52 protein-coding genes and 1 pseudogene (2 of these 53 only partly in view) are annotated in these 55112 nt (G+C 68.1%); 27 read left to right on the top strand and 26 right to left on the bottom strand.

All coding sequences use genetic code 11. The features are described 5' to 3' along the window. Both ACSQ1W_RS20730 and ACSQ1W_RS20735 read left to right on the top strand, forming a co-directional pair. Positions 1 to 824: the 3' portion of a hypothetical protein gene (locus ACSQ1W_RS20730; RefSeq protein WP_436045930.1), read on the top strand. Its footprint begins 469 nt before the window's first position; the window shows 824 of its 1293 coding nt (coding positions 470–1293); its start codon lies off the left edge, out of view; its stop codon occupies positions 822 to 824. Between the two features lie 115 nt (positions 825 to 939). Continuing rightward, complete coding sequence (locus tag ACSQ1W_RS20735) at positions 940 to 3237, top strand: NADP-dependent malic enzyme (protein ID WP_192274364.1); 2298 nt, start codon at positions 940 to 942, stop codon at positions 3235 to 3237. 162 nt (positions 3238 to 3399) lie between these two features. On the opposite strand, the gene ACSQ1W_RS20740 is transcribed toward ACSQ1W_RS20735, so the two are convergent. The 4 genes from ACSQ1W_RS20740 to ACSQ1W_RS20755 form a co-directional block, all read right to left on the bottom strand. Beyond that, a complete protein-coding gene (locus tag ACSQ1W_RS20740) occupies positions 3400 to 3783 on the bottom strand; it encodes an STAS domain-containing protein (RefSeq protein WP_436045932.1) in 384 nt (127 codons plus the stop codon). A 111-nt stretch (positions 3784 to 3894) separates the two neighbouring features. Next, positions 3895 to 4281: an STAS domain-containing protein gene (locus tag ACSQ1W_RS20745; RefSeq protein ID WP_436045934.1), complete on the bottom strand. Its 387-nt coding sequence runs from the start codon at positions 4279 to 4281 to the stop codon at positions 3895 to 3897. Then, positions 4278 to 4715, bottom strand: a complete 438-nt coding sequence (locus ACSQ1W_RS20750; RefSeq protein ID WP_192274367.1) for an ATP-binding protein — start codon at positions 4713 to 4715, stop codon at positions 4278 to 4280. Before ACSQ1W_RS20750 ends, ACSQ1W_RS20745 begins: the two co-directional genes overlap by 4 nt. After that, positions 4687 to 6717 (bottom strand): SpoIIE family protein phosphatase, encoded by a 2031-nt coding sequence (locus tag ACSQ1W_RS20755; RefSeq protein WP_436045935.1) that lies wholly within the window; start codon positions 6715 to 6717, stop codon positions 4687 to 4689. The genes ACSQ1W_RS20750 and ACSQ1W_RS20755 overlap by 29 nt, the downstream gene beginning before the upstream one ends. 232 nt (positions 6718 to 6949) lie before the next feature. Here ACSQ1W_RS20755 and aceE point away from each other — a divergent pair, with 232 nt between their 5' ends. From aceE to ACSQ1W_RS20775, 4 genes are all read left to right on the top strand, one after another. Then, positions 6950 to 9643 (top strand): pyruvate dehydrogenase (acetyl-transferring), homodimeric type, encoded by a 2694-nt coding sequence (gene aceE / locus ACSQ1W_RS20760; protein ID WP_436045936.1) that lies wholly within the window; start codon positions 6950 to 6952, stop codon positions 9641 to 9643. A gap of 264 nt (positions 9644 to 9907) precedes the next feature. Further along, on the top strand, positions 9908 to 10078 hold the full coding sequence (locus tag ACSQ1W_RS20765; protein ID WP_436045938.1) for a type II toxin-antitoxin system RelE/ParE family toxin: 171 nt from the start codon (positions 9908 to 9910) through the stop codon (positions 10076 to 10078). A gap of 1 nt (position 10079) precedes the next feature. Then, a complete protein-coding gene (locus ACSQ1W_RS20770) occupies positions 10080 to 10457 on the top strand; it encodes an addiction module antidote protein (RefSeq protein WP_436045940.1) in 378 nt (125 codons plus the stop codon). Positions 10458 to 10539: 82 nt separating this feature from the next. Then, positions 10540 to 11634: a DNA glycosylase AlkZ-like family protein gene (locus ACSQ1W_RS20775; protein ID WP_436045942.1), complete on the top strand. Its 1095-nt coding sequence runs from the start codon at positions 10540 to 10542 to the stop codon at positions 11632 to 11634. 185 nt (positions 11635 to 11819) lie between these two features. On the opposite strand, the gene ACSQ1W_RS20780 is transcribed toward ACSQ1W_RS20775, so the two are convergent. Next, a complete protein-coding gene (locus tag ACSQ1W_RS20780) occupies positions 11820 to 13277 on the bottom strand; it encodes an FG-GAP repeat domain-containing protein (RefSeq protein WP_436045944.1) in 1458 nt (485 codons plus the stop codon). Positions 13278 to 13443: 166 nt separating this feature from the next. On the opposite strand from ACSQ1W_RS20780, the gene ACSQ1W_RS20785 reads away from it, so the two are divergent. Together ACSQ1W_RS20785 and ACSQ1W_RS20790 are read left to right on the top strand one after the other, a co-directional pair. Then, positions 13444 to 13761 carry a DUF3817 domain-containing protein gene (locus ACSQ1W_RS20785; RefSeq protein ID WP_436045946.1) on the top strand — a complete coding sequence of 106 codons (318 nt, stop codon included), beginning with the start codon at positions 13444 to 13446 and terminating at the stop codon, positions 13759 to 13761. A 91-nt stretch (positions 13762 to 13852) separates the two neighbouring features. Next, positions 13853 to 14836 (top strand): HPP family protein, encoded by a 984-nt coding sequence (locus ACSQ1W_RS20790; RefSeq protein WP_436045948.1) that lies wholly within the window; start codon positions 13853 to 13855, stop codon positions 14834 to 14836. Between the two features lie 18 nt (positions 14837 to 14854). Here ACSQ1W_RS20790 and ACSQ1W_RS20795 read toward each other — a convergent pair whose 3' ends face one another. Then, positions 14855 to 15724 (bottom strand): DUF3883 domain-containing protein, encoded by an 870-nt coding sequence (locus tag ACSQ1W_RS20795; RefSeq protein ID WP_436045950.1) that lies wholly within the window; start codon positions 15722 to 15724, stop codon positions 14855 to 14857. Positions 15725 to 16043: 319 nt separating this feature from the next. Between ACSQ1W_RS20795 and ACSQ1W_RS20800 the strand changes: the two genes are divergently transcribed. Next, on the top strand, positions 16044 to 16400 hold the full coding sequence (locus tag ACSQ1W_RS20800; RefSeq protein ID WP_436045952.1) for a hypothetical protein: 357 nt from the start codon (positions 16044 to 16046) through the stop codon (positions 16398 to 16400). A gap of 105 nt (positions 16401 to 16505) precedes the next feature. On the opposite strand, the gene ACSQ1W_RS20805 is transcribed toward ACSQ1W_RS20800, so the two are convergent. Further along, entirely contained in the window at positions 16506 to 16871 is a 366-nt protein-coding gene (locus tag ACSQ1W_RS20805) for a hypothetical protein (RefSeq protein WP_436045954.1), read from the bottom strand. Further along, complete coding sequence (locus ACSQ1W_RS20810) at positions 16871 to 17914, bottom strand: DUF2272 domain-containing protein (protein ID WP_436045956.1); 1044 nt, start codon at positions 17912 to 17914, stop codon at positions 16871 to 16873. Before ACSQ1W_RS20810 ends, ACSQ1W_RS20805 begins: the two co-directional genes overlap by 1 nt. Before the next feature lie 161 nt (positions 17915 to 18075). Between ACSQ1W_RS20810 and ACSQ1W_RS20815 the strand changes: the two genes are divergently transcribed. Beyond that, entirely contained in the window at positions 18076 to 19044 is a 969-nt protein-coding gene (locus ACSQ1W_RS20815) for a polysaccharide deacetylase family protein (RefSeq protein WP_436045958.1), read from the top strand. 101 nt (positions 19045 to 19145) lie between these two features. Next, positions 19146 to 19388, top strand: coding sequence for a hypothetical protein (locus ACSQ1W_RS20820; protein WP_436045960.1), 243 nt, complete (start codon positions 19146 to 19148; stop codon positions 19386 to 19388). On the opposite strand, the gene ACSQ1W_RS20825 is transcribed toward ACSQ1W_RS20820, so the two are convergent. Both ACSQ1W_RS20825 and ACSQ1W_RS20830 read right to left on the bottom strand, forming a co-directional pair. Beyond that, positions 19385 to 20164 (bottom strand): LytR/AlgR family response regulator transcription factor, encoded by a 780-nt coding sequence (locus tag ACSQ1W_RS20825; protein ID WP_436045962.1) that lies wholly within the window; start codon positions 20162 to 20164, stop codon positions 19385 to 19387. The genes ACSQ1W_RS20820 and ACSQ1W_RS20825 overlap by 4 nt on opposite strands. Further along, positions 20161 to 21267, bottom strand: a complete 1107-nt coding sequence (locus tag ACSQ1W_RS20830; RefSeq protein ID WP_436045964.1) for a sensor histidine kinase — start codon at positions 21265 to 21267, stop codon at positions 20161 to 20163. The genes ACSQ1W_RS20825 and ACSQ1W_RS20830 overlap by 4 nt, the downstream gene beginning before the upstream one ends. Positions 21268 to 21467: 200 nt before the next feature. Here ACSQ1W_RS20830 and ACSQ1W_RS20835 point away from each other — a divergent pair, with 200 nt between their 5' ends. After that, positions 21468 to 21866 carry a hypothetical protein gene (locus ACSQ1W_RS20835; protein ID WP_436045966.1) on the top strand — a complete coding sequence of 133 codons (399 nt, stop codon included), beginning with the start codon at positions 21468 to 21470 and terminating at the stop codon, positions 21864 to 21866. 21 nt (positions 21867 to 21887) lie between these two features. Here ACSQ1W_RS20835 and adhP read toward each other — a convergent pair whose 3' ends face one another. Further along, complete coding sequence (gene adhP / locus ACSQ1W_RS20840) at positions 21888 to 22916, bottom strand: alcohol dehydrogenase AdhP (RefSeq protein WP_436045968.1); 1029 nt, start codon at positions 22914 to 22916, stop codon at positions 21888 to 21890. Positions 22917 to 23085: 169 nt separating this feature from the next. On the opposite strand from adhP, the gene ACSQ1W_RS20845 reads away from it, so the two are divergent. Next, complete coding sequence (locus ACSQ1W_RS20845; RefSeq protein ID WP_436045970.1) at positions 23086 to 23475, top strand: DUF1801 domain-containing protein; 390 nt, start codon at positions 23086 to 23088, stop codon at positions 23473 to 23475. A 10-nt stretch (positions 23476 to 23485) separates the two neighbouring features. On the opposite strand, the gene ACSQ1W_RS20850 is transcribed toward ACSQ1W_RS20845, so the two are convergent. Beyond that, entirely contained in the window at positions 23486 to 25066 is a 1581-nt protein-coding gene (locus ACSQ1W_RS20850) for a hypothetical protein (RefSeq protein ID WP_436045972.1), read from the bottom strand. A 199-nt stretch (positions 25067 to 25265) separates the two neighbouring features. On the opposite strand from ACSQ1W_RS20850, the gene ACSQ1W_RS20855 reads away from it, so the two are divergent. Further along, positions 25266 to 26381, top strand: a complete 1116-nt coding sequence (locus ACSQ1W_RS20855) for an alpha/beta fold hydrolase (protein ID WP_436045974.1) — start codon at positions 25266 to 25268, stop codon at positions 26379 to 26381. Positions 26382 to 26387: 6 nt separating this feature from the next. Here the strand turns inward: ACSQ1W_RS20855 and ACSQ1W_RS20860 are convergent, their stop codons facing one another. Together ACSQ1W_RS20860 and ACSQ1W_RS20865 are read right to left on the bottom strand one after the other, a co-directional pair. Continuing rightward, the gene (locus ACSQ1W_RS20860; RefSeq protein WP_436045976.1) at positions 26388 to 29081 is read right to left on the bottom strand and encodes a bifunctional diguanylate cyclase/phosphodiesterase; all 2694 of its coding nucleotides are present in this window, start codon (positions 29079 to 29081) and stop codon (positions 26388 to 26390) included. 199 nt (positions 29082 to 29280) lie between these two features. Next, positions 29281 to 30099, bottom strand: coding sequence for a CHAD domain-containing protein (locus ACSQ1W_RS20865; RefSeq protein ID WP_192274388.1), 819 nt, complete (start codon positions 30097 to 30099; stop codon positions 29281 to 29283). A 158-nt stretch (positions 30100 to 30257) separates the two neighbouring features. Here ACSQ1W_RS20865 and ACSQ1W_RS20870 point away from each other — a divergent pair, with 158 nt between their 5' ends. Beyond that, on the top strand, positions 30258 to 30536 hold the full coding sequence (locus ACSQ1W_RS20870) for a hypothetical protein (RefSeq protein ID WP_192274389.1): 279 nt from the start codon (positions 30258 to 30260) through the stop codon (positions 30534 to 30536). Between the two features lie 85 nt (positions 30537 to 30621). Beyond that, the gene (locus ACSQ1W_RS20875; protein ID WP_436045979.1) at positions 30622 to 31617 is read left to right on the top strand and encodes an alpha/beta hydrolase family protein; all 996 of its coding nucleotides are present in this window, start codon (positions 30622 to 30624) and stop codon (positions 31615 to 31617) included. On the opposite strand, the gene ACSQ1W_RS20880 is transcribed toward ACSQ1W_RS20875, so the two are convergent. The 3 genes from ACSQ1W_RS20880 to ACSQ1W_RS20890 all read right to left on the bottom strand — a co-directional run bounded on the left by ACSQ1W_RS20880 (position 31618) and on the right by ACSQ1W_RS20890 (position 33680). Continuing rightward, complete coding sequence (locus ACSQ1W_RS20880) at positions 31618 to 31968, bottom strand: VOC family protein (RefSeq protein WP_192274390.1); 351 nt, start codon at positions 31966 to 31968, stop codon at positions 31618 to 31620. It lies immediately after the preceding gene. A gap of 71 nt (positions 31969 to 32039) precedes the next feature. Then, positions 32040 to 32750: a helix-turn-helix domain-containing protein gene (locus ACSQ1W_RS20885; protein ID WP_436045982.1), complete on the bottom strand. Its 711-nt coding sequence runs from the start codon at positions 32748 to 32750 to the stop codon at positions 32040 to 32042. A gap of 12 nt (positions 32751 to 32762) precedes the next feature. Further along, the gene (locus ACSQ1W_RS20890; RefSeq protein WP_192274392.1) at positions 32763 to 33680 is read right to left on the bottom strand and encodes a LysR family transcriptional regulator; all 918 of its coding nucleotides are present in this window, start codon (positions 33678 to 33680) and stop codon (positions 32763 to 32765) included. A gap of 161 nt (positions 33681 to 33841) precedes the next feature. On the opposite strand from ACSQ1W_RS20890, the gene aceB reads away from it, so the two are divergent. From aceB to ACSQ1W_RS20910, 4 genes are all read left to right on the top strand, one after another. Next, the gene (gene aceB / locus ACSQ1W_RS20895; protein WP_436045984.1) at positions 33842 to 35488 is read left to right on the top strand and encodes a malate synthase A; all 1647 of its coding nucleotides are present in this window, start codon (positions 33842 to 33844) and stop codon (positions 35486 to 35488) included. Between the two features lie 44 nt (positions 35489 to 35532). Beyond that, positions 35533 to 36867, top strand: a complete 1335-nt coding sequence (aceA, locus tag ACSQ1W_RS20900) for an isocitrate lyase (protein ID WP_436045986.1) — start codon at positions 35533 to 35535, stop codon at positions 36865 to 36867. Between the two features lie 113 nt (positions 36868 to 36980). Then, positions 36981 to 37448: a hypothetical protein gene (locus ACSQ1W_RS20905; RefSeq protein ID WP_436045988.1), complete on the top strand. Its 468-nt coding sequence runs from the start codon at positions 36981 to 36983 to the stop codon at positions 37446 to 37448. Between the two features lie 56 nt (positions 37449 to 37504). Beyond that, positions 37505 to 37981: a hypothetical protein gene (locus ACSQ1W_RS20910; protein WP_436045990.1), complete on the top strand. Its 477-nt coding sequence runs from the start codon at positions 37505 to 37507 to the stop codon at positions 37979 to 37981. A gap of 64 nt (positions 37982 to 38045) precedes the next feature. Here the strand turns inward: ACSQ1W_RS20910 and ACSQ1W_RS20915 are convergent, their stop codons facing one another. From ACSQ1W_RS20915 to ubiK, 3 genes and pseudogenes are all read right to left on the bottom strand, one after another. Next, on the bottom strand, positions 38046 to 40106 hold the full coding sequence (locus ACSQ1W_RS20915; RefSeq protein WP_436045992.1) for a S9 family peptidase: 2061 nt from the start codon (positions 40104 to 40106) through the stop codon (positions 38046 to 38048). Between the two features lie 106 nt (positions 40107 to 40212). After that, entirely contained in the window at positions 40213 to 41718 is a 1506-nt protein-coding gene (locus tag ACSQ1W_RS20920; RefSeq protein ID WP_436046268.1) for a YifB family Mg chelatase-like AAA ATPase, read from the bottom strand. Between the two features lie 6 nt (positions 41719 to 41724). Next, positions 41725 to 41992 (bottom strand): annotated as a pseudogene (gene ubiK, locus ACSQ1W_RS20925) (ubiquinone biosynthesis accessory factor UbiK); the annotation flags it as partial. A 189-nt stretch (positions 41993 to 42181) separates the two neighbouring features. On the opposite strand from ubiK, the gene ACSQ1W_RS20930 reads away from it, so the two are divergent. Together ACSQ1W_RS20930 and ACSQ1W_RS20935 are read left to right on the top strand one after the other, a co-directional pair. Next, the gene (locus ACSQ1W_RS20930) at positions 42182 to 42520 is read left to right on the top strand and encodes a P-II family nitrogen regulator (protein WP_192274400.1); all 339 of its coding nucleotides are present in this window, start codon (positions 42182 to 42184) and stop codon (positions 42518 to 42520) included. An 18-nt stretch (positions 42521 to 42538) separates the two neighbouring features. After that, positions 42539 to 42889 (top strand): DUF6404 family protein, encoded by a 351-nt coding sequence (locus ACSQ1W_RS20935; protein WP_436045994.1) that lies wholly within the window; start codon positions 42539 to 42541, stop codon positions 42887 to 42889. Positions 42890 to 42972: 83 nt separating this feature from the next. On the opposite strand, the gene speE is transcribed toward ACSQ1W_RS20935, so the two are convergent. Beyond that, positions 42973 to 43830 carry a polyamine aminopropyltransferase gene (speE, locus tag ACSQ1W_RS20940; protein ID WP_436045996.1) on the bottom strand — a complete coding sequence of 286 codons (858 nt, stop codon included), beginning with the start codon at positions 43828 to 43830 and terminating at the stop codon, positions 42973 to 42975. 127 nt (positions 43831 to 43957) lie between these two features. On the opposite strand from speE, the gene speA reads away from it, so the two are divergent. Both speA and ACSQ1W_RS20950 read left to right on the top strand, forming a co-directional pair. Beyond that, positions 43958 to 45847: an arginine decarboxylase gene (speA, locus tag ACSQ1W_RS20945; RefSeq protein WP_436045998.1), complete on the top strand. Its 1890-nt coding sequence runs from the start codon at positions 43958 to 43960 to the stop codon at positions 45845 to 45847. 143 nt (positions 45848 to 45990) lie between these two features. Next, complete coding sequence (locus ACSQ1W_RS20950) at positions 45991 to 46638, top strand: carboxypeptidase-like regulatory domain-containing protein (RefSeq protein ID WP_192274403.1); 648 nt, start codon at positions 45991 to 45993, stop codon at positions 46636 to 46638. Positions 46639 to 46645: 7 nt separating this feature from the next. Here the strand turns inward: ACSQ1W_RS20950 and ACSQ1W_RS20955 are convergent, their stop codons facing one another. The 5 genes from ACSQ1W_RS20955 to radC all read right to left on the bottom strand — a co-directional run bounded on the left by ACSQ1W_RS20955 (position 46646) and on the right by radC (position 51114). Next, positions 46646 to 47401 (bottom strand): SDR family NAD(P)-dependent oxidoreductase, encoded by a 756-nt coding sequence (locus ACSQ1W_RS20955; RefSeq protein WP_436046001.1) that lies wholly within the window; start codon positions 47399 to 47401, stop codon positions 46646 to 46648. A 21-nt stretch (positions 47402 to 47422) separates the two neighbouring features. After that, a complete protein-coding gene (locus ACSQ1W_RS20960) occupies positions 47423 to 47854 on the bottom strand; it encodes a hypothetical protein (RefSeq protein ID WP_436046002.1) in 432 nt (143 codons plus the stop codon). Then, positions 47851 to 48636 (bottom strand): SPOR domain-containing protein, encoded by a 786-nt coding sequence (locus tag ACSQ1W_RS20965; protein ID WP_436046004.1) that lies wholly within the window; start codon positions 48634 to 48636, stop codon positions 47851 to 47853. Before ACSQ1W_RS20965 ends, ACSQ1W_RS20960 begins: the two co-directional genes overlap by 4 nt. Before the next feature lie 14 nt (positions 48637 to 48650). Beyond that, entirely contained in the window at positions 48651 to 50339 is a 1689-nt protein-coding gene (argS, locus tag ACSQ1W_RS20970; protein WP_436046006.1) for an arginine--tRNA ligase, read from the bottom strand. Positions 50340 to 50439: 100 nt separating this feature from the next. Next, positions 50440 to 51114, bottom strand: a complete 675-nt coding sequence (radC, locus tag ACSQ1W_RS20975) for a RadC family protein (RefSeq protein WP_192274408.1) — start codon at positions 51112 to 51114, stop codon at positions 50440 to 50442. Positions 51115 to 51210: 96 nt separating this feature from the next. Between radC and coaBC the strand changes: the two genes are divergently transcribed. The 3 genes in view from coaBC to ACSQ1W_RS20990 are tightly spaced (at most 14 nt apart) and all read left to right on the top strand, a layout consistent with a single transcriptional unit that may run on beyond the window. Beyond that, positions 51211 to 52440: a bifunctional phosphopantothenoylcysteine decarboxylase/phosphopantothenate--cysteine ligase CoaBC gene (gene coaBC / locus ACSQ1W_RS20980; protein WP_436046009.1), complete on the top strand. Its 1230-nt coding sequence runs from the start codon at positions 51211 to 51213 to the stop codon at positions 52438 to 52440. Beyond that, positions 52437 to 52901: a dUTP diphosphatase gene (dut, locus tag ACSQ1W_RS20985; RefSeq protein ID WP_192274410.1), complete on the top strand. Its 465-nt coding sequence runs from the start codon at positions 52437 to 52439 to the stop codon at positions 52899 to 52901. The genes coaBC and dut overlap by 4 nt, the downstream gene beginning before the upstream one ends. 14 nt (positions 52902 to 52915) lie before the next feature. Next, positions 52916 to 55112: the 5' portion of a phosphomannomutase/phosphoglucomutase gene (locus ACSQ1W_RS20990; RefSeq protein ID WP_436046011.1), read on the top strand. It continues 143 nt past the right edge of the window; the window shows 2197 of its 2340 coding nt (coding positions 1–2197); the start codon lies at positions 52916 to 52918; the stop codon falls past the right edge of the window.

The following is a 55112-nucleotide window of genomic DNA, read 5'->3' on the forward strand; positions in this document are numbered from 1 at the left end:
AGCTGTATGCGCTCGACATCGACGGACGGCCGAACTACGACGGCGTATTGACCACCAACGGGTTATTGTTCGGCGGTACGCAGGGCTATGGCTTCCGCGCGGACCTGCGCGCGGTCTACCAGTACTACTGCCGCAATCATCCGGCGGCCGACGAAACGCAGTACCCGGTGTGGCAGGGCCTGCCCGCCGGCGCGAAGATGACCCGCGACGACCTGCGCAAGCGCGTCGATGCGTGTACCGGCGTCGACCAGCCCGCAGCGAAGCGCACGCCGGCGCAGGCGGCGAAGCTGCGCGACATCCTTTCCGTCACCGGCGTGGCGGAGAAGCAGCTGGTCGCGCACCTGGCTTGGGGCACGTTCCATTTCCAGGACATGGTGCAGAAGCGCCTGGGTGGCCGCAATCCGTTCGACAACGCAAGGACAGCGTATCGGGGCTCGCATGACGATGCGGCGCTCAATGCAGGGGTCGAGCGCTTCAGGGCCGATCCTGCGGCCGTCGCGGCGCTGGCCTACGACGCCGACCTGTCCGGCCTGATCGTGCTGCCGACCGTCACCGTGCATGCGCGCCACGATCCTACGGTGTCGTATGAAGCAGAAGCCGCCTACAAGGCCACCGTCGAACACGCCGGGCGCGGCCACCTGCTGCTGCAGGCGCTGACCGACGAAAGCGACCACAGCCGCCTGGGGGACACGACCTACACCAGCGCACTGCGGGTGCTCGAACAGTGGCTGGACACCGGCCAGCGCCCCGCGCCCGCTGCGTTCCAGGACACCTGCGGCCACGTGTCGCGCCGTCGCGACGACTGCCTCTTCATCGCGCCCTGAGCACGCAACGCATGACCATGGCGTGATGCAGCGCCGCAATCGGCCGGGTCCGGCCCCGGCGGGGAAGGGGTAGAATCGCCGCTCCCCCGCCTTCATCACAGGCACCGTTTCCGCAATGACGAACGACGATTTCAAGCAGGCCGCGCTGGAATACCACCGCCTGTCTCCGCCGGGCAAGATCAAGGTCGCCCCCACCAAGCCGATGCTGACGCAGCGTGATCTGGCGCTGGCGTATTCGCCGGGCGTGGCCTATGCCTGCGAGGCGATCGTCGAGGATCCGAACACCGCCAGCGAGCTGACCGCGCGCGGCAACCTGGTGGCCGTGGTCACCAACGGCACCGCCGTGCTGGGCCTGGGCAACATCGGTCCGCTGGCCGGCAAGCCGGTGATGGAAGGCAAGGGCGTGCTGTTCCAGAAGTTCGCCGGCATCGACGTGTTCGACATCGAGATCGACGAGACCGATCCCGACAAGCTGGTCGACATCATCGCCTCGCTGGAACCGACCTTCGGCGGCATCAACTTGGAAGACATCAAGGCGCCCGAGTGCTTCATCGTCGAGCGCAAGCTGCGCGAGCGGATGAAGATCCCGGTGTTCCACGACGACCAGCACGGCACGGCGATCATCGTCGGTGCGGCGGTGGTCAACGCACTGGAAGTGATCGGCAAGAAGATCGGCGACGTGAAGCTGGCCACCAGCGGCGCCGGCGCCGCCGGCATCGCCTGCCTCGACATGCTCGTCGCGCTGGGCCTGAAGCCGGAGAACATCCTGGCGTTCGACCGCGATGGCGTCATCTACACGGGCCGTCCGCACCTGGATCCGGACAAGGCGCGTTACGCGCGCGACACCGACAAGCGCTCGCTGGCCGAGATCGTCGCCGGCGCGGACATCTTCCTGGGCCTGTCGGCCGGCGGCATCCTGAAGCCGGAGATGGTCGCGACCATGGCGGACAAGCCCGTCATCCTGGCGCTGGCCAACCCGAACCCGGAAATCCTGCCGGCCGACGCCAAGGCCGTGCGTCCGGACGTCATCATCGGCACCGGCCGCAGCGACTACCCGAACCAGGTCAACAACGCGCTCTGCTTCCCGTACATCTTCCGCGGTGCGCTGGACGTGGGCGCCACGGTCATCAACGAGGCGATGAAGGTCGCCTGCGTGCACGCCATCGCCAAGCTCGCGCGGCGCGAGGCGTCCGACCTGGGCAGCGCCTACGGCGATGACGTGCCCTGCTTCGGCCCCGAGTACCTGATTCCGCGCCCGTTCGACCCGCGCCTGCTGGTCGAAGTGGCCGCGGCGGTGGCGCAGGCGGCGATGGACTCCGGCGTGGCGCTGCGCCCGATCGACGACATGTGGGCCTACCGCGAGAAGCTGGGCCAGTTCGTCTACCGCACCAGCCTGATGATGAAGCCGGTCTACGACCGTGCGCGCGCCGACAAGAAGCGCGTGGTCTATGCCGAGGGCGAGGAAGAGACGGTGCTGCGCGCGGTGCAGACGGTGATCGACGAAGGCCTGGCGTTCCCGATCCTGATCGGCCGCCCCGACGTGATCGACGCACGCATCCAGCGCCTCAGCCTGCGCATGCGCGCCGGCGTCGATTTCGAGGTGACCAACCAGGACGACGACCCGCGTTTCAACGACTACTGGCAGCACTACCATGCGCTGACCTCGCGCCGCGGCGTGACGCCGGCGGCGGCCAAGAACCTGATGCGCTCGCGGCCGACGCTGATCGCGGCGGTCATGGTCGCGCGCGGCGAAGCCGACGCGCTGATCACTGGCCTGGTCGGCCGCTTCCACAAGAAGCTGGGCTACGTGCGCAGCGTGATCCCGCTGGATCCGGGCGTGCAGTCGACCTCGGCCATGACCGGCGTGATCAACAACCAGGGCGCGTACTTCTTCCTCGACACGCACGTGCAGGACGATCCGACCGCGGAGCAGATCGCCGAGGCCACGCTGCAGGCGGCCTATCGCCTGAAGCTGTTCGGCATCGAGCCGCGCATCGCGCTGCTGTCGCACTCCAACTTCGGCAGCCACGAAACGCCGGGCTCGCTGAAGATGCGCAAGGTTCGCGAGTTGCTGTTGAAGCGCAAGCCCGACCTCAATGTCGACGGCGAGATGCAGGGCGACACCGCGTGGGACGAGGTACTTCGCAGCCGCATGATGCCGGGCAGCACGCTCAGCGGCCGCGCCAACCTGTTCGTCATGCCCAACCTGGACGCGGCCAATATCGCCTACAACATGGTGCGCGTGGTGACCGACGGCGTGGCGATCGGCCCGATCCTGATGGGCATCTCCAGGCCGGTGCACATCCTGACCACCAGCGCCACGCCGCGCCGCGTCATCAACATGACCGCGATCGCCGCGGTGGATGCGCAGATCCGCCTGCAGCGCGAAGCCGAGCGCAACGGGCCGGGTTGATCGGCAGCGGATTCACCGGAACGGAAAACGCCCCGCATGCGGGGCGTTTTCTTTACTGGTGCGCAGGGGATTCAGGTGTGGGAGCGACGTAAGTCGCGATGGGCTACCGGTAAAGCTTCATCGCGACTTACGTCGCTCCCACATCCCGCACCCGCATCCCTGCTAGCTTTCATCCTCACCATCCAGGATCCGCCGCTGCAGCGCATCCAGGTAGGCGTCGGCATCGGCGCTGGACTCGAAGATCTCGTCCATCGGCACCGCCTGCACGATCTCGATGACCTTGCGGATCTGTTCCTGCGGATGCACGACCAGCAGGCGGCCTTCGTGCGGGGCCAGCGCCTTGCGTGCCTTGAGGATGCTGCGCACGCCGGCGCTGCTGATGTAGTCCAGGTGCGCCAGGTCCAGCACCAGCGCCTGCGGGCGCGCGGCCAGCATCGGCGCCAGCGCGTCGTCGAGCTGCGCGTAGCTGGCGGTATCCAGGCGTCCGAACAGCAGCACGTACTGGTTGCCGTTGACCGGCGGGTAGACCTCAATCTCCAGTGTCATCGGGCATCTCGGTGAAGCGGATCTGCCGGGTGGGGGAGCCCGGGGAGAAAGGGAGGCGACGCTGGATCGTAAATCAAATGTGAGGCGAAGGTGAGACCGGCGCGCGTCGCGTCAGTCGGGGTCCTCTGCCGCATCCAGCACCTTGCGCTGCATCACGTCGAGGTAGGCGTCGGCCTCGGCGGTGGACGAGAAGATCTCGTTCAACGGCACCGCCTTGACCATGTCGAGCACCTTCTGGATCTGCGGCTGCGGATTGACCAGCAGCACCTTGCCGCTATGCGGAGACAGCGCCTTGCGGGCCTTGAAGATCGAGCGGATGCCGGCGCTGCTGATGTAGTCCAGTCCCGACAGGTCCAGCACCAGCGAGTGCAGCTGGCGGTTCAGCAGCGGTGCCAGCGCCTCGTCCAGGTCCTCGTAGGTGTGCGTGTCCAGCCGGCCGCGCAGGTGTGCGCGCTGACTGCCCTTGCCCGGCGGGTCGAGCTGAATGTCCAGGCTCATGCGGGGTTCTCCTCGGTGGGTATGCGCAGCGACAGGCGCAGGATGTTGTAGTTACCCATTCGCTGATACGAGGCCATTTCGGCCACCTGCCGGACCAGATGCAGGCCGAGGCCGCCGGTCGGCCGCTCTAGGATGTCCGCCTCCAGGTCCGGAGCGGGCTGTTCGAGCGGGTTGAAGGGTGCGCCGCTCTCGCGGAATTCCAGCGTCAGCAGGCGGTCGCGGATGGCGATGTCCACGCACAGCTCGTGCTCCTCGGCGTCGACGCGGGCCAGGTCGCCGTGTTCGATGGCGTTGCTGGCCAGTTCTTCGACGATCAGCCGTACATCGCCCTGGATCGCCCGGCTGACGCCGTTGTTGGCCAGCACGGCTTCCAGCGACGCATTCAGATCGTCGACGCGGGCGTGCTCACGGGGAATGAAGAGTCGCATCTGCATGCGCAGCCTCCTGGGGTGGCGGAGCTTCGGGCGGGGTGGCGGTGCTGTCCAGCCGGCGGCGGATGGCGAGCACGGTGATGTCGTCGGATTGTGGCGCGGGATCGGTAAACGCATGAACCCGGGTGATCAGCCGCTCGCACTGCTCGCGCGCGGTGGCGCCCGGCTGCAGTGCGTCGGGGATGCGCTCCGTACCGAAGGCGACGTTGCCGGCATCGAAGGCCTCGGTGATGCCGTCGGTCCAGGCCAGCAGGGTAGCGCCGGCGGGCAGCTGCCCCGACCACAGCGGGAAGGCGTCGCCCACTTCGAAGCCCAGCGGCGGCCCGGGTTGCACCGGCAGTTCCTCGTGGCTGCCATCGGCGTGCAGCAGCAGGGGGGCATCGTGGCCGGCGCTGGCCAGCACGCAGGCGCCGCTGCGCACGTCCACGCGCCCGCACAGCACGGTGGCGAACATGCAGGCGTCGTTGCCCTGTACCAGCCGCCGCGAGGCTTCGGTGAGCACGCGCTCCGGCGACGGATGGGTGCTGGCCGCGACTTCCAGCACCGTCACGGTGCGTGCCATGAACAGCGCTGCCGGCACGCCCTTGTCGGAGACGTCGCCGATGGCGAACCACAGGCAGTCCGGATCGGTCTGTATGAAGCAGTAGAAGTCGCCGCCGACCGCCTTGGCCGGCTCCAGCCGCGCATAGGCTTCCAGGTGCGCATGCTCGCGGTCGATCACGCGGCCCGGCGGCAGCATCGCCTGCTGGATCTCGCGCGCGATCGACAGCTCGCTTTCCAGCTTCTGCCGCGCCGCGGTCATGTCCTCGATCTCGCGCAGCTGCTGGCGGATCGACCCGCGCGCATGTTCCAGCGTGCGCGCCATCTGGCCGACCTCGTCACGCCGGTGCACGTGCGGTACCGGCATCGCGTAGTCGCCCTGCGCCAGCCGTGCCGCCGCCGCCGACAGGCCTTCCACCGGCTGGCTGATGTGGTGCGCCAGCTTGCGTACCACCAGCATGCAGACCAGCGCCAGCAGCGCGCCGATCGCGGCCAGCAGCCACAGCGCCTGCGCCAGCCGGTCGGTGATCAGGTCGTACGACTGCGCGACCAGCAGGCTCCAGCCGCTGTCGCCGATCGGCTCCACCACGGTGTAGCGACGCTCGTCGCTGGTCGCATCCACGTGCACGAACTGAAGGGGCTCGCGCAGGCGCACCGCTTCCGCCGCCTGGCGCAGGTCGCTGCGACCGGCACGGGCGATGTAGTCCTCGAGGCGCTCCAGGCGGTCGACGCCGACCTCGGGATTCATCGCGAGCGTGCCGCCGGGCGCGACCAGCGAGACCCGCCAGCCCGGCAGGTGGGCCAGCGAATCGACCGGATCGGTGAGGTTGGCCAGCGGCAGGTCCAGGCTGACCATGCCGCGCGTGCGGGCGCCGCGCCCGGGCTCGCGCAGCGGCATGTTGTAGGTGACCGTCCAGACGGCGCCAGCGGTCTGGTTGAGGTAGGGCTCGGACCACCAGCCGCCGGGCGAGGCGACGGTACGCTGGTACCAGCCCTGGTCGCGGAACGGATAGCTGTCGGCGATGAAGTCGCGATCGTTGCCGTTGGCGGCGACGTAGTACGCGAAGGGCGCGTCCCCGCGGCTGCGCGGTTCCAGGATCAGCAGGCCGCCGGCGCACCCGGGCGTGGCCTTCACCATCGCGCGCAGCGTGGTGACCAGTTCGTCGGGCGACAACTGGGCGCTGCCGACCAGGTCGGAGATGCCGTGGGTGGTGATGGTCACCACGTGCAGCGCGGCATCGAGCCGCTGCGCGGCTTCCTGTGCGGTCGCATGGGTGTCGCGGCGCGCGTCGTCCAGGATCATCCGGTGCGCGAACCATGCCGTCGCCAGCACCAGCAGTACCAGCAGCACCACGTTGACCAGTCCGGCCCACAGGGCGATGCGCGTGCGCAGGCTGCTGCGCCAGTGCGCGGCACCGGCGACCTCCCTATCTGGCACGACACTGCTGGGCGCTGCGTTGCGCATGCCGATCCCGATCGCCGCTTCCCCCCGGACGCCGATCATAAGCCCACTTCATGTGCTGCATTGCAATACGGCAATGGTCTGATTTTGGTGTGCCTGTTGTCTCGGGACAGGCACGCAATGTCCTTTCCATACGCCTGCGTAGCCAGGTCCCGCGCGGGGTGCGTGCGTTACACTTCAACGTCTACAAGAAACCGCAACGCCGCGCCCCACGCGTGGCGAAACAGGAGTGGGAATGAACTGGTTGAACGAGATGTTGCAGAGCGATCCGGATCCGCAGGAATCCCGCGAATGGATCGATTCCATGCAGGCGGTGATCGAGAAGAACGGCGCCCTGCGTGCTCACCAGTTGCTCGAAGGCATGGTCGAAGTCACCCGCCGCGCCGGTGCCTACCTGCCGTTCTCGCCCACCACCGAATACGTCAACACCATCGCGCCGCAGAACGAGGCCAAGAGCCCCGGTGACGCCGCACTGGAATGGCGCATCCGTTCGATCATCCGCTGGAACGCGATGGCCACCGTCGTGCGCGCCAACCGCAAGCCCGGCGACCTCGGCGGCCACATCGCCAGCTTCGCCTCCGGCGCGACGCTGTACGACGTCGGCTTCAACCACTTCTGGCGCGCGCCGTCCGAGAACCATCCGGGCGACCTGCTGTTCATCCAGGGCCACAGCGCGCCCGGCATCTACGCGCGTTCCTTCCTGGAAGGCCGCATCAGCGAGCAGCAGCTCGACAACTTCCGCATGGAAGTCGATGGCCAGGGCATCTCGTCCTACCCGCACCCGTGGCTGATGCCCGATTACTGGCAGACCCCGACCGTGTCGATGGGCTTGGGCCCGCTGGCGGCGATCTACCAGGCGCAGTTCATGAAGTACCTGGAGCACCGCGGCCTGATCGAGAAGTCCGACCGCAAGGTGTGGTGCTTCATCGGCGACGGCGAGAGCGACGAGCCGGAAACCCTCGGCGCGATCGCGCTGGCCGGCCGCGAAGGGCTCGACAACCTGATCTTCGTGGTCAACTGCAACCTGCAGCGCCTGGACGGTCCGGTGCGCGGCAACGGCAAGATCATCCAGGAACTCGAAGGCGTGTTCCGCGGCGGCGGCTGGAACGTCATCAAGCTGCTGTGGGGCAGCTACTGGGATCCGCTCATCGCGCGCGACACCACCGGCACGCTGAAGAAGCTGATGATGGAAACCGTCGACGGCGAGTACCAGAACTGCAAGGCGTTCGGCGGCAAGTACACGCGCGACAACTTCTTCGGCAAGTACCCGGAGACGGCGGCGATGGTCGCCAACCTGTCCGACGACGACATCTGGCGCCTCAACCGCGGTGGCCATGATCCGCACAAGGTCTATGCGGCCTACCACGAGGCGGTGAACACCAAGGGCATGCCCACGGTGATCCTGGCCAAGACGGTGAAGGGCTACGGCATGGGTTCGGCGGGTGAATCGCTCAACCCGACCCACCAGACCAAGAAGCTGGACGATGAAGCCATCCGCACGTTCCGCGACCGCTTCAACATCCCGGTCAGCGACAAGCAGCTGGAAGAGTCGGCGCAGGTGCCGTTCTACCACCCGGGCGAGGATTCGCCGGAAATCCAGTACCTGAAGTCGCGCCGCGCCGCGCTCGGCGGCTATCTGCCGCAGCGTCGCCGCAAGGCCAGCGAGTCGTTCGAGACGCCCAAGCTGGAGGCCTTCGAGCGCCTGCTGAAGAGCACCGGCGAGCGCGAGATTTCCACCACGATGGCGTTCGTGCAGACCTTGAACATCGCGCTGCGCGACAAGCAGGTCGGCCCGCGCCTGGTGCCGATCGTCGCCGACGAAGCGCGCACCTTCGGCATGGAAGGCATGTTCCGCCAGATCGGCATCTACGCGCCGTTCGGCCAGAAGTACAAGCCGGTCGATGCCGACCAGCTGATGTACTACCGCGAGGACCAGTCCGGCCAGGTGCTGCAGCAGGGCATCAGCGAGCCGGGCGCGATGTCGTCGTGGATGGCGGCGGGCACCAGCTATTCGGTCAGCAACGTGCCGATGCTGCCGTTCTACATCTACTACTCGATGTTCGGCTTCCAGCGCATCGGCGACATCGCCTGGCAGGCGGCGGACATGCGCACGCGCGGCTTCCTGCTGGGCGGCACCGCGGGCCGTACGACGCTCAACGGCGAAGGCCTGCAGCACGAGGACGGTTTCAGCCACGTCATCGCCGGCAGCATCCCCAACGTGCGCAGCTACGACCCGACCTTCGGCTTCGAGGTGACGGTGGTCCTGCAGCACGGCATGCAGAAGATGCTGCAGGAGCAGGTGGACGAGTACTACTACGTCACCCTGATGAACGAGAACTACACCCACCCGGAAATGCCAGAAGGCGCGGCCGAAGGCATCATCAGGGGCATGTACCTGCTGACCGATGCCGGCAAACCGAAGAAGGGCGAGCTGCGCGTGCAGCTGCTGGGCAGCGGCACCATCCTGCGCGAGGCGATCGCGGCGGCCGAGCTGCTGGACAAGGATTTCGGCGTGACCGCCGACATCTGGTCGTGCCCGAGCTTCAACGAGCTGCGTCGTGATGGTTTCGACGTCGAGCGCTGGAACCGCCTGAACCCGGAAGCGAAGACCCCGCGCAAGGCCTACGTGACGGAGCTGCTGGAAGGCCGCCAGGGTCCGGTGATCGCCGCGACCGACTACGTGCGCGCCTACACCGACCAGATCCGCGCGTTCGTGCCGGCGGCGTACACCTGCCTGGGCACGGACGGCTTCGGCCGCAGCGACACCCGCGCCAACCTGCGTCGCCACTTCGAAGTCGATCGCTACTACATCGCCCACGCCGCCATCGCGGCGCTGGCGAAGGAAGGCAAGATGACCGGCAAGGACGTCGCCCGCGCGATCAAGCAGTACAAGATCGACGTGGACAAGGCGAACCCGGTCACCGTGTGACATGCCGTTCCTCTCCGTCCGCGGAGAGGATCGCCGGACAAAGAAGCGGCCCATGGCCGCTTTTTTGTTGGGCGGCCGGTTGACAGGCTGTAAACCAAGGTTCACAGTTCGGGCCAGATCGACGTCAAGGATGACGCTGCATGATCGAGATCCGGAAGACGCGGATATTCGAGGACTGGTTCGTTTCACTGCGCGACGGGCACGCGAGGATGCGCATACAAGCGCGTATAGATCGGCTCGCCCTCGGCAACCCGGGGCAGCACCGTGCTGGCCGGCGGGGTGTACGAGATGAAGGTGGATTGCGGTCCGGGCTACCGCATCTACTTCACCCGGCATGGCGATGCTTGGATCGTACTGTTGTGTGGTGGCGACAAGGCATCGCAACGTGCGGACATCAAGGCGGCGTTGGCGCTGGCGGACGCATTGGAGAACTGACATGGCACTCAAGACCACGCCCTGGGATTCGGCGGATTACCTGAAGACCGAGGCGGACATAAACGCCTATCTGGACGCGTGCTTCGAGGAGGCCGGTGACGATCCCGGCTTCCTGGTGCATGCGCTGGGCGTTGCTGCGCGCGCGCGCAACATGAGCCAACTGGCGCGCGATACCGGCCTGACGCGCGAAGGTCTGTACAAGGCGCTGTCCAGCAATGGCAATCCCAGCTTTGGCACGGTGCTGAAAGTGGCCGATGCGATGGGCTACCGGCTCGCGCTGGTCAGCAAGCAGGTCAAGCCGGGCCGCAGGGCGGGTGAGCGGACGGTGGTGCCGGGCGGTACGGGCAAGCGGCGTGCCGCGCAGGCCAAGCAAGGATGACGGGCGGCGATCGCATCCCGCTGTCGCGGTTCATGGGTGCCTACGGGTTATCGGGCACCTTCCCTCAGCGCGCGTCTTCGACATGACGCTCACCCTCGACCACCTGCGCCGCTATGCCGTCGCCCGCAGCCTGTTCAAACCGACCACCCTGCCGCGGGCGATCCAGCGGCTGGGGTTCGTGCAGGCGGACCCGATCCGGGCGCCGGCACGTGCGCAAGACCTGACCCTGCGCCACCGCGTCGCCGGCTATCGCGCCGGTGACCTGGAGCGGCGGTATCCGCGCCTGCCGCTGGAAGAAGACTTCTTCGTCAACTACGGCTTCCTGCCGCGCGAGCATCACCAGTTGATGCATCCGCGCACCGCACGCGAGGCGTGGACGTCCGCGCGCTGGAAGCAGGCGCAGGCGGTGCTGGCCTTCGTCAGCGAGCGCGGCAGCGCGCACCCGCGCGAGGTGGATGCGCACTTCGGGCATGGCAAGACGACCAACTGGTTCGGTGGTTCGTCGAACGCGAGCACGCAGCTACTGGATGGCATGCATTACCGCGGCTTGTTGCGGGTCGCGCGTCGCGAAGGCGGTACGCGGGTCTATGCGCCGCGCGTCGGTGATGCGACGCCGGTCGCGATGTCGGATGCGGAGGCGCGGCTGGATGCGCTGCTCGACATCATCGTGCGCAAGTACGCACCGCTGCCGGCGGCGAGCCTGGGCCAGTTGCTGGGTTATCTGCGCAGCGGTGTGCCGCAGTGGACCGATCTGCGTGCGGCGACGCTGAAGCGGGCGCGCCAGCGGTTGGGCACGGCGCGGGTCGATGGGGTGGACTGGTACTGGCCGGCGGACGAGGATCCGCGCTCGCGGCGCTGGAAGCCGGACGACCAGGTGCGCCTGCTGACGCCGTTTGATCCCATCGTCTGGGATCGCCGCCGCTTCGAGATGTTCTGGGGCTGGACGTACCGCTTCGAGGCCTACACGCCGGCGCCGAAGCGGAAGCTGGGGTATTACGCGCTACCGGTGCTGTGGGGTGACCGGGTGATCGGGTGGGCGAATCTCAGAGTGGTTGATGGAGAGTTGCGGTCGACGTTTGGGTATGTGGATGGGCGTGGGCCGAGGGATGCCGGGTTTCGCGCTGCGCTTGAGATGGAACTGGAAAGGCTTCACATGTTTTTGGGTGTGGACCCTTGACGCCAGGATGCGCGCTGGCGATCGCAGCACAGGGAGTTGCCCGCGCAATGACGGATGCGCCAAGCCGGCGCAAAATCACGTGAAGAAGACGAATCTTCTCGTCGTCTAGTGCAGTGTTGGACTAGACGACGGTTGATGCCTGTTTGGGTGCCCTTCTCATCCTGGGGCAAGGATCGAGGGGCCGATCAGCCGCCGCCCGTTGCAGCCAGTCGTGGTAACGCGTTCCCGCCGGTCTGACGCACACGTGTCGTACAACCAGTGCCATGTAGCACTGCCATGGCTTCCCACTGACCAACGACCACAGCATCGGCACAACCGTCGCCATTCAAATCGCCGATGGCCTGGCTATTCTTGCCGACGCCTGGCGCTCCGGCGAAGACTCCCCTAAGGACTTGATCCTGCAGTCCTGCTTGTCCCTGCAGCAAGTAGCCGATGTTGTTCCAATTCGAGTGTGCGATGAGTAGATCAGTGTAGCCATCGCCATCAAGATCACCGGCATCCAGCGCCGTCGGGATGGGGTAGATCGCATTCACGCGGGCTGTTGTTTCGATCGATCCATCCAGGTTCTGCGGGAACACCCTCACTTCATAGCGTTGGACGCTTTCAGCTGTTGCCACAAGGTCTTCCAGGCCGTCGCGCGTTAGATCAGCGACTGCAACCTTTTCGAGCGAGAGGAACTCTTGCCCCGTCGCGAGAACTGCGTTGACTTTCACGGCTGGCAGGAAGCCCTCTTTTTTGTCGTGCAGGTGGATGGAGACGACATGGCGCCAGATTTGTGCGTTGTAGTCGAACTCAGAAATGCGTGCTACCAAGTCAGGGTAGCCGTCGGAGTTCAGATCTCCCGTCGCAAGAGAGTAACCAATCTCACTGTCGTGCTGGACCGTTCCGCTGGTGCGGAACTCAGAGTGACCCGAAATGCCGCCTCTACCGTCGCCGTAGTGGACGACGAAGCCATTGCGCGGCGCTCCCTGCTCCCCGTACGCGAGCGTTGTATATGCGACGACGTCCTGATGCCCGTCGCGATTGACGTCAAGAACAACAGCGGCAAGCGGGAAGTTACGATCAGCCGAATACGTGAGGCTACGGAATCCGCCAGCACCATCAGCAGTCAGCAACGAAATACTTCGTCCACGAGTCAGTACGAGGTCGTCGGTCCCATCATGATTCAGATCGGCGCGCACCATGGCGAAGGGATAGTTGTAGTACACGCCTCCCTCGTAGGAACTTAGGGGGTAGTCGATGGCGGGGCCGAGGTCGCCGGTAGCTAACTGCGGCAACACATAGAGCAGATGGTGATGCTCCGAGGAAGCACCGCCTACTATGGTTGCGATGTCATCACGACCATCGCCGGTGAAATCCCCTATCTCAACCGAATAAAATTCCGGATTCATTACAGCGCCTCCGAGCAGCCAAGACGGTGGGGGTGCGTAACGCCTGAACAGGTTGAGGCTGTATGTGGAGCTGGTTTTTGCCGTAGGCAAACCAAACTCGACGGTCCTCAAGGCAGAGGACGGTGTCTGCTGTGGCCTGGATGGTGCAAGAGGAGCAGAGTGCTTCGATGGTTCGGTTTGTCGCTGACCGCATCCGGAAAGGCACAAGGCAAGTGCCAACACCACAATTGAATGCTTCATCAAAGCTTTCATGCCAGCCCCCTTTGGCATCTGCATATGGGGAGGTTAGCAGAGCCGTGCCGCCCAAGCAGGGCGAGGACCAACTCGGCCGCCGAGCGTTGCCGCCCGATGTAGCATAGGGAGTCAGCGAGCGCCGTAGCCGCCATCGCATCCGGCATTCCCTCACTGGAGTTCCTGCATGTCCCGTCCCCTCGCGCCCGCCGGGCGCCTGTTCGCTGTCGCTGCCTTTATCGAAGGCTTCACCTGGGCCGGTCTGCTCATCGGCATGTTCCTCAAGTACGGGCCGGTGGCCAACGAACTCGGCGTGAAGATTTTCGGCCCGCTGCATGGCGGCGCCTTCCTGTTCTACGTCGTCGCCACCGTGCTGTCCGCCCTGCGCCTGCGCTGGCCGTGGTGGGCCACGCTGCTCGCCCTGATCGCCGCCGTGCCGCCGCTGGTGACCGTGCCGCTGGAGATGTGGTTCCGCAGGATCGGGTTGCTCAGCGCTCGCGCCTGATGTTCCGAAGCGGCGGGCCTAGGCCCGCCCTACGACGGACGGGCGCGTGTCCTTCGCATAGACTGCGGCGCTCTTCCCTGCGTGTCCGCCCATGAGCCCGCCGTCCCGCCTGACCGAGTTGCGCTTGCTGCTGGGTATCGAGCGCAACACCACCCGCCACGGCGAGAAGTGGATCTCCGGCATCGGCGCGCTGCTCGGCATCGTGTCGGTCTACTGGCTGACCCGCTGGACGTTCCCCGAGCATGCCGCCGGTGCCGTCGGCGGCGCGCTGATGGTCACCTCGATGGGCGCGTCCGCCGTGCTGCTGTTCGCCGTGCCGCAGGGCGCGCTGTCGCAGCCGTGGGCCGTGGTGGGCGGCCATTTGTTGTCCGCGGTCATCGGCGTGAGCTGCCAGAAACTGTTCCCCGGCCATGCCTGGACCGCTGCCCTCGCGGTCGGACTGGCGGTGCTGGGCATGTACTACCTGCGCTGCATCCATCCGCCCGGCGGTGCCACCGCACTGGCCGCGGTGATCGGCGGCCCGGAGGTGCATGCCCTCGGCTACCACTACGTGCTGATGCCGATCCTGATAAACGTCGTGGCGATCCTGGCGATGGCCATCGCCTTCAACGCGCTGTTCCCGTGGCGCCGTTACCCCGCCCACCTGCACAAGCGCCGCCAGCCCATCCCCGCCACGCGCCCCGCCGCGCGCCAGTTCGAACTGACGCAGGAGGATTTCTCCGCGGCGATGGAGCAACTCAACTCCTACGTCGACATAACCACCGAAAACCTCACCGAGTTGCTGGAACTCGCCAAGCAGCACGCCGAGAAGAACATCACCCACCCCCAGGACATCATCGCCGGCCGCGCGTACAGCAACGGCAAGCTGGGCAAGCTATGGAGCGTGAGGCGCGTGCTGACGCAGGATGAACTGCCGACGGATGCCGCCGCCGGTCGCCTGCACTACCAGGTCATTGCAGGCGAACAGGTTGGTCAGGCAGGCGGCTGCAGCGCGGACGAGTTCCGGCAGTGGGCCCGCTTCGAGGTCGTGTCGCAGGGGAGCGGGCGGTGGTTCAAGGCGGACGAAAGCCGCTAGTCAGCGCGCTGGGTTCACTCAGGACCCAACGAGCGTTGCCCGGTAGCTGACCGGGTCCAGCAGACAGCTCGCTGCAATTGGACCGTTGAGCGAAAACATGCGCGGGCTTTTGCGGAAATCGAACAGGCGATAGAGGTGGAACTGCTCAACCGCCTCTTCCGAGAAGCTGACCTCATTGGAGCTCACGAAGAAGGGCGTCTCCGCGTCATAGGACGTGGTCTTTACCTCGATGAACCTCTCGCGGCCATCGGCGTCGTACGAAAGGATGTCGTATCCGAGTCCATCGCCTTTCAGCTTGGAGGTGTGTTCGATACGGTCGACCAGTTGCTTGGCGCCCTCGTTGAACAGCCTGCGGGCCTCGAACTCCATGACGACCATTTCGCCCGCATGACCAAGCGAGCGGTTTCGTGCTTCCCGCTCCAAGTAATCGCGCTTGATCGCGGTGCGCTGAATGGCAGCGGCCGCCGCATCGTTGACCCGGAACTTTGGCGCGGGAACTCCAACCACAAAGTCCGAAAAATCGGTGATGAGGGGTTGTTCGGCAGCGGTCTCGACGCTTCGAATGGCAGCCTGGTCGAGCGCTACATCCTGCGGCAGCAGGTTGCCAACGACCTCGATCAGCAGCTTCTGGACGTTGGCGAGTGGCTTGTAACCCGACACGGCTTGCACGCCAAGGGCATGGAGCACAGCGCTGATGTTGCGGAACTTGTACTCGATGGCGCCCGTGTTTCGTGCCGGAATCTGGCTGGCAAGTTGCCGAATGACCTCGGCCTTGACGAAGGCCTGTCCCAGTTCCTGCATTCGAAGCATGCGCAGGTAGGCGAGGACCGTCACCTCGACCTCAGCCGCTGACCACGACTCTCCTGCTACGCCATCCTCGATTGCCATGCGTCCACTCCCGGCCCCAGTTTCCAGGATAGTGGATCTGCTCGTGGCCGTCTGGCTGGAGCTGTAGTTCCGCCCGATCGGTTTGCTCAGTGCGCGCACCGGCATCCCGAGGAGGCGGGCCTGGGGCCGCCCTACGCAGCTTCGTCCGCCGAACGGTGACCGGGCCGCGGATGCCGCGGCGTTGTCGCCGGGTGAGCGGTCGCAGCTGGGCCGTGCTTCGTGTGCACGGGCGGCGTGACGAAGGCCGGAAGCTCCTGCACATGCGTCTTCCCTGTGGCGGCGCGATGACCGGTCCCAGCGCGCACGCCGGAGCAGACCCATGCATCGCAATGTCTTCCTCATCGTCGGTGTGCTGGCGATCGCCGCCTGCGTGACGTCCTCCGCGAAGGATCTCGCACGGACCGCCGGCGATGGCGCGCGCGTCATCCTGGAGAACGACAAGGTCCGGGTGATCGAACTGACCGTCGAACCGGGCGCCAGCACCGGCATGCACTCGCACGGCGACCACATCATCTACTTCCTGGCGCCGGGCGAGGCCCTGCAGAAGAATCCCGATGGCACCGAAGAGAAGCGCTCGCTGCCGGCCGGCCACATCGAATGGGGCGGACCCGTGAGCCACGACACCGTGAATCGCGGCAGCGTCGCTTCGCGAACGCTGATCATCGAGCTGAAGTAGCGACGGTGAGTCTGTTGCCGTGTGGCGGCGCACGTTCCGCGACAGCGGCAGCCCTGACGCGTGCCGCAATGGCGGGCCTGGGCCCGCCCTACGGAAGCGGGGGCGTCACGGTGTCCTGCGCAGTCCGTGATCCGCCTGTTCGCAGACGACCAGGCCGCCGTCGTCGGTGACGGTGCCCGTGGCCTGCACGCGGTCGCCGGCCTTCAGCGACTGCACGTCATCCGGTGGCGGTGCCTTGCACAGGTTCCAGCGGGCGGGCAGATGCACATCGACCTGGCCGTTGGCCGCCGCGATCTTGATGATGGCGCTGCCGTCGTAGGTCCACGGCGTGGTGTCGACGTTGACGATGGTGCCCTCGACGGTGGCCTGTTGTCCCGCCGCCAGCGTGGCGCTGGGCGCAGGGGCGGGCGTCGTCGTGCAGGCGCCGAGCAACAGGGCAGCGGACAGCAGTCCGAGGCGGGGCAGGGTCATCAGGGCGATTCCGTGTCGGTGGTCGGGGCGGCACCGGCGGGTGTCGCCGATTCTGCGGGACACCTTGGCACGCCCGAGCCGATGACGCAGTGAACACAGCACTCCGCCTTCTCCGTCGGCTCGCTGCCGGGCGCGTCCTGCGCCGGCGGCAGGTAGCCCGGCAGCTTCGCCAGCTGCTCCGGCGACTTCAGCCGCAGGATCGCCGCCCAGTCCTGGCGATTCATGTTGCACGCGGCCTCGTTGTCGGGGGCGCACAGCGTGCCGTCGCCGATGCGCAGCGGCAGGCCGCCCCAGAACTCGCCGTTGCGGTTCAGCGGCAGCATCCGCATGGTGACGCTCTGCTGCACGTTGCCGCCGATGGCATAGGCGGTGCTGTCGTTGTTCGGGTTCACCGCCACCACGATGTCGCAATGCATGTCGAGCGAGCTGCCACTACGCAGCAACGGCACCAGGCCTTGGTGACCGAACAGCCGGCCGGACTGGCGCACGTAGCAGATCAGGTCGCCGACCACCGGTTTGGCATGCGCCACGTCGATGACGTCGAACGCATTCGTCGATGGGTTCTGGTACGCGGCCTGCACGTAGGTGAAGTGGCGGCTGGAACCGCGGAAGCCCGGCACCCTGGCTTCGCGCATCACCCACGAGATGAAGGCGGCCGACCACGGCGTATCCACCACGAAGCCGCGGCAGGCCTCGGCCTGCGGCCCGGTGGCCGAGGCGTACAGGCAGTCGGTGGCGCCGCGACGGTGGCCGATGGCGGCGAGCAGGCCGCTGTCGCGCCAGTAGCGCGCGACACGCTGCCAGGCGCGGTCGTCGCCAATCGACAGCAGCGACGACTCGGCTTCCATCATCGGTGCGTTCGCCAGCTTGCCGTTGCGGTCGATGAAGGGGCGGTACCACATCAGATGCTCGCGGCAGGCGACCGCGGCGATGCGGGTGGCGACGTCAGAGGGCGCCTGTTGCGACAACTGCGGGCAGGCATCGGCCGCGTACGCGGCACCGGAAGTCAGCAGCAGGAGGGGCAGCAACAGCCATGCACGCATCAGATAGTCCTTTGGAGTCCGTTGTCTTTCTTACGCATCATGCCGCATCCGCAGGACACGACATCATCACGCGGCCTGAAGGTCTGCGAAGGGTCACGCAGTGGTCGGGTGTAGCGCGAGAGCGGTAAGCTCGCCGCTCTTTCCGCTACCCCGGATCGCGCATGCCGTTCTTCCTGCGTGTACTGCTGCTGTCGACCCTGGCATGGAGCGCCCATGCCACCGAGCCGGATCGCCGTATCGCCATCACCATCGACGACCTGCCGTGGCAGCGGATGGACAAGACGCCACCGGCGGAACTCGCCTCGCGCCATGCGCAGCTGATGGCGCAGCTGGAGCAGGCCGGCGTGCCGGTGGTGGGCTTCGTCAACGAGGGCAAGCTGGAGGTCGATGGCGTGGTGCAGGCGCCGCGCGTGGCGATGCTGCGCGACTGGCTGGACGCGGGCCATGAGCTGGGCAACCACACGCGTGGCCATCTCGACGTGCACGCGGTCGGCCTGCCCGCCTTCCAGCAGGACATCCTCGACGGCGAGCGCGTGCTGCGGCCGTTGCTGGCCGAGCGTGGCGAGGTGCCGCGCTGGTTCCGCCATCCCTACCTGCGCGCCGGCCGCACGCCGGAGGATCGCGCCACGCTGTCGGCCTTCCTCGGTGGCCATGGCTACCGCATCGCCCCGGTCACCGTCGACAACGGCGAGTGGGTCTGGGCATTCGCCTACGCCAACGTGCTCGACGGCCAGCCCGATACGCCGGAACGCGCGGCCACGCTGGAGCGGCTGCGGCGCGGCTACATCCCCTACATGCTCAACAAGGTCGACTACTACGAGGCGCAGTCGCAGGCGTTGCTGGGCTATGCGCTGCCGCAGGTGTGGCTGCTGCACGCCAACGAACTCAATGCCGTGGCGTATGCCGAACTGGTCGCGGGCGTGCAGCGGCGCGGCTACCGCGTGGTGACGCTGGACGAAGCGCTGCGCGATCCCGCGTATGCGCGCGGCGAGGATGGCTACAACGGCCGCTATGGTCCCAGCTGGCTGCATCGCTGGGCGATGGCGGAGAAGAAGCCGAAGGACTTCTACGCCGGCGAACCGGTAGTGCCGGGCTGGGTACTGGCGCTGGCGGGCGTCGAGTCGGAATAGCTGGCCCGCGACGCCGGCTTTCCGCGTTGGTCCTGACGGACCAGGGCGGACCGGAACGCAGGCCAGGCAAGGCGACACCTCTTCCTGCCGGGAACGCGCGCATGCAGAAGAAAGTGGATCTGTCGACCCGCCAGGGGCATCTGGTGGAGGTGGTCATCGAGCGGCCCGACGAACACCAGTCGTGGTCGCTGGCCGTCCGGGTGCGCGATACCCGAGGGGGCGCATGGAGCGAACCGTGGATGGACGTCCGCCGCGACTACTTCACGTGCCATGACGCACTGGCGGCCGGGAAGGCGCAGGCGGCGCGCATGATCGGTGGCGACGCGCAGGACGCGTCCGGCTAGTCGTCGCGCCGCAGCGTCGCCAGTTTCAGGAACGCCTCGTGCTGGTAGCGGCTCATGCGCAGCTGCTGGCCGGTATCCATCGTCACCACGTGGTAGCCGTTGAACCACGGATGGATGTCCTTGACCCGGCGGATGTTGATGATCGCCGAGCGGTGCACGCGGGCGAAGCGACGCGGATCCAGGCGCGCGGCCAGTGCCGACATGGTCTCGCGCAGCTCGTGCACGCGGTCGGCCAGGTGCAGGCGCACCGTGTTGCCGCTGGCCTTGATCCAGACTATGTCGTCCACGTCGACCAGCACCACACGTTCGTTCTCGCGCACCGGCACCCGTTCCAGATAGGCATCGCGCTGCTGCAACGACGCCAGTGCCTGCATGATCCGCGCGGTGGCGTCCGCGTCGGTGCCGCGCGGGGTGGCGAGCCGCTGCTTGGCGCGACGCAGCGTCTCCGCGAAGCGCTCGCGACTGAACGGCTTCACCAGGTAGTCGACCGCGTTCGCCTCGAACGCCCGCACCGCGAACTGCTCGTAGGCGGTGACGAAGATGGTCGCCGGCATCCGTGCCGCACCGATCGTCGCCACGACGTCCAGGCCGGTGATCGCCGGCATCTGGATGTCCAGGAACACCAGGTCGGGCGACAGGTCGCGGATGGCCGCCACCGCCGACACGCCATCACCGCATTCGCCGGCCACCTCGATGTCCGGATCCTCGCGCAGCAACCTTGCCACCGCGTGGCGTGCGATCGGCTCGTCGTCGACGATCAGCGCGGTGAGGCTCATGCCGGTACGTGCTCCGGCAGCACGTCGTCATCCAGTTCGCGGAACGGCAGCCGCAGCCGGCAGGCGACGCCGCGCGGGACGATCAGGTCCAGCCGCAGGCTGGCGTCTTCGCCATAGAGTTCACGCATGCGCATGCGCGTGTTGGACAACCCGATCCCGTGCCCGCCGGCGTGGCCGCCGTCGTCCAGCGTGCTGTTGTGGTTGCGCACGTCGATGCACAGCACACCGCCTTCGCGCCGGCAGTCGATCTCGACGCAGTCGTCGCCGACATGCTGGCCGATGCCGTAGCGGATCGCGTTCTCGACGATCGGCTGCAGCACCAGGCTGGGCACGGCGGCATCCAGCACGTCGGGCGCGACATGGATGCGCGTGGTCAGGCGGTCCTTGAAGCGCCGACGCTGGATGCCGAGGTACAGCTCCAGCAGTTCCAGCTCGCGCCGCAGCGGGATTTCCTGGCCGTCGTAATCCTCCAGGAACGCGCGCAGCAACTCGCTCAGGCGCAGCAGCATGTCCTCGGCGGACAGCTTGTCTTCGTCCAGCAGGGTGACGATGGCGTGCAGCGTGTTGAACAGGAAGTGGGGCTGCAACTGGCTCTTCAGCACCTGCAGGCGCGACTGCGCCAGCTCGGTTGCCAGCCGTGTCGCTTCGAGTTCACGGCGTGCCTTCTCCGCCTGGTAATGCAGCAGCTGCTGCACGGCCAGCAGCGCCCAGTACGCGAGCAGGCCGATGGCGAAATGCTTGCTGATGAACTGGCCGAGCTGGCTGCCGAAGCCGCTGGGTTCGAACAGCGACGACACCAGGGCGCCGATCGCCATCGCCAGCAGCGTCACGCCGAGGCTGTAGCCGACGTGCCGCAGCAGCGGACGCACCTGCAGCGGGAACGGAATGGGGTGCTGTTCACCCAGGCGGAAGACCAGCGGCGCCAGCGCCGCCCACGTGAGCCATTGCACGGCGGACCAGCGCAGGTAGGTCGTGGGGGGCCACAGGTGCGCATTGACCGCGTCGTTGACGCAGCCCTGCATCGCGAACACCAGCACCACGAACGACCACAGGGCCAGGTAGCGGGACAGACGGACTTCGAGCGTGCCCAGGCGGATCTTCATGCGGAACTCCCAATCGGCGAGCGCATCGTAGGGCGGGGCAGGGGGCACGGGAAGGCGCGGAGGTCACGGCCTACGATTCGTCCTGGCGCCACGACGATTCGTCACGAATCCGTTGCCGCCCTGTCCGGACCGGCGCGAGATGCGCTCGCCCCGCACGCAATCCCGCGTTGCCGGTGGCCCCTTCCACCGGAGATCACGCCATGCATCGCCTGTCCGTCATCACCCTGCTTGCCGCCGCCATGACCGCCTTCACCGCTGTCGCTGGCGAACGCACCCACTACCTGGACCTGATCAACCGTGCGCACGACCGGGTCGTCTCGGTCGCGGCAACGCCCGCCGGCGGCACGGCGTGGAACGAACTGCTGCACGACGCTGATGTGCCGGGCGGTGGCGGTGCCATCACCGTGCAGGTCGCCGGCGAGCAATGCATCCACGACGTGAGGGTGGCATTCGCCAATGGCCGCAGCGCACTGTACCCGGCCATCGACCTGTGCCGTCATCGCGGCCTGCGCATCCAGCCGCTGCCGGCGGGCCGCGGGAAGGGGATGATGGCGGTGCAGCAGGCATCCCCCGCCGACGCGTCGCCGGCAGGAGACTGAAGCCTCATGCCGGCACGGCGGTCAGGCGGCGAAGTCCAGCACGATGCGGCCTTCGATCGCACCGGCCCGCATCCGTTCGAACACCTCGTTGATGTTCTCCAGCCGGTCGGTCGCCACGGTGGCGGCCACCTTGCCCATCGCCGCGAAGTCGAGCGATTCCTGCAGGTCCAGCCGCGTGCCGACGATGGAACCGCGCACGGTGATCCCGTTGAGCACCATGCCGAAGATGTCGAGCGGGAACTGCCCCGGCGGCAGGCCATTGAGCGAGACGGTGCCGCCGCGGCGGACCATGCCGATGGCCTGCTCGAACGCCTTCGGCGACACCGCGGTCACCAGGGCGCCGTGCGCGCCACCGATCTCCTTCTTCAGGTAGGCGACCGGATCGATGGTCTTCGCGTTGACGGTGACCGTCGCGCCGAGGCGGCGGGCGAGATCGAGCTTGCTGTCGTCCACGTCCACCGCCGCCACGTTCAGGCCCATCGCCTTCGCGTACTGCACGGCCATGTGGCCCAGGCCGCCGATGCCGGAGATCACCACCCAGTCACCGGGTTGGGTGTCGGTGACCTTCAGGCCCTTGTAGACGGTGACGCCGGCGCAGAGGATCGGCGCGATCTCGACGAAGCCGATGTTCTTCGGTAGGTGGCCGACGTAGCCCGCGTTGGCGAGCGCATATTCGGCGAATCCGCCGTTGACCGAGTAGCCGGTGTTCTGCTGCGATTCGCACAGCGTTTCCCAGCCGCCGAGGCAGTGCTCGCAGTAGCCGCAGGCGGAGTACAGCCACGGGATGCCGACACGGTCGCCTTCCTTCACGTGGCTCACGCCCGCGCCCACCGCCACCACGTGGCCCACGCCTTCGTGGCCGGGGATGAAGGGCGGATTGGGCTTGACCGGCCAGTCGCCCTCGGCGGCATGCAGGTCGGTGTGGCAGACGCCACAGGCTTCGATCTTGACCAGGATGTCGCCGGCCGCGGGGCGCGGCACCGGCACTTCCTCGATCACCAGCGGTTGGCCGAACGCCCGCACGACGGCGGCTTTCATGGTGCTGTCCATTCCGTGCTCCTGTGATTGCCTTGCGTCGTTCCACGCTACGTCGATCGCACGGCACGCACCTTGATTCCGATCAATCCGTGGCATCGCCCATGCTGGGCATCCGTGGTCGCGCGCGGTATCGTCCGCCCGGCACGGACCCGCGTGCGTCGCGAACTGCAGGCAGGACACCATGGCATCGCCCTCGCAGCCGAACGACGTCGCCGCATTCCTCGCTGATCTTGCGCATCCGCAGGACGCCGCCATCCGCCGTCTGCGCGAGGTGATCCTGGCGGCCGACGCGCGCATCGGCGAAGGCATCAAGTGGAACGCGCCGAGCTTCCATCTGGAAGGCCGCCACTTCGCGACGATGCAGCTGCGGCGCGCAGACCGCCTGCTGCTGGTGCTGCATCTGGGGGCGGGCAAGAAGGCGATGCCGGACGGTGCGATTACCGATCCGGAGGGCCTGCTCACATGGCTTGGCGCGGACCGTGCGACCTTGACCTTCACTGGTCCGCAGGAGGTAGACGCAAAGGCAGCAGCCCTGCAATCGCTGCTGCGGCAATGGATGGCGCACGCCTGACGCCGGCGCGTCAGATGCCGCTGCTGGCGAAGATCGGCTGTCGCTCGATGCGACCGACGCGGTCCACGGCGGCACGTACATCGTCCCGCGTGAGCAGGGCGCGCCATCGTTCCTGCACGGGCGCGAAGGCGGGCAGGGCGGCGGGTTCGCGGTAGTCCTGCACGGCGGCGAGCAGGTCGCCGCGGGTCGCCGGTGCCGCGAGCGCGGCGATCAGGGCCTTCGCGGCCTCGTCCATGCGGTCGGCTTCCACCAGTGCCCGGATCCAGATCTCCAGCGCGTCGTCGCGATGCTGCTGCAGGTAGCCCAGCGCGCGGCGCGCGGCCGCCGTGTCGTTCTGCTGGACCGCGGCGCAGTGTTCGACCGAGGCCTGCACCATGCGGCCGTAGCCGCTCATCTCGCCGACCAGGCGGAGGGCGGCGAGGGCTTCGTCCGGACGGCCGCGCTGGCAGAGGAATTGGCCGAGGTTCAGCACCTGGCTGACGTTCGTGCCGCCTGACTCGCTCATCTGCGTGCCGCGGAACAGGTCGGCCTGCGCGTCGTACACCTTGCCGAGGCGCCGCCGCGCAATGGCGCGGTGGTTGAGTATCCACACGGCCTGGTCGGGATCATCGAAGGCCGGAGCGTCCGCCTTTTCAGCAGACATGGCGGCCAGCGTCTCGCCCGCCAGCGCCACGACCTCGGCGTGCTGGCCGGTCGCCAGCAGGGCGCTGCCCAGTTCCACGCGGACCTCGAGGCTGCGTGGCCGTTCCGCGGCCAGCGTGCGCAGCCGCTCCACGCGCCGCTTCGCTGCTGCCGCGATATCGAACGTGGCGGCATCGCGATCCAGCAGGGCGTCGAATCGGCGGTCCACGCGGAACATCACCAACGCTTCGGGCGACGTCGTACGGGCGACGGCACGACGCACCCCCGCCGCATCGCCGCGCGCCTGGTAGAGCAGTGCGAGCTGGTACCACAGGTCGCCCGTGTCGAGGCCATTGCCGTCCCAGTCGGCCTGCAGCAGCGCCTCCATCAGCTGGAACCGGAGAGGCGCATCGTCCGGCGCCTGCCGCGCGGTGCGCAGCACGAAGCCGGTGTCGAGATGGCGGAGCACGTGCGGCCAGCGGACCGCGAGCTCGCGCAGCCGGCGGGCTGCGTCGGCACGGGCGCCCGCGTGGCCGTCGAGCTGCGCGAGCAGGTAGACGTTGTCCGGATCGTCGGAGCCGGCCTCGATCGCGCGGGTGGCCCACCGGCGCGCACGGGCGTGGTCGTCGAGCCGCACCGCCATCCACGCCGCGCGCGACCAGGTCGCGCGCTGTTCGTCCGCGCTCAGCACGGCGAATTCCGGTCGCGCCATCACCGTGGCGAGTGCGCGGTCCGCGTCGGCGGCATCGCCGTTGTCGCCCAGCGCCATGGCATCGCGCCACTGGCGGGCATACGCGGGCGCGACGCCCTGCTTGCGCTTCTCGTGCAGCGACGGACCGGTCTTGCCCAGGCTAATCGCGGCAGGCGGCTGCTGGTGGTGCGCATCGTGCCCGTCGACCGGCGCGGCGGATTGCGCACACAGCCCCTGCGACGCGGCCAGCAGGCAGGCCGTCCACATCCATGCCTTCATCGTGTCCTCGCGATTGTCCCCGCTGCATTAGACCGCAAGCGGCCGGCGCGAGGAATCCACCCGCGGCCCCGCCCTGCAGGCATGGACGCCGGGGGCATGGCGGAAGCGTGACCGGCGACGCATCCGCCACGACCATCGGCCGGGGCATCGAGGCGCGACGTCGCCGACAATGGCGCCACATCCGCCGCAGGGAGTAACCATGAAGCGTGTCGTCGCGTTGGCCATGCTGGCTGCCGTCCTGTTGCCCGCGCGCGCGGGTGCGCAGGAGATATGCCCGGATCGGTCGGGCTATGCACCGGCGCGCGAGATCGTCGCCGACCTCGGTCGCATCGTCGCGCCGGAGGGCGTGCAGGAGGAGTACGCCGTCGAGATCGGCGGCATCCGCCAGTGGGTGAGCGTCCGCGGGCAGGACCGCGACAACCCGATGGTGCTGTTCGTGCATGGCGGGCCCGCCTCGCCGGTCATCCCCACGCTGTGGCAGTTCCAGCGCCCGCTGGAGGAGTACTTCACCGTGGTGAACTACGACCAGCGCGGCGCCGGCAAGACGCTGGTGCTGAATCCGCAGGAGGCCGTGGCCGATACTCTGCACGTGCAGCGCTACGTGGACGACGCCATCGCGCTGGCCGAGCACCTGCGCAGCCGTTACCACAAACGCAAGCTGGTGCTGATGGCGCACAGCTGGGGCACGGTGGTGGCGATGCACGCGGCGCTGCAGCGGCCGGACCTGTTCCATGCCTATGTCGGCATCGGCCAGGTGATCAACGTGCGCACCAACGAACAGGTGAGCTTCGACTACGGCCTGCGCACCGCGCGGGCGAAGGGCAACGCCGAGGCCATCCGCGAAATGGAATCCATCGCGCCGTATCCCGGCGACACGCCGATCACCCGCGAGCGCATCATCATCGCGCGCAAGTGGCCGCAGTTCTACGGCGGACTCACCGCCTACCGCGCAGACTCCAAGTACTTCTACCAGGGGCCGCGGCTGTCGCCCGACTACGACGATGCCGCGCGCTGCGCGATCAATGCGGGCAGCGTGTTCTCGCTCGGCCGGTTGCTGGACGAATTCCTGCAGGTCGATTTCACCGGCGTGGAGCGCTTTCCGATTCCGGTGGTGATGTTCATGGGCCGGCACGACTACACCACGCCGTCCGAACCCACCGCCGCCTGGCTGGCGCGCGTACAGGCCCCGTACAAGCAGGGCGTCTGGTTCGAACATTCGGCCCACATGATGCCGTGGGAAGAGCCGGGCAAGACCCTGGTCAGCCTGTTGGAGCACGTGCGACCGCGCGCGATCGACGACGCACCGGCGAAGTAGGGCGTCTCAGCGCACCACGGCGAGGCGGCGCGGCGGCGGCTCCTCGCGCTGGAACAGCACGCGCTCGGGGCGGTGCAGCGCGTAGCCCTGGCCGTAGTCCACGCCCAGCGAGCGCAAGGCGTCGCAGATCTTCGGGCTGGCGACCCACTCGGCGACCACTTTCAAACCACGCTGGTGGCCGATCTGCGCGATGGCGCTGACGATGGTGCGACTCATCGGATCGGTCTCGAGGTCGCGGATGAAACTGCCGTCGATCTTGATCAGGTCCGCCGGCAGGTTCTTCAGGTAGCCGAAGGACGACATGCCGGCGCCGAAATCGTCCAGCGCGATGCGGCAGCCGACGCGGCGCAGGCGCTCGATCACGCCCACCACCTTCAGCAGGTTGCGCACGGCGACGGTCTCGGTGATCTCGAAGCACAGCGCGTGCGGCGGCACCGCGTATTCGGTGATGCGCGCGAGGATGAAGTCGGCCAGGCCCTCGTCCTCGATGCTGGCGCCGGACAGGTTGATCGCGCAGGTGCCCAGGCGCATGCCCGCGTGGTGCAGCTCGCCGAAGTGGGCGAGTGCGTTGCGGATCACCCAGCGGTCGATCGCCGGCATCAGGCCGTAGCGCTCGGCGGCGGGCAGGAAGGCGCCCGGCAGCACGATGCCGCCGTCCTCGTCGCGCAGCCGCAGCAGCAGTTCGAGGCTGGTGGCGGTGTCGCGACCGTCGAGCGGCACGATCTCCTGGTAGTCCAGCAGCAGGCGGTCCTGTTCCATCGCCCAGCGCAGGCGGTTGGCCCATTCCATTTCGCCGTGCCGACGCGTGGTCTCGTTGTCCTCGCGGTACATGTGCACGCGGTTGCGGCCGTTCTCCTTGGCCAGGTAGCAGGCGGTGTCCGCCCAGGCCAGCAAGTCCTTCAGCGTCGGCTCCTGCTGGTCGACCACCACCACGCCGATGCTCGCGCTGACGGTATAGGTGCGGTCCTGCCAGACGAACATCAGCGCTTCGATGCGCTCGCGCAGACGCTCGGCGAGCGCACGCGCGCCTTCGGCATCAACATGGAACGCCATCAGGCCGAACTCGTCGCCGCCCAGCCGCGCGAGCACGTCGCCGCCACGCAGCTGCTGGCGCATCGCCAGCGCGAGCTGGGCGAGCAACTGGTCGCCGGCCATGTGGCCGGACACGTCGTTGATCAGCTTGAACTGGTCCAGGTCGATGTACAGCAGCGCGCAGGGGTCGCACACCGCGCGCCCCCTGCGTTCGTTGAGGGCCTCCTCGACGCGTCGCTCGAACTCGCGCCGGTTGCACAACTCGGTCAGTGCGTCGTGGGTGGCCTGGTAGCTCAGCCGCTCGGTCAGTTCGCGCTGCTCCGAGATGTCGGTCGCCACCATCAGCAGGTGCGGTGCGCCGTCCACATCGACCTGTGCGACCGAGGCGCTCGCCCAGAACGCGCCGCCGCCGGGACTCAGCAGCACCGCCTCCAGGTTGCCCCAGTCGTTGCCGACGGCGACGGCATCGCGGGCGCGCGCCTGCAGTTGCGGATCGGAGAACAGGGTCGCCAGTGGCAGCCCGGTGGGATCGCCGAGGCGCAGGCGCGCCGCCTGGTTGGCGTAGGCGATCCTGCCTTCGCGGGCGTCCGCCAGCAGCACCAGCGCGGGCAGCAGTTCGTTGAGTGCGCGGAAGCGCAGTTCGCTTTCGCGATAGCGCCGGCTCATCTGTTCGCCCAGCGCGACCGCGCGTCTCCGCGTGGTGGCCAACGACCAGGCCAGCGCGGCCAGCAGCAGGCTGATCACGCCGCCACCGGTCAGGATCGCCTGGAGGCGACCCACATCCAGCGGCTGCGGACGCGGCTGCATCTCGATGCGCCATTGCCGGCCGCCGAAGTCGAGCCGCCGCTGCTGCACGGGCAGACCGGTGGCGACGGCCGTGGCGGAGTCGTAGAACGGGTGCGCGCCGGCGGTCGCGTCGTACAGGCGCACCCGGAAGCCGTCCAGCACCGCACCGGCCATCGCGGTTTCCACCAGCGGCTGCAGGCGGATGCCGATGGCCAGGGCGCCGATCTCGCGTGCGCGGCGCTGGTTCGGTGTCGCCGGCGTGGGACCGACGGAGTAGACAGGCAGGCGCAGCGTCACGCCGAGCGGGTTCTGGCCGGCGGGCGTGCTCTGGCGCAGGGCGAACGGCGCCGAGATCACTACCGTGTCGGTATCGCGGGCGCGCAACAGCGCGGCCAGGTTGGCCTTCTGGCCCACCATGTCGAAGCCGATCAACGATGCGTTCGCCTGGTAGGGGGCGACGAATTCGTAGCGGTACGACACGTGGTCCGCCAGCGGCTCGTCGACGGGCGAACGGCGTGCGAACGCCACCGAGGTGTACGCGCCGGTGGCGAGCGGACTGCGCAGGCTGGCGTGGTACTGGCTGAAGCGCGCCTGGTCCATCTGGTCGTTGGCCAGGTACACCGTCTGCATGGCGCGCAGCATCGAGGCGGCCTGTTCCAGCGGCACGCGCAACTGGCTGGCGCCGGCATCGGCCAAGGCGTGGCGCGCGTCGTCCGCGCGCTGTTGCAGGTCGCGCCATTCGCGATGGGCCACGATCGCGGTGCAGGTGAGGCCCAGCAGCAGCACGGCCGTCGCCCACGCCAGCGGCGGCAGGCCGGCGCGGCGGGAGGGTGGGGCCGATGACGCCGGGGCGTCGCCGGGAGGGGCGGGGGTGGAATCCACCTGGGCCTTGATCCTGCGTGAGGGGAGGTCGATCCGACGGAAGCCGACCCCAAGGGGATGCAGGCTTCGTGCCAGACCGGCCGCGTGCCGGGACACCGGATCTGCGGCCTCGTCGCGGCGCCGGAGGGTCCCGGACACCGGTCGGAGCGACCGTATGGGTCACTATCGGCCCCGGGGTGACGTTCTTGACGCGGGTGGCCTACGCCAGCGGCTGGATGGGCGAGGGCGTCCTGGCGCGACGGAGGTCGGTGGGGCGAGGCTTCCGGCGGGCATGTTCCAGGGCGTCCAGGGCGTCCGACAGCAACGCCAAGTCCTGCAGGACACCCAACTGGTCCACCAGCCTGGAGACCTGCCGCAGATGGAGGGTGGCTTGACCGCCCAGGTGCGGGCGCACGTGCAGCTTGCGCAGCGCGGTCAGTTGCATGCGCAGCCGGCGTGATCGGCGCCGCCACGCGTGCAGGTCATCGACGCTGCCCGACGCCAGCGCCGTCGCCTGGGCGCGCATTTGCCGCTGCATCGACCGCGCAAGCGCCTGCCGCAGGTCGCGGCCGTGGAGCCGGTGCCAGGGCAGCCGCTGCAACTGTTCGGCTTGCCGGTGCGCCTGTGCCTGCCGACGGACGAAGCCGGGATCCTCGCCGAGTACGTCGGCGAGCCGCTGCCGATGGCGTTCGGCCAGCAGTGGCAGCAACGCGTGCCAGGTGGCGTGCTCGTCGGCATCCGTGGTGTCGGCGGCCAGCTGCCGGGCCGTGTCGTACACCACCTGCCCATCGCGGAGCGCGGACAGGTCGCGGGCCAGCACGCGCAGTTCATGGTCGATCGCGTCGACCGCGTCCTTGCCCAGCGTGCGCCGGCCCAGCGCCAGCAGGGAACGCAGGCGGCGGACACTTTTGCGCGCCTCGTGGACACCCGCCGGGTCGGCAGGCGCGATCGCCAGCGCCGCCGCCAGCGACCGCGCGTCGCCAGCCGCGAGCGCGGCGGCGCGTTGGCCGGTAGGGGAAGCGTCGGTGCGTGGGCGCATGGGGGCCACCTCGACGGGAGGTCGACAGTCTAGATCCTGCCCGCCGCGCCGTCGGCCTGCCGTGCCGCCTGAATGCGCGCCGCTCATCGGCCGCGACCGGGACTTGGCGACGCGTTCTGGAAAAGGTATAAATTGTTTATACGATTTAAGGGCGTGCCGTGGCCAAGTCCCGCAAGACGCGCGAAACCGGTGGCGCCGACGTGGCGGCAGGCGCTGCGCCGGCGAAGCTGGTCCGCGACAGCTTCACCATGCCGGCCGACGATTTCGCCCTGGTCGATGTGCTGAAGCGCCGCGCACTGCAGGTGCAGCGCCCGGCGAAGAAAAGCGAGCTGCTGCGCGCCGGCCTGCAGGCGCTGTCCGTGCTGTCGCCGCAGGCGCTGGCGAAGGCGCTGGATGCGCTGGCGCCGGTGAAGGCCGGACGGCCCAAGAAGAAGTAGCAAGCGCCGCGCCCCGCGGCGAACCCGAGTCGTCGCGTGCATGCGCCCCGGCGCGTGCGGTTTCCCTGTCCCGGATGTGTTGTCGATGAACGTCGCCGCTTTCCTCCGTCGCCACCGCGTGGTGGTCCTGCTGTCCCTGTCGCTGCTGGCGCCCATGCTGGTGGCGTCGTCGCACGTGCCCGTGCGCAGCGATGCCGGCATCGACCTGCGTGCCGGCTACCGTGTGCAGGACCTGGACTGGGTCGATCCCGCGCGGGGTCGCGCGGTGCCGGTGAAGCTGTTCTGGCCGGACGCGGCGCGCACCGGCAAGGTGCCGCTGGTGGTGTTCTCGCACGGCATCGGCAGCGCGCGGGACGGTTACACCTACCTGGGCCACTACTGGGCGAAGCACGGCATCGCCAGCATCCACGTGCAGCACGTCGGCAGCGACCGTGCGCTGTGGCAGGGCAATCCGTTCGGGCTGGTGTCGCGCTTCCAGCAGGCTGCCAGCGATACCGAGGCCGTCGCGCGCGTGCGCGACCAGCGGTTCGCCCTCGACCAGGTGCTGGCCGGCGAGTGGGGCGCGCACGTCGATCGCGCACGCATCGTCGCCGCGGGTCACTCGTACGGCGCCAACACCACGTTGATGGCGGCGGGCGCGCGGGTGGTGCGCGACGGGAAGACGATCGACCTGCACGATCCGCGCTTCAGCGCGGCCATCGTCATCTCCGCGCCGCCGTTCTATGGCGACGACGACTTCCGCCCGATCCTGGCCGGCATCAACATTCCCACGCTGCACGTCACCACCGCCGACGACATCATTCGCATCCCGGGCTTCGGTTCCGGCGTGGAAGACCGCCTGAAGGTGTTCGACGCCATCGGTGGCGCGCACAAGGTGCTGGCGGTGTACCGCCATGGCACCCACAACGTGTTCACCGACCATCGCTACTTCGATTCGCGCGAGGTCAGCGAGCAGGTCAAGCAGGCCACGGAATCGCTGTCGCTGGCCTTCATCGACACCACGTTCGGTGGGCCGGCGGGCGAGCTGGCGCAGTGGCAGTCGGGCCACCGCGCCCTGTTGACGCGCTACGACGCGCGCTGATCAGGTGGTGGACCAGACCGCCAGTTCGTAGCCGTCGGGATCGGCGAACTGGAAGCGGCGCCCGCCGGGAAACGCGAAGGTCGGCTTTGTGATGCGTGCACCCGCCTTCTCCACCTGCGCCAGGCTGTCCTCCAGCGCGGTGGAATACAGCACCACCAACGCGCCACCGGGCGTGGGCGTGCCATGCGCGAAGCCGCCGGTCAGGCGGCCGTCGCGGAATTCGCAGTAGTCCGGGCCGTAGTCCTGGAACGTCCAGCCGAACGCGTCGCCGTAGAACGTCTTCGACGCGGCGATGGAAGCGACGGTGAATTCGAGATAGTCGATGCGGTGATGGTGTTCGGCGGCGCTCATGGCAGGTATCCGTGGAAGAGGCCGCCAGTCTGCGGCAGTGCGCGCGCTGCTGTCTTGGCGAAATCCGACAGTCAGCCTGCGACCTGGAGGACCAGTTGTGTCGGGGTCAGTCCGGTCAGGCGTCGCGCCTCTCCTGCCAGCTGCGCGGCGTCGTAGTAGCCCGCGTCCAGTGCGGCTTCCAGCAGGGTGGGTGTGCTCCGCTGCGCGTGCAGGAAGCGCTGCAGGCGCAGGATGCGCGCCAGCGTTTTCGGTCCGTAGCCGAACGCGTCGTCACAGCGTCGCAGCAGCGTGCGCTCGGTCAATCCGAGTTCGCCGGCAAGTTGCGCGATCGATAACGGGCGCGCATCCGACAGGTGTGCGTGCACGGCCCGCATGGCGTCGTCGTGCGTCGGCGCTTCGGCAAAGATCCGCCCGGCCAGCCACGCCATCGCTTGGGGTCCGTGCTCGTCCATCCGGTCGGCAAGCGCGGTGAGCCGCGGAATGCCGAGATCACGCAGCTCGATACGGTGGTTGGCCAGCACGTGCAGCGGCGTACCCAGCCAGCGCGCGGCCACCGTGGGCGCGAAGCGCAGGCCCTGCAATCGACTGTCTGGCGCGAGCCGCGCGTACTGGGCCTGCGTATCGGGTCCGGCGACGCTAAGCCGGACACCGTCCCAGAGCAGATCGACGCAGGCGTCCGGCAACACGAGGGCAGGTGTCGCCTGACTGCCCTGCACATACTCCCAGTGGCAGAGCAGCGACTGACCCGATGCGAAGTCGTGTTGTCGGTAACGGCCGCTCATCGGCGTATCGCGTCAGCGCTCGGAATGCCCGCTCTCATCGTACTCGCGGCGTTCGAACAGATGCGGCTGGATCAGTTCGATGAAGGCGCGCGCCTGCGGCGACAGGAACTTGCCCTTGCGCACCACCACGCCATAGCTGCGTGAGGGAAACCACTGCGCCAGCGAGCGTGCGACCAGGCGGTCGCGGTCGCTGTCGCTCAGGCAGATCGAGGCGATGATCGAGATGCCCATGCCCATGCTGACGTACTGCTTGATGACCTCCCAGCCGCCGACTTCCAGTGCGACCGTGTACGGCACGCGCGCCTGCTGGAATACCAGGTCCACCAGCCGGTAGGTGATCAGCCGCTTCGGCGGCAGGATCAGGCCGTACGGCGACAGGTCCTCCAGGCGCAGGTCGCGCTTCTTCGCCAGCGGATGGTCGGGTGGCGTGATCAGCATCGGCTCGAAGCGGTAGACCGGCGCGTAGCTGAGGTCGGCCGGCACGTCGAGCACCGAGCCCACCGCCAGGTCCACCGCATCCGAGCGCAGCAGGTCGGTGCCGTCGGCGGTGGCGGCGTTGTGCAGGGTCAGCTTCACGTCCGGGTGCTGCTGGCGGAAGTGTTCCACGATCTTCGGCAGCAGGTAGAGGATGGTGGAGCTGTTGGCGGCCACGTTCAGCTCGCCGGCTTCCAGTCCGCTGACCTTTTCGCGGAAGGTCGCGTCCAGCCCGTCCAGGCCCGCCACCAGTGGCTGAGCCAGTTCGTACAGCACCTGGCCCTCGCGGCTGGGCGTCAACCGGCGGCCGCTGCGCTCGAAGAGGGTCACCCCCAGGTCCCGTTCCAGGGCCTGCAATTGCAGGGTGATGGCCGGCTGGCTGACGAAAAGCGCCTCCGCCGCACGCGAAACCGACCCCAGCCGGACCGTCTGGCAGAAGGCCCGCAAGGGCTTCATCCGGTCGGATTTGTAGGGAAATCGCGGGGTTGGGGCCTCTTTAGAGCTCACGTTCTAGCCAAATATTAGCTCAGCTTATTTAGTGCATTGACAAAACTGTTTTGTCAAATAATTCGGATCGGGAGCACTGTGCGCCTCCAGCACGACGCCAGGAGAGCCCCATGTCCGCCCCCGCTTTCGCCCTGCCGACCCGCGATTCCCGCGCCGACCGTCCCACCCCCGGCATCGCCCTGACGGCCAGTCTGGCCGGCCAGGACACCCTGCTGCCTCCTGGCGTGCTGGCGCTGCTGGTCTCGCTGCATCGCGCGATCGAACCCGAGCGCCAGGCCCGGCTGCGGGCCCGCCGCGAGCGCCAGGCCTTCTTCGACGCCGGCGGCCTGCCGGACTTCCGTGACGACACCCGCGCGATCCGCGAGGGCGACTGGACCGTGGCGCCGGTGCCGAACGCGCTGCAGGACCGCCGCGTCGAGATCACCGGGCCGGTCGACCCGAAGATGGTCATCAACGCGCTGAACTCGGGCGCCAGGGTGTTCATGGCCGACTTCGAGGATTCGACTTCGCCGACCTGGCAGAACCTGCTGACCGGCCAGCGCGCGCTGACCGACGCCGTGCGCGGCGACCTGCAGTTCACGGCCCCCGCGCTCGATGGAAGCGCCGGCAAGCACTACGCGCTGAAGCCGCAGGACGAGCAGGCCGTGCTGCTGGTGCGCCCGCGCGGCTGGCATCTGGACGAGAAGCACGTGCTGATCGACGGCGCACCGATCGCCGGCGGCCTGTTCGACGTCGCCGTGTTCGCCTGGCACAACGCCCGCGCGCTGCAGGCGAAGGATCGTGGCCCGTACTTCTACCTGCCCAAGCTGCAGAGCATGGAAGAGGCGGCGCTGTGGGAGACCGCGCTGTCGCACATCGAAGCCGCGCTGGGCCTGCCGCACGGCCAGATGAAGGTCACCGTGCTGATCGAGACGCTGCCGGCGGTGTTCGAGATGCACGAGATCCTGCACGCGCTGCGCGACCGCATCGTCGGCCTGAACTGCGGCCGCTGGGATTACATCTTTTCCTATCTGAAGACCTTCCGCCGCCACGCCGACAAGGTGCTGCCCGAGCGCGGCCAGGTGACGATGACGCAGCCGTTCCTGAAGGCCTACTCGGAACTGCTGATCCAGACCTGCCATCGCCGCGGCGCGCATGCGATGGGCGGCATGGCCGCGCAGATCCCGATCAACAACGACGAAGGCGCCAACGAACAGGCGCTGGCCCGCGTGCGCGCCGACAAGCTGCGCGAAGTCAGCGCTGGCCACGACGGCACCTGGGTCGCGCACCCGGCGCTGATCCCGGTGGCGAAGGCGATCTTCGACGAGCACATGCCGCAGACCAACCAGCGCGGGGTGCTGCGCGAGGACGTGGCGGTGACCCGCGACGACCTGATCCGCCCGTCCACCGGCACCATCACGCGCGCCGGCTTCGAAGGCAACGTGGAGGTGTGCGTGCGCTACCTGGCCGCATGGCTGGACGGCAACGGCTGCGTGCCGATCCACTGGCTGATGGAAGACGCCGCCACCGCCGAGATCTCACGCACGCAGATCTGGCAATGGCTGCACACGCCGGACGTGCACCTGTGCGACGGCACCCAGATCGACTACGCGCTGCTGCAGCGCACGCTGGCCGCATTGCCCGCGAAGCTGGGCGACCACAGCCGGCTGCCCGGCGGCGAGCGCATCTCCGAGGCCATCGCCCTGCTCGACCACCTGAGCCGCGCCGACGACCTGGCCGACTTCCTGACCCTGCCCGCGTACGACCGCATCGACTGATCCGCCCCCACCCACGACGTCCGCACGACGAAAGAGAGCCCGCCATGAGCACCAAGCAACAGCAGATCGACGCCATCCAGCAAGACTGGGACCGCAATCCGCGCTGGACCGGCGTGAGGCGCGACTATGCCGCCGCCGACGTCGTCCGCCTGCGCGGTACCGTGCAGCCCGAGTACACGCTGGCCCGCCGCGGCGCCGAGCGCCTGTGGGATCTCGTCAACGGCAGCGCGAAGAAGGGTTACGTCAACGCCTTCGGTGCGATCAGCGCGGGTCAGGCGATGCAGCAGGCCAAGGCCGGCCTGGAAGCCGTCTACCTGTCCGGCTGGCAGGTCGCCGCCGACGGCAACACCTCCGAGACCATGTATCCCGACCAGTCGCTGTACGCCTACGACTCGGTGCCGACCATGGTCCGCCGCATCAACAACACCTTCCAGCGCGCCGACGAAATCCAGTGGAAGAACATCTGCGACGGCAAGGCCGACGAGAAGGATGCGATCGACTTCTTCCTGCCGATCGTCGCCGACGGCGAGGCCGGCTTCGGCGGCGTGCTGAACGCCTACGAGCTGATGAAGAACATGATCGTCGCCGGCGCCGCGGGCGTGCACTTCGAAGACCAGCTGGCGGCGGTGAAGAAGTGCGGCCACATGGGCGGCAAGGTGCTGGTGCCCACGCAGGAAGCGGTGCAGAAGCTGCAGGCCGCGCGCCTGGCCGCGGACGTGCTGGGCGTGTCGACCATCGTGCTGGCCCGCACCGATGCCGAAGCCGCCAACCTGCTGACCTCCGACTTCGATGCCAACGACCAGCCCTTCGTCACTGGCCAGCGCACGGCCGAAGGCTTCTACCGGGTGAAGAACGGCCTGGAGCAGGCGATCAGCCGCGGCATCGCCTACGCGCCGTACGCCGACCTGGTGTGGTGCGAAACCGGCACGCCGGACATCGGCTTCGCCCGCGAGTTCGCCCAGGCCGTGCATGCGAAGCATCCGGGCAAGCTGCTGTCCTACAACTGCTCGCCCAGCTTCAACTGGAAGAAGAACCTGGACGACGCACAGATCGCACGCTTCCAGGATGACCTGTCGGCACTGGGCTACAAGTTCCAGTTCATCACGTTGGCCGGCATCCACATCAACTGGTTCAACAGCTTCCAGTTCGCCCATGACTACGCGCGTGGCGAAGGCATGAAGCACTACGTCGAACAGGTGCAGGAGAAGGAATTCGCCGCGCGCGAGAAGGGCTACACCTTCGTCTCCCACCAGCAGGAAGTGGGCGCCGGCTACTTCGACGACGTCACCACCGTCATCCAGGGCGGCAGCTCCAGCGTCACCGCGCTGAAGGGATCGACCGAGGAAGAGCAGTTCTACGAGAAGGAAAAGGCCGCCTGACGCACCATGCCGGGGGCGACGGACCGCCGCCCCCGGCGGACAGGCGGCACTCGACACGCGACCCGGCCGTGGGTAAGTTCCATTACATCCACGACAGGCAGGGAGCGGTTGGCATGCGCGCAGGCGTCATTCTCTTCACGGCATGGATGCTCGGGGCCTCGGCCACCGCATTCGCCAACGGCAACACCACGTCCGATCTGGGCGAGATCCGCAAGGAACAGATCTCCTACCGCCAGCAAGCAATGGATAAGGCGGGTCCGTTCAAGGACATCAGCGAGCCCGACCGGCAGGCGCTGATCCAGAAGCAGGACCAGCTGATCGCCCTGATCGAAGGCAAGAACACGCTGGGCGACCTGGCGCGCGACGACCAGACCACGGCGGTCAATACGCTGGAATGGATCAAGGCCGCCATCACCCGCGCCGAAGACGAGCGCCTGGTCTGCGAGCGCGTGAAGCTCGTGGGCAGCCATCGCCCCACCCGTATCTGCAAGACCGTGGCCGAGCGGCGGAAAGAGCGCGAAGAAGCCGAGAAGACCATGGAGCAGAAGGTCATGTGCGGCGCGGGCTGCAGGAGCAACTGATCCCCGGCGCGCCGGGCGCGTCGTGGTTCCGCCGTCGGATGTCCACGGAGATCGCCATGCTGGTTCGACTCGTCCTCGTTCTCTCGCTGTGCCTGCCGGGCACGCTGTGGGCCACTGCGCGCACGACCGGCGCACTGCCCGAGATCCATGCGCAGCAGGTGCAGTTGCGCCAGGAGGCGCTCGCCGGGCAGGGGCGCTTCAAGGATCTTGGTGCGGCGGAGCGCGAGGCGCTGGTCGCCAAGCAGGACCGGTTCCTTGCGCTGACGAAGGGCCGGCAGTCGCTCGATGAGTTGTCGATGGACGACAGGATGTCGGCGATCAACACGCTGGAAGCCATCAACGCCACCATCACCCGCGCCGAAGACGAGCGACTGGTCTGCGAGCGCATCAAGCAGGTGGGCAGCCACCGGCCCACGCGGGTGTGCCGCACCGTCGCCGAGTTGCGCGAGGCTCGGCAGGCCGCGGAGAAGCTGATGGAAGAACGGCCGGCCTGTGGCCAGACCTGCAGGGAGCCGGAGAAGCTCGGTCCCTGACGCGGATCACGCCGTCCCGACCCTCAGGGCACGCCCTTCGGGTCGGGACGCTGTAGCAGTTCTGCTACTTCTTCACTTCCTGCGTGTGGCGCTTCAGCGCCTCGGACAGGCCGAGGACGCCGTCGGCGCCGGTCGGCACGCTGATGCTGGAGCCCGTCAGGTCGTTGCCGATCTGCTCGGCGCGCCCCCCCAGGCATTGGGCGAGGAAGCCCTCCGTGACCGCGTTGAATGCCTTGTTGTTTTCGGGGCGCGCGAAGCCATGGCCTTCATCGGGGAACAGCACGTACGTCACCGGGATGCGCTTGGCCGTCATCGCCTTGACGATCTGGTCGCTTTCATCCTGCTTCACGCGTGGGTCGTTCGCACCCTGGCCGATCAGCAGCGGCTTCTTGATCTGGTCGGCGCGGGTCAGCGGCGAGCGTTCGGTCAGCCATTTCTTGCCGGCCTCGGTGCGCGGGTCGCCCATGCGCTTGGCCAGTTGCTCGAAGAAGCTGGCCCAGTACGGCGGCACCGTGCTGAGCAGGGTGTTGAGATTGGACGGGCCAACGATGTCGACGCCGCAGGCGAACGTGTCCGGCGTGAACGTCAGGCCGGTCAGCGTGGCGTAGCCGCCGTAGCTGCCGCCCATGATCGCGACCTTGTCCTCCGTGGTGATGCCCTGCTTGACCGCCCACTGCACGGCGTCGATCAGGTCGTCATGCATCTTGCCGGCCCACTCGCCGTTGCCGGCATTGGTGAAGTCCTTGCCGAAGCCGGTGGAGCCGCGGAAGTTGACCGACAGCACCGCATAGCCGCGATTGGCCAGCCACTGGTTGTAGCCGCCGTAGCCGTAGGAATCGCGCGCCCATGGACCTCCATGCACCAGCAGCACCAGCGGCACCGGCGCGTCGGCCTTGCCGTCGTTGTCGGCGTCGGCACTGCGCGGCAGGGTCAGGTAGCTGACCAGCGTCTTGTCGTCGCGCGAAGTGATTTCCACCGGCCACTGCGGCACCAACGGCTTGCCTTCGAGTTTCGGACGCGCCGAGAACAGCTTGGTCAGCGTGCCGGCGGGACGGTCGTAACGGTAGTACACCAGCGGCGCTTCGGCGGCCGAGTACGCGACTATCCAGGTCTTGTCGTCCTGCGTGCGCGTGTTGACCGACACGTCGCCTGGGCCGATCGCCTCGAGCTTCTCCAGATCGGCCCGGATCGATGGATCGACCACCTTCCATTCGTCGCGCAGGTAGTCCACCGATACCGCCTGCACCTTGCCGGTGGCCGGATCGGATAGCGTGCCCCCGACATCGGCGCGGGCATCCTCCAGCACCCGCGTGCGCTTGCCGCTGGCGACATCCACCGCGAACAGGGCGGCAGTGTTGCGGCCGCGCGAATCGGTGAAGTAGAGCGTCTTGCCGTCGAGCGTCAATCCGCCGGGACTGGTGGTCAGTCCATCCTCGAACGGAATGTCCTCGACCTTCTCCCAGCCGCCGGACCCGCTGCGCTTCAGCACGTCGGCGCCGCCATCCGGGCGCGAGCGCGTGGCGTAACGCAACTGGTAGTCGGCATCGGCGATGTAGCCGCCGATCTGGGATTCGTTCTTTTCGAGCAGCGTGCGCTGCCCGCTGGCCAGGTCGACCTTGTAGACGTCGTGCCACTTGGTGTCGCGGTCGTTCATGCCGACCAGGATCGTGCCGGGATGTTTCGGGCTGACGCCGGCCACCTGGGCCGTGGTCTTCGGGAACGGCGTCAGGTCCTTCGCCTGACCGGTCTTCAGGTCCACCGCGTACAGGTGGAAATCCTCGTCGCCGCCGCTGTCGCGCAGGTACAGCAGGGTGTCGGGGTTGTACGACCAGAAATAACTGCGGATGCCACGTGCCTTGTCCTGCGTGACGGCCTTCGCCTGTACGGGGTTGTCGGCGGGAGCGACCCAGACGTTGAGCACGCCATCGACGGCGGCGACCCAGCTCAGGTACTTGCCATCCGGGCTGATCTGCACGTTGGCCCGCTCGGGATTGCCGAACAGGGCTTCGCGGGGAATCAGTTCGGTACCGGCGATGCGGTCGGCGGCGGACGGCGCGGCCTGCGCAGCGAGCGCGACGGCGACGGTCGAGGCCAGCAACGTGAGGCGGAATGCGGTGTGGCGCATGGGCGGACTCCTGGGTGGCGAGAGGATGGCAGCAGGCAGGACGCCTGCCGGCGCGATGTGTGACCCGAGTAGACCACAGCCCGCCTTCGCCTGCGGTGGCCAGAGGTCACGCCGCGCTGCCGCGATCCAGTCCGCGATATCCCAGTGCTTCGGTCAGATGGGGCGTGGCAATGGTGTCGCTGTCCGCCAGGTCGGCGATCGTCCGCGCGACCCGAAGGATGCGATGCAGGCTGCGCGCGGACAGTTGCAGGCGTTCGACCGCGCGTTCGAGCAGCGCCTGGTCGCGCGCCGCCAGCCGGCAGTGCGCCATCGTCTCGGCCTGGCCCATGCGTGCGTTGGGTCGGCCGGTGCGCGCATGCTGCCGTGCACGTGCGGCGAGCACGCGCGCTCGTATGGACAGGGTGCTTTCGCCGTCCGGTGCGTCGGGGCGCAGTTCGTTCGGCGGCAGGCGCGGTACGTGTACGTGCAGGTCGATGCGGTCCAGCAGTGGCCCCGACAGCCGGCTCCGGTAACGCCGCACCCCATCGGCGCCGCACCGGCAGCGCCCGCTGGAGTCGCCGGCCCAGCCGCACGGACACGGGTTCATCGCGGCGACGAGCTGGAAGCGTGCGGGGAACTCCGCCGTCCTCGCGGCGCGCGACACGGTCACGGTGCCCGATTCCAGGGGCTCGCGCAGCACCTCCAGGGCGGCCCGCGACCATTCGGGCAGCTCGTCCATGAAGAGCACGCCATTGTGGGCAAGCGAGATTTCGCCGGGCCGTGGCTGCGCGCCGCCGCCGACCAGTGCCACCGCGCTCGCCGTGTGGTGCGGCGCGCGATACGGACGCTGGCGCCAGCGCGCCGGATCGAGGCCGCGCCCGCTGACCGAGGCGATGGCGGCGCTCTCCATCGCTTCGGTATCGGTGGCATCGGGCAGCAGGCCCGGCAGCCGCGAGGCCAGCAGTGTTTTGCCGCAGCCGGGCGATCCGACCAGCAGGAGGTGATGGCCGCCGGCCGCGGCCACTTCCAGCGCACGGCGGGCATGGGCCTGCCCGCGCACGTCGGCCATGTCGGGGATCGAGGACGGCAGCGGCGGCGGTGCGACCGCGGGCGGCAGGTGTTTCCGCCCTTCCAGCAGCGCGCAGACCTCCAGCAGCGTGCGTCCGGTGAAGGCCTGCCCCTGGCGGGCCAGCGCGGCTTCCGGGCCGCTGGGCTCGGGCACCACCAGGGTACGGCCGGCCGCCGCCACGGCCAGCGCCGCCGGCAGCACGCCATCCACGGCACGCAGTTCGCCGGTCAGGCTGAGCTCGCCAAGGAACTCGTACTCGGCCAACGCTTCGCGGCGGATCTGTCCGCTGGCGGCGAGGATGCCCAGCGCGATGGGCAGGTCGAAGCGGCCGCCATCCTTGGGCAGGTCCGCAGGCGCGAGGTTGACGGTGATGCGGCGCGTCGGGAATTCGAACTGCGCGCACAGGATGGCGGCACGCACGCGGTCGCGTGCCTCGCGCACGGCGGCTTCCGGCAGGCCGACGATCTGGGTGGATGGCAAGCCGCCGGACAGATGCACTTCCACGCGGACCGGGGGCGCGGACACGCCCGCCCGTGCCCGGCTGTTCACCAGGGCCAGACTCATGGCGGCGGGGTCAGGACTGGGCGGACTTGTCGGCCAGCTGGGTTTCCAGCGTGGCGACCGTGCGCTCAAGGGCTTCGAGTTTCTCGCGCGTGCGCAGCAGCACGGCCTGCTGCACGTCGAATTCCTCGCGGGTCACCAGGTCCAGCTTCGCCAGACCTGCCTGCAGTGCGGACTTGAAGGTCTGCTGCAGTTCCTCCTGCGAGTCGCGCAGGCCGGGCGGCACCAGCTGGCTGAGGCGGCGGGCGAGGTCGTCGATGTGGTTGAGGTCGATCATGTGTGTTCTCCGGCAGTGCACCGAGCTTGCGGGGCGGGCGGGCATGCGCGCCATCGGCGTTCGCTGCGTAGCGCTGTCGGAAATATCCGGGCGGCGAGGCGATCATTGAACCGCGAGACGGGCCGCGGCCGCAACCGCGCGCAGCTTCGGCACGCTATCCTGCGGGCAGCATCCATGGGAGGACCCTGCATGAAAATGGTCATGGCCATCATCAAGCCGTTCAAGCTGGACGACGTGCGTGAGGCGTTGTCGGAGGCCGGCATTGCCGGCATCACCGTTACCGAGGTGAAGGGCTTCGGCCGGCAGAAGGGGCACACCGAGCTGTATCGCGGCGCGGAGTACGTGGTGGATTTCCTGCCGAAGGTGAAGCTGGAAGTCGCGGTGACCAACGACCAGGTCGAACAGGTGGTCGAGGCTATCGTGAAGGCCGCCGGCACCGGCAAGATCGGCGACGGCAAGGTGTTCGTCTACGACCTCGAGCGCGTGGTGCGGATCCGCACCGGTGAGCTCGACGCCGACGCGCTGTGATGCCCCGTGACTGATCCCGTGTTCGACGCCCGCTTGCAGCAGGCGCTGGCATTCATCGAATCGAAGGGCGTCCGTCGCAGTACGGCGGCTCCGCCACTGTATCGGCTGTTCTGGAGGATGGGGCTCAAGGTGCCGCCACCGCTGATGGCCAGCTTTCCGTCGATCGCGTTGCTGATGGGCGGTTTCTTCGGCCTGTTCTGGGGTCTGCTGATGTGGCTGCTGATGTGGGGTCGCACGGGCATGCCGGTAGCGTTCGGCGCGTCGATCGCTCTGCTGGCGGGCGCGCTGTTCGGCCTGCTGATGGCGGCGGTGCTGCGCTCGCAGGCGCGGAACAAGCAGATCCCGGCGTGGAAGGACTTTGCGCCGTAGCAACGCCCTTTCAGTCAGTACTGTCCGCAAAGAAAAAGGCTCCGCACGAGCGGGGCCTTCTTGTTCGCGTCGAGCGCGGCGACTTACTCGCCCAGCGCCTTCGCCACGAACGGCGGCGCCACCAGCACGCCCGTATGCAGGTGCGCGGTGTAGTACAGCGTGTCGAACGGCTTGGCCGCGGCGTCCGCCTGGCGGAACGCGAAGTCGGCGCCCGCCGCCTTGCTGGCGATGGTCACGCTCCACCAGCCGGTCGGATAGCACGGCTGCGGGAACGGCAGCGTCTTGAACGACTGGAAGCCGGCCTTGCCCATCTCCGCGCGCATGTCCTTGATCAGGTCCAGCAGCGCCAGCGGCGACTCGGACTGCTGGACCAGCAGGCCGTCCGGCTTCAGCGCGCGGTAGCAGCTCTCGAAGAACGCCTTGTTGAACAGGCCTTCCGCCGGACCGACCGGATCGGTCGAGTCGACGATGACGACGTCCACGCTGCCGGGCTCGCAGTTCGCCATGTAGGCGACGCCGTCGTCGAACAGCAGCTCGGCGCGCGGGTCACCGTTCGACTCGCACAGCTCGGGGAAGTACTTCTCCGCCATGCGGGTGACCTGCTCGTCGATGTCGCACTGCGTGGCCTTCTCCACGCCCGGGTGCTTGAGCACCTCACGCAGCGTGCCGCAGTCGCCACCGCCGATGATCACCACGCGCTTGGGCGCGGCGTGGGTGAACAGCACCGGGTGGCTGATCATCTCGTGGTAGAAGAAGTTGTCGCGCGTGGTCAGCATCATCGCGCCATCGATCACCATCAACTTGCCCCAGTCGGTGCTGTCGTAGATCTCGATCTTCTGGAACGGCGACTGCACCTCGTCCAGCTTGCCGGTGGTGCGGAAGCCGATGGCCGAGCCGGTGTGCGAGAAGTGTTCGATGAACCAGGTGTCGTTGGCGGTCATGGGGCTGTCCTGCGTGAAGGGAATGGCAACGACGATGGGGCCTGCCGCTGCGGGGGCGCATTGTAACGGACCCATGTGACCGCAGCCTGTAGAATGCGCGTCCGCTCGCCTCCCCTGGAAAACCGCCATGTCCTGGTCCACCGACCACGCCCGCAAGACCTACTCCGTCCCGCACTGGGCCGAAGGGTATTTCGACGTGGACGCCGCCGGCCGCATCGTGGTGTCGCCCAAGGGCGCGCAGGGGCCGGTGATCCCGCTGCCCGAGGTGGTCGACGCCGCGCGCGCGCAGGGCGCGCAGCTGCCGTTGCTGGTGCGCTTCCCCGACATCCTCGGCGACCGCCTGGGCAAGCTGCAGGCCGCGTTCGCGCAGGCGCAGGCCGACTGGGAGTACAAGGGCGGCTACACCGCGGTGTATCCGATCAAGGTCAACCAGCATCGCGGCGTCGCCGGCACGCTGGCCTCGCATGCGGGCGAAGGCTTCGGCCTGGAAGCCGGCAGCAAGCCGGAACTGATGGCCGTACTGGCGCTGTCGCGTCCCGGCGGACTGATCGTCTGCAACGGCTACAAGGACCGCGAATACATCCGCCTGGCGCTGATCGGCCGCAAGCTGGGGCTGCAGACCTTCATCGTCATCGAGAAGCCATCCGAACTGGCGCTGGTCATCGAAGAGTCGCGCGCGCTGGGCGTGAAGCCCGGCCTGGGCGTGCGCATGCGCCTGGCGACGCTGGGCGCCGGCAAGTGGCAGAACAGCGGTGGCGACAAGGCCAAGTTCGGCCTGTCGCCGCGCCAGGTGCTGGACCTGTGGAAGCAGCTGCGCGACACCGGCCTGCAGGACACGCTGGGCCTGCTGCATTTCCACATGGGCTCGCAGATCAGCAACGTGCGCGACATCGCCAACGGCATGCGCGAGGCGACGCGGTACTTCGTCGAGCTCTCGAAGCTGGGCGCCACGATCAGCCACGTCGACGTCGGCGGCGGCCTTGGCATCGACTACGAAGGCACGCGTTCGCGCAGCTACTGCTCGATCAACTACGGCATCGGCCAGTACGCCAGCAACATCGTGCAACCGCTGGCCGAAGCCTGCGAACAGCATGGCTTGAACCCGCCGCGCATCGTCACCGAGTGTGGCCGCGCGATGACCGCGCACCACGCGGTGCTGGTGGTCAACGTGTCGGAAGTGGAGCAGGCACCGGAAGGCCGCGTGCCGCCATCGCACGACGACGAACCGGCGGTGATCCGCCACCTGCGCGAGATCCACAGCGAACTCGATACGCGTCCGGCGGTCGAGCTGTTCCACGAAGCGCAGCACCACCACAGCGAAGGCCTGTCGCTGTACGCGCTGGGCCAGATCGATCTGGTCCACCGCGCGCGCATCGACGACCTGTTCTACGCCATCGCGCATGCCGTGCGCGCCCGTCTGAGCAGCGACGAGCGCAGCCACCGCGACCTGCTGGATGAGCTCAACGAGCGCCTGGTCGACAAGTACTTCGTCAACTTCAGCGTGTTCGAGTCGATTCCCGACGTGTGGGCGATCGACCAGGTGTTCCCGATCGTACCGATCGAGCGGCTGGACGAAGCGCCGGCGCGCCGCGGCATCATTGCGGACATGACCTGCGACTCAGATGGCATGGTCAAGACCTACGTCGAGAATGAGGGCCTGGACTCGTCGCTGCCGCTGCATGCGATGAAGCCCGGCGAGAGCTACCGCCTCGGCATCTTCCTGGTCGGCGCGTACCAGGAAATCCTCGGCGACATCCACAACCTGTTCGGTGATACCGACGCGGTGGAAGTCAGCGCCGATGCGGGCACCGGCTACCTGCTCACGCAGCAGCGCCGTGGCGACACCACCGACGTGATGCTCGATTACGTGGGTTACAGGCTGGACGACCTGCGCGCGGTGTACCAGCAGCGCGTGGACGACGCTGGCCTGCCGGCGGACGAATCGCAACGCCTGGCCGATGCGCTGGAGGCCGGACTGACGGGCTACACCTACCTGTCGGATGAGCCGCTGGGCTGAATCCTGCACGTTGCCTTGACGGCGTTGGATGCAGTCTCTGTCGGCTTGTCATGGTGTTGGCACGATGGTAGACAGGCAGTGAGCGGCATCGCCTGCGGAATGGCGAGCGCGACTACATGCATGAAGCAACCAGGGAGTCAGGGATGAGCAGAACGATCAGGCGCGTGTCGTGGTGGAGTGTCGTGGCTTGCGTGATGGTGGCATGGCCCGCCGCGGCGCAGCTCAGGACGTCCCCCAAGGTGGATACGCGGCCACAGGTGGAAGAAGTACAGCCGCAGATCGCCTTCGACAAGGCGCAGGCGGTGGCGGCGCTGGACAAGGGCAATGCCAGCATCACGGGCGTCGCATGCTCGTACCACGACGGCTACGTCTATCTGGCCGACAACACACAGGTGATGCTGTTCCCGGCGACGCCCTATCTCGACGAGTGGGTCAGGCTCCGCAAGAAGGATCAGCGGAACCGCGTGGTCACGATGTCGGACGATGCGTACGCCACGCGGGTCGAAACGGAAACCGACGCGAAGGGCAATTTCCGGTTCCAGGAAATGCAGCCGGGGCGCTACTACCTGTTCATGCAGTTCGCCTTCAACCAGGCGATGTCGCGCGATGTCTATGCGGGCACCAGCAATACAGGATACGGCGCGGTGAACCACTACCAGCGCCAGGATTACACCGTGGCGCGCAACGACGAGATGATCAAGGACGTCGAGATCAAGCCGGGCGACACGACCGTGAAGACGGCGCTGACCCGCGGTGGCCGGCTGGCGGCGAAGCTGCTGCCCTGCAAGTAGGACAGCGTCAGGTCGCTTCGCGTGCGACCTGGAAGCCTGCGAACGACTGCGTCACCGGCATGATCTCCAGCCGGTTGATGTTGAGGTGCGGCGGCAGCGTCGCGACGTAGAAGATCGACTCGGCGATGTCGTCGGCCGTCATCGGGTTCGCGCCGGTGTAAAGCTTGTCGGACGCCGCCTGGTCGCCATGCGTGCGCACGAGGGTGAACTCGGTTTCCGCCATGCCCGGCTCGATCGTCGTCACGCGCACGCCGGTGCCGTGCAGGTCGCTGCGCAGGCCCAGTGAGAACTGGCTGACGAACGCCTTGCTGCCGCCGTAGGCGTTGCCGCCGGGATACGGATAGACGCCCGCGACCGAGCTGATGTTGATGATGGCGCCCTTGCGTTCGACCAGCGTCGGCAGCAGTCGGTGTGTCAGCGTGACCAGTGCGGTGATGTTGGTGTCGATCATCGTGCGCCAGTCCGACAGCAACGCCGTCTGCGCGGGCAGCGTGCCCTGCGCCAGGCCAGCGTTGTTCACCAGCAGATCGATGTCGCGGAAGCCCTCGGGCAGCGCCGCAAGGGCCGCGTCCATGGCAGCCTCGTCGCGGATGTCGAAGGCGGCAGCGTGCACCTTGTCGGCACCGACGTCATCCACCAGCGCCTGCAGGCGCTCCACGCGGCGTCCGGTGGCGACCACGCGCCAGCCCGCGGCTGCGAAACGACGGACAGCAGCGGCGCCGAAGCCTGACGTGGCGCCGGTGATGAGAGCAGTACGAGTCATGGCGTTTCCAGCAAGGGGGAATCAGGATGCTGGCGCGCTGCGAGCCTGGCGCTGGTCGCGCCAACGTGCGCCGGCGAGGGTACCCAAGGTCGCTGCGGCGACCGAGAGCAGCATGTTCAACGCGTTGCCACGCAGCACTTGGCTTAGGGGCGAGGCGCCGTCGGGTTGAAGTCCGCCGACTCCCGCCAGCATCACCAGCGTACTGGTCCACAACGCAACGCTCAGGCCTACCGCGATGATGACGAACCGGTGCCCGGCCAGCGCGCCACCCAGCGCCATGCAGCCGGCGGTAATGAGATAGCTCATGGGCGCCAGGTAGCCCATCCCCGTCGGAACGCCACGGCGCCAAGCTTCCGGCAGCAGGCTGCTCAGCGTGGCGCCCAGCAACAGGGCGAACAGCGCCAGCAGTGTCGCCAGCAGTAGCCGCTGCCAGGAAGGACGCGGCGCCGTCACTGCGCTTTCACCGCCATCGCGGGCAGGCCGCCGCTGGCGAGCTTCTGCTTCGCTTCGGCCAGTTCGCTGGCGGTGCCATAGGGCCCCATGCGGACGCGGTACACGGTCTTGCCGTTGATCTGCGCGGATTCCACGCGGGCGCTGAGGCCGAGCATGGCGATCTTGGCCTTGGTGGCCTCGGCGTCGCCGGAGGCGCCGAAGGCACCGGCCTGCAGGATGTAGCGGGCCCCTGTGTCGGCGCTGGCCACGGTCGTGGCGGCCCGGGGCGGCGGCGGTGCATCCGCCGGCCGCGGCGTTTCCGGCGTACGCGGGGCTGGCGATTCATCGATGGGCGCGGGCTGCGCCGCGGGCCCGGTCGTGGCAGGCGTGGCGGCGGCGATCGGCGACTGGCCATTCAGCGCGGCACGGGCCTTTCGGGCTTCTTCCTCGCGCGCGCTGGCGGCGAGTTCCGCATCGGACATCTGCACTTCCTTGCCCGGCAGCAGCGTATAGAAATCGTACTGCGTCTCCTTCGGCGCGGCTGCATCAGGGGAGGCCGTGGCCGGCGCATCGGCTGGTGCATCCGGCACCACCGCATCGACATCGGCGCTGTCGACCGGTGCAGGTTGGGCATCCGGGTTCGGCTGCGGACGGAAGAAACCGTCGCCGTCCTTCTTGCCGAGGCCGGGCACGATGAAATACACCGCCAGGCCGATCAGCAGGCCGAGGATCAGCCACACCCAGGGTGGGGTGGCATGGCCGGAATTTCGGGTGGCCTGGTTCTTGCCGCGCCTTGCTGCCATCTACTGCTCTCCGCTCACATCTTCTCGGGCGCGCTGACGCCCAACAGGTCCAGTCCGTTCGCCAGCGCCTGACGGACCGCCAAGGCCAGCGCCAGTCGCGCATCGCGCGCCGACGCGTCGTCGATCAACACCGGCGTGCCGGCGTACCACGTATGGAAAGCATAGGCCAACTCGCGCAGGTATTGCGCCACGACGTGTGGCTCCAGCGACTCGCCTGCGGCTTCCACGACTTCCGGATAGCGCGACAGTTCCACCATCAGCTGCAGCGAGGTGTCGTCGTCCAGGCGCGCCAGGTTCGCCAAGCCGTTGGCCTGATCGTAGGCGTAGCCCTTCTCGCCAGCCTGGCGCAGCAGGCTGCAGACGCGGGCATGCGCGTACTGCACGTAGAACACCGGATTGTCGTTGCTCTGCTGGCGGGCGAGATCGATGTCGAACGTCAGCTGCGAATCCGGCTTGCGCGCGATCAGGAACCAGCGCGTCGCGTCGGCGCTGGTTTCCTCCACCAGGTCGCGCAGCGTGAAGTAGCTGCCGGCGCGCTTGGAGAGTTTCACTTCCTCGCCGCCGCGCATCACGGTGACCATCTGGTGCAGCACGTATTCGGGGTAGCCCTGCGGAATGCCCTCGCCCAGCGCCTGCAGGCCGGCTTTCACGCGGGCCAGCGAGCCGTGATGGTCGGCCCCCAGTTCGGTGATGGCGCGCTCGTAGCCACGCTGCCACTTGCTGAGGTGATAGGCGACGTCCGGCACGAAGTAGGTGTAGCTGCCGTCGGACTTGCGCATCACGCGGTCCTTGTCGTCGCCGAAGTCGGTCGACTTCAGCCACAGCGCGCCGCCTTCCTCGTAGGTATGGCCGGAGGCGACCAGCTTGCGCACGGTTTCCTCGACCTTCGCGTCGGCGTACAGCGAGCTCTCCAGGAAGTAGCGGTCGAACGACACGCCGAACGCGGCCAGGTCCAGGTTCTGCTCGCGGCGCAGGTAGGCCACGGCGAAGCGGCGGATGGCGTCGAGGTCCTGCGGATCCTTTTCGCCGGTGACCACGTGGCCCTCGACTTCGACCGAATCGCCGTTGAGGTAGGCCTGGGCCACGTCGGCGATGTAGTCGCCGCGATAGCCGTCCTCAGGCCAGCCTTCGCCGTCCGGCGTCAGGCCGAGTGCGCGTGCCTGCGTGGACCTGGCCAGGTTGTCGATCTGCACGCCGGCATCGTTGTAATAGAACTCGCGCTTCGCGTTCCAGCCGTTGGCGGCCAGCACGCGCGCGATGCAGTCGCCGATGGCGCCGGCGCGGCCGTGGCCGACATGCAGCGGACCGGTCGGGTTGGCCGACACGTACTCGACACCGACGGTGCGGCCCTGGCCGCTGTCGTTGCGGCCGTATGCGTCGCCCTGCGCCAGCGCCGCCGCCACTTCGCGCTGGTAGGCGCCGGGGCTGAGGTGGAAATTGATGAAGCCGGGGCCGGCGATCTCGACCTTGGTCACATCGTCGCTGGCCGGCAGGGCCGCGACCAGCGCGGTGGCGATGGCGCGCGGATTGCTGCGTGCGGCCTTGGCCAGCTGCATGGCGGCATTGGTGGCGAAGTCGCCGTGCTCGCGGGTCTTGGGCCGCTCGACAACGAAATCGGGCGTGGCGGTGTCGGCCGGCAGCGTGCCGGCGGAGCGCAGGGCGTCGATGCCCTGGGCGATCAAGGCGCGGAGGGAAGCTTTCACGGAGGACCGTCGTGTTGCGTGGGAACCGCCTATTCTAGGTTTTCCCGGTCTCCGCGTGGGATCGGCGCGGTTCAGCGAGGCCCCTTCCGGACCCCGTCGCTCAGACCCAGCCGCGCGCCGCCATCGACTGCGGTGGTCCGTCGCCGACGACGAAATGATCGAGCAGGCGTACATCCACCAGCGCCAGTGCCTGCTTCAGCCGTTGGGTCACCGCCCGGTCCGCGGCCGACGGCTCCGCACACCCGGACGGGTGATTGTGGCCCACGATCAGCGCCGTGGCGTTCAGGGCCAGCGCGCGCCGGGCCACTTCGCGTGGGTGCACTTCCGCGCTGTCCACGGAGCCCTGGAACAGTTCCTCGAAGGCCAGCACGCGATGGCGGGTATCGAGGAACAGGGCGGCGAAGACTTCGTGGGGCCGTCCCCGCAGGCGCTGGGCGAAGTAGCGGCCGGCCGCGTCCGGATCGCCGATGGCGTCGCCGCGTGCCAGCGAGGCGTGCAGCAGGCGGGTACCGAGCTCCAGTGCTGCACCGAGCGCGCAGGCCCGGGCTGGCCCCAGGCCGGGCAGGTCGATGAGCTGGGCCGGTGCGCGTTCGAGCAGGGCGCACAGGGGGCCGTGGTGGGCGAGCAGCTCGCGGGCGGTGGCGACGGCATCCCGCCCGCGCAGGCCAGAGCCGAGGAAGATGGCGAGCAGCTCGGCGTCGCTGAGGCTGGCAGGCCCCCGGGCGAGCAGTTTCTCGCGGGGTCGTTCGTCGAGGGGCCAGTCGCGGATATGCATGGCCCCATCGTCGGCCGGGAGCGCCCGCGCGTGCATCGGGCCTCACGGGGCGTTCGGGTAAGCTAATCGCCGGTATCGACGTAGGAATGGGCCGACGTGAGTGGATCGGACAAGACGCAGGGTCTCGCAGGGCAACGCCTGCTGCTGTGCGTGGGGGGCGGGATTGCCGCCTACAAGGCGCTCGAATTGGTGCGCCGCTTGCGCGACGCGGGTGCGGAGGTGCAGGTCGCCATGACCGCCGGTGCGCAGCAATTCGTGACGCCGCTGAGCTTCCAGGCCCTGTCCGGCCATCCCACGCGCACCACGTTGTGGGACAGTGCCGCCGAGCAGGCGATGGGCCATATCGAGCTGGCGCGCTGGGCGGACCGGGTGATCGTCGCGCCGGCGACCGCCGACCTGATGGCGCGGCTGACGCACGGACTGGCCGACGATCTGGTGACCACGCTGTGTCTGGCGACCACCGCGCCCATCACGATCGCGCCCGCCATGAACCACCGCATGTGGCAGCACCCCGCCACGCAGGCCAACCTGGCCACGCTGCGCGGCCGCGACGTACACGTGGTTGGCCCGAACGACGGACCGCTCGCCGAGGGCGAATCCGGGCCCGGACGCCTGGCAGAGCCTGACGAGATCGTCGCGGCGCTGGTGGGCCAGGCCACGGTCTTGCCACAGGGGCCGCAGGACCTGGCGGGACTGAAGGTCGTGGTCAGCGCTGGCCCGACCTATGAAGACCTGGACCCGGTGCGTTACCTGGGCAACCGCAGCAGCGGCAAGATGGGCTTCGCCGTCGCGGCCAGCGCCGCCCGGCGCGGTGCCCGTGTGACGCTGGTGGCGGGCCCGGTGCATCTGTCCACGCCCGCGGGCGTGAGCCGCGTGGACGTGCGGTCGGCGGCGCAGATGCATGACGCCGTGTTCGCGTCGCTGCCGGCCGACATCTACATCGGCGCCGCCGCCGTGGCGGACTACACGCCGCGCGAACCGGCTGCCAACAAGATCAAGAAGTCCAGCGAATCGCTGGCGTTGGACCTGGTGCGCACGCCCGACATCCTGGCCGAGGTCGCCGCGCAGACGCAGGCGCTCAAACTGGTGGTCGGTTTCGCCGCCGAAACCAACAACGTGGCCGAGTACGCGCGCAAGAAGCTGGACGCCAAGCGGCTGGACATGATCGTGGCCAACCGCGTGGGCATCGCCGACGGCGGCTTCGAAAGCGACCAGAATGCGATGACCGCGTACTGGAAGGACGGCGAGCGCAGCTTCGCGTCCGCGCCCAAAACGCAACTGGCTGACGAACTCATCGATTTGATCGTGGAGCGACTGGACGCATGAGTGCAGAGCGCGCAGTGGAAGTGAAGCTGTTGGACCCGCGCTTCGGCGATGAATGGCCGCTGCCGGCCTACGCCACCGAGGCCAGCGCCGGCATGGATCTGCGTGCGGCGCTGGAAGCGCCGCTGGTGCTGGAGCCTGGCGACGCGGCGCTGGTGCCCAGCGGTATCGCGCTGCACCTGGGCGACCCGCAGCTGTGCGCGGTGGTGCTGCCGCGCTCCGGGCTGGGTCATCGCCACGGTATCGTGCTGGGCAACGGCACGGGGCTGATCGATGCCGACTACCAGGGGCCGCTGTTGATCAGCGTGTGGAACCGCGGCCACGAGGCCTTCACCATCCAGCCGGGCGACCGCATCGCCCAGGTGATGGTGCTGCCCGTCGTGCGCGTGAGCCTGCAGGTGGTGGACACTTTCGCCGACAGCGCACGGGGGACGGGTGGTTTCGGCCACACCGGCGTGCGATGACAGGGGGCAAGACGATGGACACGACGAACGAGAGCCGCATGCGGATTCCCGTAGGCGACCTGCGCAGCGCGCTGCCGAAGCTGGCGGTGTTGCTCGCCTTGCTGGCAGCGCTGATGGCGTGGAGCGGTATCCGCCAGTGGCGTGAAGCCGGCCTGCTGGAAGAAACGGAGCGCGCGCGCGACGGCGCGGTACAGGCCGTGCAGGCGAGCCATGCGGCGGCGGTCAAGCAGCTGGAACAGCGGTTGGCCGCCGCACCGGTCAAGGCGGCGCTGGCGTCGAACGACACCACCGCTGCCGTGGCCGCAATCCGCGAGGGGTGGGCCGGGGTAGAGCAGGTCGAGATTCTCGACGGTGCGTTGACCTCGGCCTATGACGATGCCGCAACCTTCGGCTACAGCAAGCTGGCCCTGCTGGAAGCCGGGATGCAGGGTGACGCGGTGGCGGCCCGTGTGGTGAAGGATGGCAAGGAGACGTCCTTCGGCCTCGCCGCAGCGGTGCCGCAGGGGGTGGTGTACGTGCGGCTACCGCTGGCACGACTGACCGAGGGATTCGAGCGCGTGACGATGCCGGAGGGCGCCTATCTGGCGTTGCGTCAGGGCGGTTACTCGATCGTCCAGCGTGGCAGCAGCGGGTTGGCGGACGGAGCCGAGCGCATGGCTCACGCGGTCGGCAAGACGGGCCTGCGCGTGGCGACGGCGGCTCCCGACAGCGAGCCCGGGCCGTTGGGTCTGGGGGCGATTCCTGCCCTCGTCGTCGCGGGCTTGCTGGCAGGCCTGGCGATCGCAGCGGTCGTATTCGCCCGCGGTGGGGGGCGGCTGGGACGATTTGGAAAGAAAGGAGCAGAGATGAGCGACACGGATGAACCCACCCTCGGCGAAGCGCTGCTGCGCGAACCGCCGCCCGTCGTCCCCGGACGTGCCGTCGTGGCCGCCGACGAGGACGGTGACGCCTATCGCCAGGCCGAAGGCAAGACAGTCGAAGTCGACCCCGGCATCTTCCGTGCCTACGACATCCGCGGCATCGTCGGAAAGTCGCTGAGCGTCGAGGTCGCCGAACTGATCGGTCTGGCCATCGGCTCGGTGATGCGCGACGAGGACCTGGCCGACATCGTGGTGGGCCGCGATGGCCGCCTGTCCGGCCCGGACCTGGCCGGCGGACTGATCGAAGGCCTGCGCAAGGCGGGCCGCAACGTCATCGACATCGGCTTGGCGCCGACCCCGGTGGCGTACTTCGGCGCCTACCACCTTCGCGCGGGCAGCTGCGTGGCGGTCACCGGCAGCCACAATCCGCCGGACTACAACGGCTTCAAGATCGTGGTGGGCGGCCAGACCCTCTCGGGCGATGCCATCACCGACCTGTACGAACGCATCCGCGACAACCGGCTGTACGTGGCGGGCGTGCCGGGCGACCTGCAGCAGCGCGACATCGCGGCCGACTACATCCAGCGCATCGCCGACGACGTGCAGCTGGAGCGGCCGCTGAAGATCGTGGTCGACGCCGGCAACGGCGTGGCGGGCGACATCGCGCCCCAGTTGCTCGAGGCCATCGGTGCCGACGTGATTCCGCTGTACTGCGAGGTCGATGGCACGTTCCCGAACCACCATCCGGATCCCAGCGAGCCGCACAACCTGGAAGACCTGATCCAGACGGTGAAGCGGTTCGACGCCGACATCGGCCTGGCCTTCGATGGCGACGCCGATCGCCTGGGCGTGGTGACCAAGGAAGGCGCGGTGATCTTCCCGGACCGCCTGTTGATGCTCTTCGCCGCCGACGTCCTGGAACGCAACCCCGGCGCACTGATCATCTACGACGTGAAGTGCACGGGAAAGCTGCAGGGCTGGATCCTGCGCCATGGCGGCACGCCGATGATGTGGAAGACCGGCCATTCGCTGATCAAGGCCAAGATGCGCGAAAGCGGCGCGGAGCTGGCCGGCGAGATGAGCGGCCACTTCTTCTTCCAGGAGCGCTGGTACGGGTTCGACGACGGCCTGTACTCCGCCGCCCGCCTGCTGGAGATCCTGGCCAATCGCTCGGAGACGCCGTCCGAGGTGCTGGCCGAGCTTCCCGATGGCGTGTCCACGCCGGAGATCAAGGTCGACGTGGTGGATGGTACGCCGCACGCCATCGTCGAGCGTTTCGTGGACGGTGCCGAATTCGAGGGTGCGCGGCTGTCCACCATCGATGGCCTGCGCGCGGACTGGGACGACGGCT

The organism is Pseudoxanthomonas sp. LjRoot143 (assembly GCF_964252945.1).
Classification (GTDB): Bacteria; Pseudomonadota; Gammaproteobacteria; order Xanthomonadales; family Xanthomonadaceae; genus Pseudoxanthomonas_A.

Coding starts and splice junctions, on each gene's coding strand:
- ACSQ1W_RS20735 (WP_192274364.1), top strand. CDS start 940: ATGACGAACGACGATTTCAAGCAGGCCGCGCTGGAATACCACCGCCTG.
- ACSQ1W_RS20740 (WP_436045932.1), bottom strand. CDS start 3,783: ATGACACTGGAGATTGAGGTCTACCCGCCGGTCAACGGCAACCAGTAC.
- ACSQ1W_RS20745 (WP_436045934.1), bottom strand. CDS start 4,281: ATGAGCCTGGACATTCAGCTCGACCCGCCGGGCAAGGGCAGTCAGCGC.
- ACSQ1W_RS20750 (WP_192274367.1), bottom strand. CDS start 4,715: ATGCAGATGCGACTCTTCATTCCCCGTGAGCACGCCCGCGTCGACGAT.
- ACSQ1W_RS20755 (WP_436045935.1), bottom strand. CDS start 6,717: ATGCGCAACGCAGCGCCCAGCAGTGTCGTGCCAGATAGGGAGGTCGCC.
- aceE (WP_436045936.1), top strand. CDS start 6,950: ATGAACTGGTTGAACGAGATGTTGCAGAGCGATCCGGATCCGCAGGAA.
- ACSQ1W_RS20770 (WP_436045940.1), top strand. CDS start 10,080: ATGGCACTCAAGACCACGCCCTGGGATTCGGCGGATTACCTGAAGACC.
- ACSQ1W_RS20775 (WP_436045942.1), top strand. CDS start 10,540: ATGACGCTCACCCTCGACCACCTGCGCCGCTATGCCGTCGCCCGCAGC.
- ACSQ1W_RS20780 (WP_436045944.1), bottom strand. CDS start 13,277: ATGAAAGCTTTGATGAAGCATTCAATTGTGGTGTTGGCACTTGCCTTG.
- ACSQ1W_RS20785 (WP_436045946.1), top strand. CDS start 13,444: ATGTCCCGTCCCCTCGCGCCCGCCGGGCGCCTGTTCGCTGTCGCTGCC.
- ACSQ1W_RS20790 (WP_436045948.1), top strand. CDS start 13,853: ATGAGCCCGCCGTCCCGCCTGACCGAGTTGCGCTTGCTGCTGGGTATC.
- ACSQ1W_RS20795 (WP_436045950.1), bottom strand. CDS start 15,724: ATGGCAATCGAGGATGGCGTAGCAGGAGAGTCGTGGTCAGCGGCTGAG.
- ACSQ1W_RS20800 (WP_436045952.1), top strand. CDS start 16,044: ATGCATCGCAATGTCTTCCTCATCGTCGGTGTGCTGGCGATCGCCGCC.
- ACSQ1W_RS20805 (WP_436045954.1), bottom strand. CDS start 16,871: ATGACCCTGCCCCGCCTCGGACTGCTGTCCGCTGCCCTGTTGCTCGGC.
- ACSQ1W_RS20810 (WP_436045956.1), bottom strand. CDS start 17,914: ATGCGTGCATGGCTGTTGCTGCCCCTCCTGCTGCTGACTTCCGGTGCC.
- ACSQ1W_RS20815 (WP_436045958.1), top strand. CDS start 18,076: ATGCCGTTCTTCCTGCGTGTACTGCTGCTGTCGACCCTGGCATGGAGC.
- ACSQ1W_RS20820 (WP_436045960.1), top strand. CDS start 19,146: ATGCAGAAGAAAGTGGATCTGTCGACCCGCCAGGGGCATCTGGTGGAG.
- ACSQ1W_RS20825 (WP_436045962.1), bottom strand. CDS start 20,164: ATGAGCCTCACCGCGCTGATCGTCGACGACGAGCCGATCGCACGCCAC.
- ACSQ1W_RS20830 (WP_436045964.1), bottom strand. CDS start 21,267: ATGAAGATCCGCCTGGGCACGCTCGAAGTCCGTCTGTCCCGCTACCTG.
- ACSQ1W_RS20835 (WP_436045966.1), top strand. CDS start 21,468: ATGCATCGCCTGTCCGTCATCACCCTGCTTGCCGCCGCCATGACCGCC.
- adhP (WP_436045968.1), bottom strand. CDS start 22,916: ATGGACAGCACCATGAAAGCCGCCGTCGTGCGGGCGTTCGGCCAACCG.
- ACSQ1W_RS20845 (WP_436045970.1), top strand. CDS start 23,086: ATGGCATCGCCCTCGCAGCCGAACGACGTCGCCGCATTCCTCGCTGAT.
- ACSQ1W_RS20850 (WP_436045972.1), bottom strand. CDS start 25,066: ATGAAGGCATGGATGTGGACGGCCTGCCTGCTGGCCGCGTCGCAGGGG.
- ACSQ1W_RS20855 (WP_436045974.1), top strand. CDS start 25,266: ATGAAGCGTGTCGTCGCGTTGGCCATGCTGGCTGCCGTCCTGTTGCCC.
- ACSQ1W_RS20865 (WP_192274388.1), bottom strand. CDS start 30,099: ATGCGCCCACGCACCGACGCTTCCCCTACCGGCCAACGCGCCGCCGCG.
- ACSQ1W_RS20875 (WP_436045979.1), top strand. CDS start 30,622: ATGAACGTCGCCGCTTTCCTCCGTCGCCACCGCGTGGTGGTCCTGCTG.
- ACSQ1W_RS20880 (WP_192274390.1), bottom strand. CDS start 31,968: ATGAGCGCCGCCGAACACCATCACCGCATCGACTATCTCGAATTCACC.
- ACSQ1W_RS20885 (WP_436045982.1), bottom strand. CDS start 32,750: ATGAGCGGCCGTTACCGACAACACGACTTCGCATCGGGTCAGTCGCTG.
- ACSQ1W_RS20890 (WP_192274392.1), bottom strand. CDS start 33,680: ATGAAGCCCTTGCGGGCCTTCTGCCAGACGGTCCGGCTGGGGTCGGTT.
- aceB (WP_436045984.1), top strand. CDS start 33,842: ATGTCCGCCCCCGCTTTCGCCCTGCCGACCCGCGATTCCCGCGCCGAC.
- aceA (WP_436045986.1), top strand. CDS start 35,533: ATGAGCACCAAGCAACAGCAGATCGACGCCATCCAGCAAGACTGGGAC.
- ACSQ1W_RS20905 (WP_436045988.1), top strand. CDS start 36,981: ATGCGCGCAGGCGTCATTCTCTTCACGGCATGGATGCTCGGGGCCTCG.
- ACSQ1W_RS20910 (WP_436045990.1), top strand. CDS start 37,505: ATGCTGGTTCGACTCGTCCTCGTTCTCTCGCTGTGCCTGCCGGGCACG.
- ACSQ1W_RS20915 (WP_436045992.1), bottom strand. CDS start 40,106: ATGCGCCACACCGCATTCCGCCTCACGTTGCTGGCCTCGACCGTCGCC.
- ACSQ1W_RS20920 (WP_436046268.1), bottom strand. CDS start 41,718: ATGAGTCTGGCCCTGGTGAACAGCCGGGCACGGGCGGGCGTGTCCGCG.
- ACSQ1W_RS20930 (WP_192274400.1), top strand. CDS start 42,182: ATGAAAATGGTCATGGCCATCATCAAGCCGTTCAAGCTGGACGACGTG.
- speE (WP_436045996.1), bottom strand. CDS start 43,830: ATGACCGCCAACGACACCTGGTTCATCGAACACTTCTCGCACACCGGC.
- speA (WP_436045998.1), top strand. CDS start 43,958: ATGTCCTGGTCCACCGACCACGCCCGCAAGACCTACTCCGTCCCGCAC.
- ACSQ1W_RS20950 (WP_192274403.1), top strand. CDS start 45,991: ATGAGCAGAACGATCAGGCGCGTGTCGTGGTGGAGTGTCGTGGCTTGC.
- ACSQ1W_RS20955 (WP_436046001.1), bottom strand. CDS start 47,401: ATGACTCGTACTGCTCTCATCACCGGCGCCACGTCAGGCTTCGGCGCC.
- ACSQ1W_RS20965 (WP_436046004.1), bottom strand. CDS start 48,636: ATGGCAGCAAGGCGCGGCAAGAACCAGGCCACCCGAAATTCCGGCCAT.
- radC (WP_192274408.1), bottom strand. CDS start 51,114: ATGCATATCCGCGACTGGCCCCTCGACGAACGACCCCGCGAGAAACTG.
- dut (WP_192274410.1), top strand. CDS start 52,437: ATGAGTGCAGAGCGCGCAGTGGAAGTGAAGCTGTTGGACCCGCGCTTC.